Origin of the sequence: Thioalkalivibrio sp. ALE28 (assembly GCF_000377425.1) — a bacterium.
Classification (GTDB): domain Bacteria; phylum Pseudomonadota; class Gammaproteobacteria; order Ectothiorhodospirales; family Ectothiorhodospiraceae; genus Thioalkalivibrio.
The window spans coordinates 111,440-163,369 of record NZ_KB898099.1; the positions used below are offsets into that span (position 1 = coordinate 111,440).

Sequence of the window (51,930 nt, forward strand, 5' to 3'; positions counted from 1 at the left end):
AGCAGTCCGGGTACTGGTCGGCGATCTCCAGGCACTTCTCGCTCTGGTGGGCGTCGGCGCCGGTGATCAGCATCCAGGAGACGCCGGCCTCGCGGGCGCGCTCGAGGACCTCGGAGCGTTCCTTGTTGAAGGATTCGTGGGTGAGGTTGAAGCAGATATCGATCCATTCCATGCGCGGTATGCTAACGGATTGGACACGCAGCGCCAGATCCCCGGCGCCGTCATTGCGAGGCGCCGAAGGCGGTGAAGTAATCTCCTGCGGCTGGCAGCGCGGTGGATTCGAGGGCTCCGGTGGTTTCGGGCCGGCAGATTGCTTCGTCGCTGCGCTCCTCGCAATGACGGGGGAATAATCGGCGTCATCGCGAGGAGCGTAGCGACGTGGCGATCTGTGGGGGTGGCCCGGGCCGGGACGGAGAAGCGTGGGGGGTGCGGATGGAGGTTGCCACGGCCCCTGCGGGGCCTCGCAATGACGGGGTCCTTGTCCGGGTTTGGGGTATGGACCGCGTGGGCGTGATACGTGTTGAACGGTTATTGATGATTTGGAGTTTGGAATGCGTGATGCGAGTCCCCAGGCGGTTTATCTGAGCGATTACCAGCCGCCGGCGTTTGTGGTGGAGAGCCTGGAGCTGGACTTTGAGCTGGACGCGGCGACCACCGAGGTGACCACGCGCATGGCGGTGCGCCGCAACCCGCAGGCGGCGGAGCCGAACGGGGCGCTGCGGCTGTACGGCGATGGTGTGGAGCTGGCGTCGCTGACGGTGGATGGCGCGGAGCCGGGCGAGGGCCTGCTGGAGCAGGACGCCGAGGGCCTGCTGCTGCACGGCCTGCCGGAGGCGGCGCGGCTGGAGATCGTCAGCCGCTGCCACCCGGAGCAGAACACCGCGCTGGAGGGCCTGTACGCCTCCAGCGGCATGCTGTGTACCCAGTGCGAGCCGGAGGGCTTTCGCCGCATCACGTTCTTCCCCGATCGTCCGGATGTGCTGACCACCTACCGCGTGCGCCTGGAAGCGGACCGGGCGCAGTACCCGGTGCTGCTGGCCAACGGCAACCGCGTGGAGGCCGGCGAGCTGGACGGCGGGCGCCACTACGCGGTGTGGGAGGACCCGTTCCCCAAGCCGTCGTACCTGTTTGCGCTGGTCGCCGGGGATCTGGCCTGCCAGCGCGACACCTTCACCACCATGTCCGGGCGCGAGGTCGCGCTGGAGCTGTTTGTGGAGGCGCACAACGCCGATCGCTGCGATCACGCGCTGGCCTCGCTGAAGCGCGCGATGCGCTATGACGAGGAGGCCTTCGGCCGCGAATACGACCTGGACGTGTACATGATCGTCGCGGTGGACGACTTCAACATGGGGGCGATGGAGAACAAGGGGCTGAACCTGTTCAACGCCAAGTACGTGCTCGCCAGCCCCGACACCGCCACCGACAGTGACTTTGTCGCCATCGAGTCGGTGATCGCCCACGAGTATTTCCATAACTGGTCGGGCAACCGCGTGACCTGCCGCGACTGGTTCCAGCTGTCACTCAAGGAAGGGCTCACGGTCTTCCGCGACCAGGAATTCACCACCGACTGCACCCTGTTCGGCGTCAAGCGCATCGACGATGTCGCCATGCTGCGCGCCTTCCAGTTCCCGGAGGACGCGGGCCCGTTGGCGCACCCGGTGCGTCCGGATCACTACGCCGAGATCAACAACTTCTACACCCTGACCGTCTACGAGAAGGGCGCGGAGCTGATCCGCATGCTGCGCACCCTGATCGGGCGCGAGGTCTTCCGCCGCGGGCTGGATGTTTACTTCGAGCGCTTCGACGGCCAGGCCGTGACGACGGACGACTTTGTCGCGGTGATGGCCGAGGCCAGCGGGCGCGATCTCTCCCGCTTCAAGCGCTGGTATACCCAGGCCGGCACGCCGCATGTGACCGCAGGCACCGCGTTCGACGGCCCCGGCGGACCGGCCCGTATCACACTCGCGCAGGAGACCCCGCCGACCCCGGGCCAGGCGCACAAGGAGCCGGTGGTGATCCCGGTGCGCATGGCCTTTCTCGATGCCGACGGCCAGCGCATCCGCGCGCGCCGGGACGGCGACGAAGCCGCGCGCGACGAATGGGTGCTGGAGCTGGACGCCGCCGAGCACACCTTCTGCTTCGAGGACCTGTCCGCCGAGGTGGCCGCGATCTCCTGGCTACGCGGCTTCTCCGCCCCGGTGATCCTGAACGCCAACCAGGGCGTGGACGAACTGGCGCACCTGCTGGCGCATGACGATGATGCCTTCGCCCGCTGGGAGGCCGCGCAGACCCTGTTCCGTCGCGCCATCCGTGCGCGCATCGAGCACGACGCCGCCGACTCCGCGCTGGAGGCCGCCATCGAGCACGCCCTGCACGCCCTGATCGAGGATCCGGCGATCGAGCCGGTGCTGCTGGCGACCATCCTGCAGCTGCCGCCCACGCGCGAGCTGGCCGAGTTGTTCGAGCGCGTCGATCCGGTGCGCCTGCGCATGGAGCGCGACGACCTGGAGAAGCGCCTCTATGCCCCGCTGACCGGCGCGATGCAGCAGATCCAGCCGAAGCTGGACGACGTGGACAATGGTGCCTTCACCGCCGAGGCGATGGGCCTGCGCCAGCTGCGCAACCGTCTGCTGGCGCTGCGTGTGGCGGCCCGCGACCAGGCCGCGGTGCCCGAGGCCCTGGCGCAGTACCAGAAGGCGCGCAGCATGACCATGCGCATGGGTGCGCTGAACGCGGTGAACGAGCTGGATCACGAGGCCCGCGAGGTGCTGCTGACGGACTTCGAGCAGCGCTACCGCGACGACCCGCTGGTGCTGGACAAGTACTTCGGTCTGCAGGCCGGCAGCCAGGTCCCCGGAGGCTTCGAGCGCCTGGAGGCGCTGCTGGAGCACCCCGGGTTCCGCTGGACCAACCCGAACCGGGTGCGCGCGGTGCTCGGGCCGTTCATGGCCCGCAACGAACGCCACTTCCACCAGGAAGACGGCGAGGGCTATCGCCGCATGGGCGGCTTTGTCGAGAAGCTGGACGCGATGAACCCGCAGACCGCCGCGCGCCTGGCCCAGCCGCTGACGCGCTGGCGCAAGGTGGACACCGCGCGCGGCAAGCAGATGCGCGCGGAACTCGAGCGCCTCGCCGCACTCGAAGTCTCGCGCGACCTGCGCGACGTGATCGAGCGCGCGCTGGCGTAGGCGGCCAGCCCTCTCGCCGATCGCGCGCCGGGCGTGACCGTAGGAGCGTGCTTGCACGCGAAGCCCCCGCCAAAGTCGGACGCGGGCAGGAGCATTCGCGTGCAAGCACGCTCCTACAGGGGCTGTTGGTTATGGTAGCGTGTTGGCCGGTTATCGGGGCGCGACGCCCCTCGACATGAGGTTTGACCGACGTGAAACGGGTCTTCCATCGACTGCTGTGCTGGATGCTGGTGCTGGCGATTGCCGGCCTGCCGGCGCTTGCGGCGGTCGCGAGCGAGGGAGGCAGTCACGCCGGGCATGCGATGCACGGGGCCCAGTCGAAGGGTGACCAGCCAGCGGATCACGCGGCTCATGATGATCCGCGTGCCCATGCGCATGATCACGCGCACGGCGACCACCATGATCACCATGCGCAGGACGATCCCGCCGATACTCGGCATGGCGGCGACCACGCCCATGAAGCATCCGATTCCTCTGACGCCAGCGGGGTGATCGTGCACGCGGATTGCCTGGATGGCGCCTGTCTGGCGAGTTGCTCGGCCTGCAGCCACTGCCAGGGCATGCCGTCCATCACCGGCATGCACCTGCTGACCCCGGTCACGCAGGCCATGCGCCTGTATTCCTTCCAGAGCGGCCCGCCTGCGGCCGCGTTATACCGACCCCCGATCCTCTCCTGATCTGACTGTACCGGCCCGAGCGCCGGGGCTGTCCGTATATCCGGGTTCCACTCGGCACTGGCGGACGGCAAGGCCGTGTCGCGCGTTCGCGCGGGATGCGGAATCGAAGTCCGATCAAGGAGATTTTCACGATGCGAGCAACCCGATTGCTGCTCCCCGTCGTATCGGTGCTGTTCCTCGCCGGTTGCGCGGTCACTGCGCCCGAGCTGGACCGCTCCGAACTGGCGGAGGACATCTCGGTGCAGGGGATCGACCTGCCCGAGTCGGAGATGCCCCGCCCCTCCGGCGAGCTGACGCTCGAGGAGGCCATTCATCAGGCCCTGTGGCGCAACCCGCGCATGCAGCAGGCCTACGCCAAGCTGGATCTGACGGCCGCCGACGTGGTCGAGGCCGCCCAGTTTTCCAATCCCACCCTGTCGCTGTCGGTGATGCGCCCCGAGGGCGGTGGCGGCAACGAGACGGGGGTCGGCCTGGCCTGGGGGATTTCCGGCCTGCTGATGCGCAGTGCGCGTCAGGACATTGCCGAGGCCCACTGGGAGTCCACACGTCTGCAGCTGGCCGAAGGCATGGTGGCCCTGGCCTCGGACACCGAGCGTGCCTGGTATGACGCGGTGGCCGCGCGCCAGCGGGCGCAGGTGCAGGCGCTGGAGACCCGCGCCGCGGATCTCGGCTCGCTGCTGGGCGAGCGCTTCTATGACGCCGGCAACATCCCCGACCTGAAGCGGGTACAGCTGCGCATCCGTGCGGCCGAGGCCCGGCTGAAGCTCGAGGATGCGCGGCAGCGCGAGCGCGAAACCCGTCTGCGCCTGGCCCACCTGATGGGGCTGCCCGGCCAGGTGGATGGCTGGGAGGTCCCCGGCAAGCTGCCACTGCCGCTGGCCGGTGTGGAGGATCGCGATGCCCTGGTCGAGCAGGCGCTGGAGCAGCGTCTGGACCTGCGGGCCCTGGACCATGCCCTGGAGGGGCTCACCGAGGGCGTGGCCCTGGTGCGGCGCTATCGCTGGCTGGGTGACATCGAGCCCGGTATCGAGTTCGAACGCGAGACGGACGGCACCCGCCTGTGGGGCGGTGGCATCTCCTTCACCCTGCCGATCTTCAACCAGAACCAGGCCGGCATCGCCCGGGCCGAGGCGCGGCTGGAGGACGGTGAGGCCCGGCGGGCCAAGCTGGAGCAGGCGGTGACCGCCGATGTGCACCAGCACTTCGTGCGGCTGGCCCATCACCGCGACAAGTTCAGCACCAAGCGCTATGAATTGCTGCCGGCCCGGGAGATCGAACTGGAGCGCGTGCAGGAGCGCGTGAACTTCATGTTCGACGATGTCTTCGACCTGCTGGTGACCAAGCAGGAAGAGCTGGCCGACTGGCAGCGGGCCGTGGCCGCGCTGGGTGACTACTGGCGGGCCCGGGTGGATCTGGCCTTTACGGTGGCCGGCGAGCTGCCGGGCGGGGCGCCGGGTCACGAGGGCTATCTCGAAACCGACGCGCTCGAGCATGACCCGTCCGAGATGGATCACGGAGACCATGGCGGTCACGGCGGTCACGGCGGTCACGGGGACCACGGGGACCACGGGGACCACGGGGATCACGGGGATCACGGGGATCACGGGGATCACGGGGATCACGGGGATCACGGGGATCACGGAGATCACGGAGATCACGGAGATCACGGAGATCACGGAGATCACGGAGATCACGGAGATCACGGAGATCATGACCATGACGATCACGGTGACCACGGCGACGACGGTCACGGAGGGCATCACTGATGAAACGGCGTAACTTCCTGCTGGCCGCCGGTGCGGCAATGCTGCCGGCAACCACCCTGACCCGGGTGATGGCCGAAACGGGTCACGAGCACCACAACGAGGGCGATGCCACGCCCGGCGAACGCACCGAACAGGGCTACATGCCGGTGCACACGCCGAACGGCTGGACCCTGCCGTACGAAATGAACAACGGCGTGAAGGAGTTCCATCTGGTCGCCGAGGAGATCGAGCACGAGTTCGCGCCCGGTTCGGTGGCGAAGTGCTGGGGCTACAACGGCACCACGCCGGGGCCGACCATCGAGGCGGTGGAGGGCGACAAGGTTCGCATCTACGTGACCAACCGCCTGCCGGAATACACCTCGGTGCACTGGCACGGCATCCATCTGCCCTCGGGCATGGACGGGGTGAAGGGCGTGACCCAGCCGCCGATCCATCCGGGGGAGACCTTCGTCTACGAGTTCGAGCTGAACCAGCACGGTACGCACATGTACCACCCGCACGCCGACGAGATGGTGCAGATGGCGATGGGGATGATGGGGATGTTCATCATCCACCCGAAGGACGGCGAGATCGAGCCGGTGGACCGCGACTACGCGATCCTGCTGCACAACTGGGGGCTGCACCCGGGCACGCGCGCGCCGGACCCGTCGATCATGGTGGACTTCGACCTGTGGTCGATGAATTCCAAGGTGTTCCCTGCCATCGACTCGCTGGTGGCGAAAACGGGCGAGCGCGTGCGCATCCGCATGGGCAACCTGTCGATGTGGAACCACCCGATGCACGTGCACGGGGTGTCGTTCGAGGTGACCGGCTCCGATGGCGGGCGCTGGCCGCGCAACCAGTGGCGCAAGGAGACCACGGAGATCGTCGCGGTCGGCCAGACCCGCGATATCGAGTTCGTCGCGCCACCGGGTGACTGGGCATTCCATTGCCACATGTCCCACCACACCATGAACCCGATGGGGCACGGCATCGCCAACACCCTGGGTGTGGACCAGTCCGGCCTCGAGGAGGAGATCCGTACGCTGCTGCCCGGCTATATGGCCATGGGCGAACACGGCATGGCGGATCACCAGGACCACACCGACGGCGGCCACATGCGCGGGCCGGAGAACACCCTGCCGATGGGGATGGGCCAGGGGCCGTTCGGCAACATCGGCATGGGCGGCATGTTCACCCTGATCAAGGTGCGCGACGACCTGGAGCCCGGGGACTTCCGCGATCCCGGCTGGTACTGGCACCCGGACGGGGAGGTGGCCCGCCGCGTGAGCCGCGATCCGGATTTCGGCAATCCGGTGCGCCGCGGCAAGGTCGCGGGTGCGGATTCCGACGGGCTCCCGACCCCCAGCCGCGATGCGCATGGCGGGCACGGAGGCCATGGCGGCCACGGGGGGCATGGAGGACATAACGGCCACGGAGGCCACAACCACTGAGTTTCCACCGGTGCGGGCACCGGGACCGCCGCAAGGCGGCCCCCGGTGGCCTGTGGCCGGCGGATTCCGACACGACACGACTGCACTTGAACAACTTGAGGACGACATGATGACGATTGGTAACCGCAATATCCTGCGTTCCGCCCTTGCGGCCCTGCTGCTGGCCTTCGCCAGCCCCCTGCTGGCCCACGAGGGCGAAATGGGACAGGTCCCGGAGGATGGCTCCACGGTGCAGGGCACCCCGGAGGAGATCGGGATTCACTTCGATGGCGCGATGCGCATCACCCAGTTCGACGTGATCGGCCCGCAGGGCCGCGTGTCCCTGGAGAACGAGCCGGGCAGTGATCCGACCGAGGAGTACCATGTGCGTCCGGCCGGTGATCTGGAACCGGGGCGCTACGAGGTGCGCTGGCGTGGTCTGGCCCGTGACGGCCACATGATGTCCGGGAGCTTCCGCTTCACGGTGGAGGACTGAGCCGTGGCCTGGCTGTCTGCGCTTGCCGGTGTGGATGCCTGGACGGTCGCCATGATGCTGGTGGTGGCCGGGTTCTATGCCGGTGCCCTGCTGGCGGCCGGGGCGGTGCTGTTTCGCCTGGCGTTTCCGGATCTGCCTGATCCGGATCGCCGGGCGGCCAGCCGCATGGGTGCGATCGCGGCCTGGGTCGCGATCGTACTGGCCCTGGTCCAGTGGCCGCTGCAGGCCGGATACCTCGGGGGTAGCAATGGTGCGGCTGCCTTCGACCCCATGCTGCTCGGCTTGGTGTTCGAGGGGGCGCAGGGAACCCGGCTGGTGCTGGCTGTGAGCGGTTTGTTGCTGGTGCAGGCGATCCTGCTGGATGCCCGTCGGTTGCCGGGGCTGGGCTACGGTCTCAGCCTTGCCGGCGTATTGCTGGTGATGCTCGCCTTCGTGCAGGTCGGGCACACGGTGGACGAGCCGCGCGTCCTGCTGGGAGGGCTGCTGGTGCTGCATCTGCTGACTGCGGCCTTCTGGGTCGGTTCGTTGTGGCCGCTGTATCGCCTGGCGGGGCACCCGCCGGCGGGTTGTGATGCCGCGCGCATCCTGGCGCGTTTTGGCCAGGTGGCGGTGTTCGGGGTCGGGCTGCTGGTGCTGGCCGGTGTGGTGCTGGCGGCCTTGCTGCTGGGCGGTGTCACGCCATTGCTCACCACGGGCTATGGGCAGTTCCTGATCGGCAAGGTCCTGATCGTCGGATTGCTCCTGCTGCTGGCCGCCGCGAACAAGTGGCGGCTGGTGCCGGCGTTCGAGCGCGGCGAACCCGGGGCCCCCGGGCGGCTGCGCCGCAGTATCGCGCTGGAGGGCGGTCTGGTCGGGTCGATCCTGCTGCTGACCGCGGTACTGACCACGGTCAGTTCGCCGGCCGGTGGATAGGCGACGCGGGCGCTAGCGGTTCGGCGTCAGATGGGTCGCTGGGCGACCGTGGCGGCGAGTTCGACGTCCTCGCCCTCGCGCTGGACACGGATGTCCAGGGTCGCGCCGGGCGAGGTGCGGGCGATCACGTTGAGCGCTTCTCGCGGGGTGTTCACGCTGCTGCCGTCCAGGTGGGTGATGATGTCCCCCGGTCGGATTCCAGCTTCTTCCGCAGGCCCCTCGCGCAGGATGCCGGCGACCAGCACGCCGCGCGGCGTGTCCAGGCCGAAGGATTCGGCCAGTTCGCGGTTCATCGCCTGGACCTCGATCCCCAGCCAGCCGCGGGCGACATAGCCCTGTTCGATGATCTCGGTCATCACGCTGCGCGCCAGATCCACCGGGATCGCGAAGCCGATGCCGTGGGAGCCGCCGGAGCGCGAGAAGATCGCGGTGTTGATGCCGACGACCTCGCCGCGCGCATTGATCAGCGCGCCGCCGGAATTGCCCGGATTGATCGCCGCGTCGGTCTGGATGAAGTCCTCGAAGGTGTTGATCCCGAGCTGGTTGCGCCCGGTGGCGGAGACGATCCCCTGGGTCACCGTCTGGCCGACGCCGAAGGGGTTGCCGATGGCGAGCACGACGTCGCCCACCCGCAGGTCGCTGGAGTGCCCCACCGTGGCCACACCGAGCCCCGGCGCGCGCACGCGCAGAACGGCAAGGTCGGTATCCGGATCGATGCCGATGATCTCGGCGGGGTGGGCCTCGCCGCCGGGGAGCATGATGGCAATGGCATCAGCCTCCTCGATCACGTGGTGATTGGTGAGGATGTGCCCCTGTTCGGTCATGATGACCCCGGAACCGAGGCTGGACTGCTCCTGTTCACCCGGCGGAAGGGGCTGGCCGAAGAATTCATGCAGGCCGAGGCCGGAGGGCCGGTCGATGGTGCGCGAGGTCATGATGTTGACGACCGCGGGTGCGGCGCGGCGTACGCCGTCGGCGTAGCTGGCCGGCGCACCCGTGGCGCCCGGGGCCGGCACGGGTTCGGCGACCTGCAGATCGGCGCCGGATTCGTCGCGGCCGAGGATCTCGGGGAAGAACACCGCGATCACCACGGCCAGGGCAATGCCGGTCAGCGCGGCTTGCAGCAGAAAGCGAGAGAAATTCACCATATGTCGAATATACCGAATCAGCGTTCAACAGGGGATCCCGCCGTGGTCAATCGCGATGAACTGATGCAGGCACTGAATGCGGAGCTCGAGCCGGAGCGTTTCCGCGATTACTGCCCGAATGGTCTGCAGGTGGAGGGGCGCCGCGAGATCCGTCGGATCGTCAGCGGGGTGACCGCCTCCCTGGCGCTGGTGGAGGCGGCGGTGGAGGCCGGGGCCGACCTGATCCTGGTGCACCACGGGTACTTCTGGAAGGGCGAACCGCAGGAGGTGACCGGCATGAAGCGCGAGCGCATGCGCCTGCTGCTGGCGCATGACATTAACCTGGTCGCCTTCCACCTGCCGCTGGATGCCCACCCGGTGCTTGGCAACAACACCCAGTTGGCCGGGCGCCTGGGATTCGCGATCGACGGTGTGCTGCGCGAGGACGGCGTCGGCCAGGTGGGGAGCCCGGCGCGGGTGATGTCGGCGCCCGACATGCAGGCGCATATCAGCAACGTGCTGGGGCGCGAGGCGCTGTGCGTGGAGGCCGGTGACCATCCCATCCGCCGCATCGCCTGGTGTACCGGCGGGGCCCAGTCCCTGCTTACCGAGGCCGCGGCACAGGGAGTGGATGCCTACATCAGTGGCGAGATCTCCGAGCAGACCACCCACGAGGCGCGCGAGCTGGGGGTGCACTACTTCGCTGCCGGACATCATGCGACCGAGCGCTACGGGGCCCCGGCCCTGGGCCAGTGGTGCGCGGAGCGCTTCGGTCTCGAACACCAGTTTATCGAGATCGACAATCCCGCCTGAGCGGGGGTGATCCCGCCCGCACGCGACTGCGTGCGAGATTGCAGTGCAGCCTGTTCGCTTTGGGGGCGTGCCGGACACCCCGTCCGCGCCCGTCTGTAATCAGTTGGTTATGTAGGTTTTCGACGCGCGTGACCAAGCGCAATGCTCGGTCTTAAGGCAGTAATCTACTTGACCTTATTAGCGTGTTCGGGAATTCTATCGGATTTTACAGCCCGCCCAGATGGGTATTCGCGCGTGCGGCCAAGGCCCCTCGCGTTCAGGCTGCGCCTTGGTTGCGTGGCTGCGGGAATACGATTTCAACACGTTGTTTGGAGAGACAAACATGGCAAACCAAGGCGTAAACCGAGGCCGGCGCCGGTTCCTCGTCGCCGCGACATCTGTCGTAGGCGGAGCCGGGGTCGCCGCTGTCGCGGCCCCGTTCCTGGCGTCCTTGCAGCCCAGCGCGCGCGCTCAGGCGGCCGGGGCCCCTGTCGAGTTCGACGTGTCCGCTGTCGAGCCGGGCCAGCGTGTCAGCGTCGAATGGCGCGGCCAGCCCATCTGGGTCGTGCGACGCACCGAAGAGATGATCGCCGGTTTGTCCGAGGTGACCGACCGTCTGCGTGATCCGGAGTCCGAGGTCGAGAGCCAGCAGCCGGAATACGCGCAGAACGAGCACCGTTCGCGCAATCCCGAGTTCCTGGTCGTGATCGGCATCTGCACCCATCTGGGCTGCTCGCCCACCTACCGCCCGGAGATCGGCGACCCCGAGATGGGTTCCGACTGGCAGGGTGGCTGGCTGTGCGGCTGCCACGGCTCCCGCTTCGACCTGGCCGGCCGCGTGTATCGCAACATGCCGGCGGCGACCAACCTGGTGATCCCGCGCCACATGTACCGCACGGACACCTTGCTTGTCATTGGTGAAGACGAAGACGGGGAGGCGATCTAAATGGCCAGCAATCCTGATACCAAGATCCAGGGCGGTCTGCTGGGCTGGGTCGATGCCCGCTTCCCGCTCTCCCAGATGTGGAACGAGCATCTGGCGCAGTACTACGCGCCGAAGAACTTCAACTTCTGGTATTTCTTCGGCTCCCTGGCGCTGCTGGTGCTGGTCATCCAGATCGTCTCCGGCATCTTCCTGACCATGTTCTACAAGCCCGATGCGGAACTCGCGTTCGCGTCGGTCGAGTACATCATGCGCGACGTGGAGTGGGGCTGGCTGATCCGCTACATGCATTCCACCGGCGCCTCGATGTTCTTCGTGGTCGTCTATCTGCACATGTTCCGGGCGCTGCTGTACGGCTCCTACAAGAAGCCGCGCGAGCTGATCTGGATCTTCGGTGTGCTGATCTACCTGGTGCTGATGGCCGAGGCCTTCGCCGGCTACCTGCTGCCGTGGGGCCAGATGTCCTACTGGGGCGCGCAGGTGATCGTGAACCTGTTCCAGACCATCCCGTACATCGGGCCGGACCTGGTGACCTGGATTCGCGGTGACTTCCTGCTCTCCGATGCCACGCTGAACCGCTTCTTCGCGCTGCACGTGATTGCCCTGCCGCTGGTGCTGATCATGCTGGTGGCCGCGCACATCATTGCGCTGCACGAAGTGGGCTCCAACAACCCGGACGGCATCAACATCAAGGAAAACAAGGACGAGAACGGCATCCCGAAGGATGGCATCCCGTTCCACCCGTACTACTCCGTGAAGGATCTGGTCGGTGTCGGCGTGTTCCTGATGGTCTTTGCCGTGATCATGTTCTTCTTCCCGACCGGTGGCGGCCTGTTCCTGAAGCCGGACAACATGATCCCGGCCGACCCGCTGGTCACCCCGGATCTCATCCCGCCGGTGTGGTACTTCACCTCGATGTATTCGGTGCTGCGATCCGTGCCGGATCCGTTCCTCGGCGTGGTCGCGATGGGCCTTGCGGTGGTGATGCTGTTCTTCATCCCGTGGCTGGATCGCAATCCGGTACTGTCGATGCGCTACCGCTCGTTCGCGGCCAAGTTCAACCTGGCGGTGTTCGTGGTGGCCTTCGTGATCCTCGGCTGGCTGGGTCTGCAGCAGGCCACCACGGAAGTGAGCGAGATGAGCCTGCGCTTCTCTACGGTCTACTTCGCGTTCTTCTTCCTGCTGTGGTTCCTCAGCAAGGAACGCTCCGCGGTCTTCAGCCTGATCGCCTTCGCCGTGGTGGTGGGCATCTACACGATCTACGACATCCTGCGTTTCGATCCGAGTGACGCGAGTCTGATCATGTGGTCCTGGCTGATTCCGACCGTGTATCTGTTCGTGACCATGGTGGCCCCCGCCTTTGCGCGTGGCCTGGGCCGTGACCGTGCCGTTCCGGAAAGGGTGACTTCGTAATGAAAACGCTGATTGCAACTACGTTCCTGGCCGCTGCGGCCCTGTTCACCGTCCCGGCCGCCTCGGCGGCCGGGTACGACGGTGACCTGGAGAAGGCCAATATTGACGTGACCAATGAGGCCTCGCTGCAGCGCGGTGCCAACCTGTTCATGAACTACTGCATGGGTTGCCACTCCACGGAGTACATGCGCTACAACCGCGTCGCGCGGGATATCGGGCTCACCGAGCAGCACATGGAAGAGAACTTCATCTTCATGACCGACGAAGCCGGTGATCCGGTCGGTGTGGGTTCGCTGATGAAGAACGCCATGAGCGACGATTACGGCGAAGAGGCCTTCGGCGTGGTCCCGCCCGACCTGACCATGACCACCCGCATCCATGGCGAGGACTGGGTCTACACCTTCCTGAAGAGCTTCTATGTGGATGAGTCGCGTCCGCTGGGCGCGAACAATACCGTGTTCAGCAACGTCGGCATGCCGCACGTGCTGTGGGAGCTCCAGGGGTGGCAGGAGAAGGTTGTCGACGAGGACGGCAACGAGCGTCTCGAGTTGGTGCGCTCCGGTAGCATGACGCCCAGCGAATACGACCGCGCCGTGCGCGACATCGTCACCTACCTCTCCTACATGGGCGAGCCGATGCAGCTGGACCGCCAGCGGATCGGCCTGTACGTCCTGATTTTCCTCGGGATCTTCACGATTCTGGCCTACTTCTTGAAAAAGGAGTACTGGAAAGACGTACACTAGGCGGCCTGAACCGTCGCCGGCGCACCGATCAGGGATGATCGCGCGCCGGTGTTATTGACCGTCTGCCCGGCGTGGCCTCGTGCCTGGCCGGGCTAGGGAGAAAGCCATGGCGCTGGTCGCCAACCGTCGTTCCGTTATGACCCTGTTTTCTGCTCACGACTGTGTGCGCTGCCACCGGGTGCGCATCATCCTCGCGGAGAAGGACATCGCCGTGGATGTCGTGAATCTCGGGCCGGACGAGCTGCCCGAGGATCTCTCCGATCTGAATCCGTACAACGAGGTCCCGACCCTGGTGGATCGCGATCTGGCCCTGTACGGGACGCATGTCATCACCGAATACCTGGACGAGCGTTTTCCGCATCCGCCGTTGATGCCGGTGGATCCGGTTTCGCGGGCGGCCGCGCGGCTGGCGCTTTATCGCGTGGAACGCGACTGGTACGAGGGGCTGGACGCGGTCTACAAGGCCTCCGGCTCGGGGTTGACCAAGGCGCGCAAGATCCTGCGCGAGAGCCTGGTGAGCTCGGCGGAGATCTTCGAACTCAAGCCGTACTTCCTGAGTGACGAGTTCTCCATCGTTGACTGTGCCATCGCGCCCGTGATGTGGCGGCTTCCGGCGGTCGGTATCGACCTGGCCTCGCTGCCGCAGGCGATCCAGGAATACGCCGACCGTGTGTGCAAGCGCGAGTCTTTCCAGGTGAGTCTGACCGAGGCCGAGCGCGAGCTGCGCCTGTGACTTCGTCGCGCCCCTATCTGCTCCGTGCGCTGTGGGAGTGGGTCACGGATAACGGCTTCACGCCGCATATCCTGGTCGACGCCACGGTCGAGGGTGTGGTCGTGCCCGAGGCCTTTGTGGATCAGGGCAAGATCACCCTGAACGTTGGTCCCTCCGCGGTACAGGCGCTGAATATCGGGGACGACGCCGTGGCCTTCTCGGCCCGCTTCGCCGGCAACCCGATGGATGTGTTTGTGCCGATGCCAGCGGTCCTGGCGGTCTACGCCCGCGAGAACGGGCAGGGCATGATGTTCGGCAGTGAGCCGGGGCCCGGCCCCGAGGACGATGGTCCAGGCGCGCCGCCGGATGGGTCCGGTGATGGCGGGGGCGGAGAGGATGCCCCGGCGCCCAGGCGCAAGGGGCCGTCGCTCAAGGTCGTCAAGTAGTGCGCAGGGCCCCGTATGGGGCCCGTTTCTTTTCCGGGGATGTGTGCCGGACGAAGGGGGCGTAGCCTCAGGCCGGGCCGGGTGCCTTGCCGGGGTTGAGGATGTTGTCGGGATCGAACTCGCGCTTGATGCCCGCCATCAGCCCCAGTGCCACCGGGTCCAGCTCGCGCGCCACATAGGGCCGCTTGACCAGCCCGATGCCGTGTTCGCCGGACAGGGTGCCGCCGAGCGCCAGGACCAGCGTAAAGACCCCGTCGAGGCAGCGTTCGGCCGCCGCCAGCTCCTGCGGATCGTCCGGGTTGACCAGCAGGTTCACGTGGATGTTGCCGTTGCCGGCATGGCCGAAATTCACGATCTTGATCGCGTGCTCCGTCGCCAGGCGGTCCAGGCCCGCGATCAGCTCGGGGATGCGCGAGACCGGCACGACCACGTCCTCGTTGATCTTCTTCGGCGCCACGGTCCGCAGCGCCGGGGACAGGGCCTTGCGTACGGCCCACAGGGCCTGTGCCGCCTCGGGGGTGTCGGCGCTGTGGGTCTCCAGGCAACCGGGGCCCTCGGCCGCGGCGCGCACGCCGGCGGTGGTGGCGTCGATACCGGCCTCGGTGCCATCCGTTTCGATCATCAGGATGGCGCCGGCGTCCGCGGGCAGGGGGCAGTCCGGATCATAGTCTCGAATCATGGCAATGGCGGAGTGGTCCATGAATTCCAGTGCCGAGGGGACTTCCGCTCGGGCCATCAGGCGCGAGACGGCGCGGGCAGCGCCGCCGACATCGCGATATACCGCCTGGATCAGGCGGGTCGCCTCCGGCCTGGGGGTGAGGCGCAGCGTGGCCTCCGTGATCACGGCCAGCGTGCCCTCGGAGCCGATCAGCAGCCGGGTGAGGTCGTAGCCCACGACGCCCTTGGTGGTGTGGACCCCGGTGCGGAAGGCCTCCCCGGTTCCGGCGACGCCAGCGAGGCCCAGGGTGTTGTCTCTCGGGGTGCCGTACTTCACCGCATGCGGCCCCGCGGAGTTGTACGCCAGGTTGCCGCCCAGGGTGCAGTAGGCGCTGCTGGTCGGATCCGGTGGCCAGAAGAAGCCATGGCGTCCCGCGGCCTCCTGGATTTCGCCGTTGGTGACGCCGGGTTCCGCGATCAGCCAGCGATTGTCCGGGTCCACCTCGAGGATGCGGTTCATGTGCTCGAAGGACACCACCAGCCCCCCGTGATCCGGCACTGCGGCACCCGTGGTGCCCGTCCCGCGTCCGCGGCAGGTGAGGGCGACGCCCAGGCGCCGGCACAGCCGTACCAGCTCGCGCACGGTATCCGCGTCGCGCGGGAAGGCCACCGCGTCGGGCACCGCGTGGAGCTTCGAGTTGTCCGCGCCATACGTCCAGCAGTCCGCCGGATCGAGTAGCCGATCGCCGGGTGCCAGCAGTTGTTCCAGTTCGCGGGTCAGTGGAGTCATGGGGCGGGCTTTGGATTCAAGGGAGCCGGTTTAATCGGTGGGTGCCTGGATGGCGTCCTGCAGCCACTCGATCCGGTCGCGGCCATCCAGGGTCATGACATCGAAACGCACCGGCCCGTTCCAGGCATGCTCCTGCAAATAGGCCTCGGCGACCCGGAGCAGGCGCGCCTGCTTGCGTCGGTCGATGCTCTCCGCGCCGCCGCCGAATCCCGGGTGGCTGCGCTTGCGTACCTCCACCAGCACCAGCGTGTCGCCCTCCTGGGCGACGAGGTCGAGCTCGCCATACGGACGGCGGACGTTGCGCGCCCGGATCTCCAGGCCGCGCGTCTCGAGGTAGGCGGCGGCCCGGTCCTCGGCGGCCTGCCCCGAGACGCCCGGGCGAAACACTCAGGAGCCTCCGGCGGGGAGGTCGATGCGCCGGGGTTCGCCGCGCTCGAAGCGCGCCCAGGCCGGTTCCCGCACCCATTCGTGATTGAACGGGTTCAGTCCCCAGGTCCCGGTGGCGCCGACCAGCTGGTGATGCGGGGCGGCGCGCACCGCTTCCTGGCGCAGGCTCAGGCGCAGCGCATCCATCCCCAGGGCGACAAAGCGAGGCAGTGCCTCGTCGCCGGCGTCTGCCTCTTCGTCCAGCGGGCGTACCCGGTCGAACAGGCGCGGCGCGTCGGGAAACACGATCCCGTTCAGGTCGGCATCGCGATTGGCATCCGGACGGCCCGAATAGACATGGGCCGTCGCCATCATCGGCAGGTGGCTCGCGCGGTGAAAGTGCACGTGCGGCACGATACGCCGCACCTGCGGGGCCGACCCGGCGATGAACAGATGGTCCACATCGGCACGTACCTGCGGATCCGCCTCCAGTTCCAGCCCGGTCCGGCGCGCCACCTCGCGAATGCGGGATTCGCTTTGTGGGATACCCAGGGCATTGCCAATGGTGGCGTTCAGTTCGCCCGCAGTGGGCTGGACCCGGATCACGTCGCGTGGGCGTCGGTCGTCCTCGGCGAGCGTCGCCTGGTAGGCGCTCGCCACGCGATCGCCGAAGGCCCCCTCCGGCAGGATCACCAGCGGGTGCAGCCAGCCGGCGCGCGCGGCGCGATCGGCCACCGCCCGGGCGTCCTCTTCCGGGTTCAGGGCCAGCGTGGTCATCGCTTCGTGGACAATGGTGCCGGCCCGGTTCAGCAGCACGGATGGAACGGCCTGGTCGCTGTTTGCGACCTGCTGAACCGATTCGCGCCGCAGTGGGCCGATGATGCGTGCGACGCCCGATTCTACGCCGCGACGGTAGAGCGCGGCCGCGGCATCCGGCTCCCCGCGAGTGTCGCGCACGATCAGGCGCCCGTTGCTGGCCCCCTCTGCGTAGTAGGCGCGGGTGACCCCGTCCAGGACCGCATTGCCGAGTTCGCCGAGATCGCCCGACAGGGGCAGGAGCACCAGAGTGTCGCCCGGTGCGTCCGGCGTCAGGGGATGGGACGCCAGCAGCTCCGGCAGCAGGCTGTTGGCCGGGTGCGAGGGATGGCGTTCCCGCCACTGGCCAGCGGCCTGGCGTGCTGCGTCCTGCGTGTCGGCGCCGCGCAGCAACCGGAACAGGCTGACCCAGGCATCGCCATCCGGCGGGTGGTTGCCGATCACTCGTTCGCGCTGGGCCGGGCGCAGGGCCGCGAGCAGACCCCACAGGCGCTGCTGGTTCTCGCTGTGCAGATCCGGCTCCATGATCAGGAGCCCGTCCAGGCGCAGGCGGGCGTCCAGGGCCTGATACCATTGGCCTTCGTGTTCCAGCAGCCGGGCGTGGAGCGACAGGCCTTCACGATAGACCTCCGGTGAACGCGTCGGATCGTCCGGATCGTCCGCCCCGAGACGCTCGCGGGCCAGGTCCCAGTCACGCTGGGCCGCCGCCAGGCGCGCGCCCAGCAGGCGGCCGGCCTGGGAGTCCCGTTCGGCGTCGGGCAGCTCGGCCCAGAGGGTGTCGGCCCGCTCCAGCTGATCCGGCGTCGCCGGGTCCAGTGCCAGGACGGCTTCGATCGCACCCCGGACCGTCTCGGGTTCCGGGCGCGAACGCGCTTCGCTCAGCAGCAGGCTGGCGCGGACCTCCGGCGGGAGTTCAGCCAGGTCCGCGCGGGGTTCGGGTTCCGGGGCCGGCTCCGGGTCCGGGCGCGGCGTGGCGCACCCGACCACAATGGCCGAGGCCAGTAGCAACAGAGCAAGGCGGGACAGGGGCCGGGCGTGTCCGGCGCGATGAAGGGGTCGGGGCACGATGGTGGTCACGAGGTTTCCCTGGCGAATGAGGAGTCAGTATTGAAAGCGCATCAGGCCGTGTCAACGAACTGGGGCACGTTGTGGGTAGTGGCCACGCCGATTGGTAATCTCGGCGACATGAGCCCGCGTGCGGGCGAGATCCTGGCCCGGGTGCAGCGGATTGCCGCGGAGGATACGCGACACAGCGCCGGACTGCTGGCCCACCTGGGTGTGCATACGCCGCTGGTCAGCCTGCACGAGCACAACGAGGCCGAGCGAATCCCGGCGCTGCTCGAGGCATTGCAGGCGGGGGAGTCGGTGGCCCTGGTCTCGGATGCGGGCACGCCGCTGGTGTCCGATCCCGGCTTCCGTCTGGTGCGCGCGGCGCGGGAGGTGGGCGCGCCGGTGCGGGCCGTTCCGGGCCCCAGCGCCCCGCTGGCGGCGCTGGCCGTGGCGGGGTTGCCATCCGACCGATTCTGTTTCGAGGGCTTTCTGCCGCACGCGGCCGGGGCGCGTCGGCGGCAGCTGGAGGTGCTGCTGGCCCAGCCGGTTACGACGATCGTGTTCGAGTCGTCTCATCGTATCCGGGCTGCGGCCGGGGACCTTGCCGGACTGGCGCCCGAGCGCGAGGTATTCCTGGCGCGCGAGCTGACCAAGCAGTTCGAGGAGCACTACCGGGGCGTCGCTGCGGACCTCCCGGCCTGGCTGGATGCGGATGCCAACCGCACCCGCGGCGAGTTTGTCCTGATCCTGGGGGCGGCGCCGGCCCCGGAAACCGGCGGCGAGGCCGACGAGCCGCTGGCGGCCGAACACGAGCGCCTGCTCACCGCGCTGCTGCAGGAGCTCCCCCTCAAGCGTGCCGCGCGCCTGCTCTCCGATGCGACCGACCTGCCACGCAACCGCGTCTACGCCCGCGCCCTGGCCCTAAAGGACGCCCAAAGCTAAGGCCTGTTTTTCACCACGAAGCACACGAAGGCACGAAGAAGGGCAAGGTCAAGGGCGCTTCACAGGAAGTCGCGAAGGTTTGAAGGAATGAATGCGGGTTGAACCCACTGGGCTCGGACGGTGTAGCAATGAGTGTCCGGCCAATCCTGCCAGCAGTAACGCCCTTCTATCCTTCCAGCCTTCCTGTCATTGCTTTTGACCTTGCCCTTCTTCGTGCCTTCGTGTGCTTCGTGGTGAACAAAAGGGGGGCGTCGGCGGCCAGGCCCCTGAAAAGCCTTGCGTTCCGTGGCGGGGCGGCGTACAAGGAGCGCGGGAGTCGGCCGGGCAGTCGCTGCATCCTCGGATGTGGAGGAAAGTCCGGGCTCCGCAGGGCAGGACGCCAGGTAACACCTGGGCGGCGCGAGCCGACGGAAAGTGCCGCAGAAAATACACCGCCGATGGCCTTCGGGCACAGGTAAGGGTGAAATGGTGCGGTAAGAGCGCACCGCGCGACTGGTAACAGTTCGTGGCAGGGTAAACCCCGTCCGGAGCAAGGCCAAATAGGGGTGCATGGTGTGGCCCGCATCGCACCCGGGTAGGCTGCACGAGGCGTCCGGTGACGGACGTCCCAGATGAATGACTGTCCACGACAGAACCCGGCTTATGGCCGGCTCCCACTTTTTCCCACCTGTGAGTCTCCCGCCGCCGTGCCGGTTCGGGCCGGTCCCGCTGTGTCCGCGGCAAACTTGTAAAGTGATGCATGAAGTTTGGGCCTCAACGCGAGGCTTTTAATACCCTTCTTCCAGCTCTTTCGGCGCCCTCGCGTCGGTCGCGCTAAGTCTCTGTGATTCAACGCTTATTTTTTGTTTTTCGGGGTCGATTTTCTTGACTCTGGAGGATGCCCGTACCTATAGTGTCGAAAAGTGGGTCAAAGTGGGGAAAGGTGGGTAACCACCGCTACCAGCCATGTTTCGAGGCGTCAGCCAGCTCAATCTGGATGCGAAGGGCCGCTTGGCCATGCCGGCGCGGTATCGCGACGACCTCGCTGCGAGCTGCAACAGCCAGCTGGTGATTACCGTTGATCCCTCCCGTTGCCTCCTCCTCTACCCGTTTCCGGAATGGGAGCGCATCGAGCAGAACCTGATGTCCCGCCCCAACATGAATCCCAAGGTGCGCAATCTGCAGCGCCTGCTGGTGGGTCATGCCACCGAATGCGAGCTGGATGGCAGCGGCCGGTTGCTGCTGCCCACGCCCCTGCGTCAGTACGCCGGCCTGGAAAAGCGGGTCGTGCTGCTGGGGCAGGGCAAGAAGTTCGAGATCTGGGACGAGGCCACCTGGGAGGAGACCTGCGCCCAGGTGCTGGGGGGTGACGTGGATGACGAAGCGCTCGAGTCCATCGCGTTGTGACGGGCATGGAATCCGTCTCCCATATTCCGGTGCTGCGCGACGCGGTGCTGGAGGGCCTGGCCGTGCGAGCTGACGGCTTCTATGTCGATGGCACCTTCGGCCGCGGTGGCCATAGCCGGGCCATCCTGGAGCGGCTGGGGCCGGAGGGCCGGCTGCTGGCCATGGACCGCGATCCGGAAGCCGCGGCGTCCGCCGAGGCGCTGGCCGACGACCCCCGCTTCGCCTTCGAGGCCGGGCCGTTCTCGACCATGGCGGACACGTTGCGCCGGCGCTTCCCCGAGCGCGGCCCGGACGGGGTGTTCCTGGATCTGGGCGTGTCCTCGCCGCAGCTCGATACGCCCGAGCGCGGCTTCAGCTTTCAGCATGATGGTCCGCTGGATATGCGCATGGACCCCGCCAGCGGCGAGAGCGCCGCGGACTGGCTGGCACGCGCCGACGAGGGCGAGATCGCCGATGTGATCTACCACTATGGCGAGGAGCGCCACTCGCGGCGTATCGCCCGCGCCATCGCGGCCGCGCGCGCCGAGGCGCCGATTACCCGTACCGCCGCGCTGGCCGAGATCGTGCGCCGGGCCGTGCCGAAGCGCGAGCCGGGCAAGCACCCGGCGACCCGCACCTTCCAGGCCCTGCGCATCTTTGTGAACCGGGAGCTCGCCGAACTGGAGCAGTGGCTGGCCACGATCCCGGACGTCCTGCCGCCCGGCGCGCGGCTGGTGGTCATCAGCTTTCATTCGCTGGAAGACCGCATGGTGAAACAGGCCCTGCGCAAGCCGGTGTCCGACGTGCGGCTGCCGAAGGGCCTGCCGGTGATGCCGGAGGAGCCGGAGCGCAAGCTGCGGCCGGTCGGCAAGCCGGTCCACGCCGATCGCGAGGAACAGCGCATCAATCCGCGCTCGCGCTCGGCCGTGCTGCGTGTCGGGGAGCGACTCTGATGGTCGCGCGCGGACTTCTGGCAGTGGCGCTGGCGACCGGCGTGTTTGCCTCGGCGATCGGGGTCGTCGCGGCGAAGCACGAGGCCCGCCAGGCCTTCGTCGACCAGCAGCAGGCGCTCGCCCAGCGCGATGTCCTGAATCTGGAATGGACGCAGTTGCAGATCGAGCAGTCGACCTGGGCGACCCAGGGCCGGGTCGAGGAACAGGCGCGCCGGCAGCTGGACATGATCCAGCCGGATTCCGACCGCATCGTGGTGATCGGGGGTGATGTGTGGGCGCGCTGAAGCGGCAGATCAGCGGCGGTCGCCTGAAGGTCGTGATCGGCGTGTTCGCGCTGGCGGGCATCGCGCTGCTGTTGCGCGCCGTCGACCTGCAGGTGCTGGAGCGCGACTTCCTGACCTCGCAGGGCGAACAGCGCCAGGTGCGCACCCTGACCGAGTCCGCCCATCGCGGCATGATCACCGACCGCCATGGCGAACCGCTGGCGATCTCGGCCCCGGTGCAGACCGCCTGGGCCAATCCGCAGGACCTGATGGAACAGCGCGATCGCTGGTCGGATCTGGCGGCGGCGCTGGAGGTGGAGCCTGCGTGGCTGGCGGAGCGGATCGAGAGCCGGTCCTCGCGCGAGTTCGTCTATCTGCGCCGCCACATGCTGCCGGAACAGGCCGAACGCGTGGCCGCGCTGCGCATGCAGGGGGTGGGGCTGACCCGCGAGTTCCGTCGCTACTATCCGCACGGCGAGGCGACGTCGCACGTACTCGGCTACACCAACATCGACGATCAGGGCCAGGAGGGGGTCGAGCTGGCCTTCGATCAGTGGCTCTCGGGCCAGCCGGGAGCCAAGCGCGTGCTGCGCGATCGCCACGGCCGCACCATCCGCGACGTCGCCAGCATTCGCCCCGCGCGGGACGGCAATACGCTGGCGCTGACCCTGGATCAGCGCCTGCAGTACCTGGCCTACCGCGAGCTGAAGGCCGCGGTCGCCGAACACAACGCGCGGGGCGGCTCCGCGGTGATGCTGGACGCCCGCAGCGGCGAGGTGCTCGCGCTGGTCAACCAGCCCGGATTCAATCCGAATAACCGTGGTGCCATCCGCTCCGACCGCGCTCGCAACCGCGCCATCACCGATACCATGGAGCCGGGCTCGGTGATGAAGCCCTTCACCGTCGCGGCGGCCCTGGATGCCGGGGTGGTGGATGCCAACTCCACCCTGGAGACCGGCCCCGGTACCATGCGTGTCGGGCGCCTGACCGTTCGTGACCTGCGCGATTACGGGACCATCGACCTGACCACCCTGATTGCCCGTTCCAGCAACGTCGGGGCCACGCAGCTGGCGCTGGAAACCCCGGCGGATCGCTTCTGGCAGACCCTCCACCAGGCCGGGTTCGGGCAGGCGCCGGGCACCCATTTCCCCGGCGAGGCCCGCGGGCGCCTGCGGGACTTCACCACCTGGCGCGAGGTCGAGCAGGCCACGCTCGGCTATGGCTACGGCCTGTCGCTGTCGCCGCTGCAGATGGCGGCCGCCTACACCGCCTTCGCCAACGACGGGGAGCGCGTGCCGGTCCGGCTGGTGCGCACCGCCGACGATCTGCGCGAACCGGCGCGGGTGATGTCCCCGCGCACCGCCCGCCAGGTACTGGCGATGATGGAGCACGTGATCGGCACCGAGGGCACGGCCCGCCAGGCGGCGATCGATGGCTACCGGGTGGCCGGCAAGACCGGCACCAGCCGCAAGAGCGGGCCGGGTGGCTATACCGAGGACCGCTATTTCTCCAGCTTTGTCGGCCTGGCCCCGGCCTCTGATCCGCGCTTCGTGATGGCCGTGGTGATCGACGAACCCGATGCCGGGGTCTACTACGGCGGGGCCGTCGCGGCCCCCGTGTTCCGGCAGGTCGTTGGCTCGGCCCTGCGCATGTTCAATGTGCGCCCGGACGCGATGCCGGAAATCCCGATGCGCCTGGCGGCGGAACACGAGGGGGCCACATGATGGCCGCCCGCGATACCCGAGGCGAGGCTGCACCCGTGCTGGGCGATCTGCTGCCCGCCGGGTCCCTGCGTCCCGAACAGGCGGCCCTCCCGGTCGCCGACCTGGTCCAGGACAGCCGCCGGGTCGGCCCCGGCGCGGCCTTTGTGGCCCTGGCCGGCACCCACGGGCACGGCCTGGCGCATGCCGCCGATGCGGCCGCCCGTGGCGCCCGGGTCATCCTCTGGGACGAGGGGGAGCCCCCGGAATCCGCCGTGGAGGTCCCGCTGATCCATGTGCCGGGTCTGCGCGACCGGCTACCGCAGATGGCGCGCGCCCTGTTCGGGGCGTGGCCGGAGGCGGCCCCCCTGGTGGCGGTGACCGGCACCGATGGCAAGACCACGGTGACCCACCTGATCGCGCTGGCCCTGGAGGCCCTGGGCCGGCCCACCGGCCTGATCGGCACCCTCGGCGTCGGGCGTCCCGGGCAGCTGGAGGCGACCGGGCACACCACGCCCGGAGTGCTCGATTTGCATCGTCATCTGGCGGATCTGGCGGGGTCCGGTTGCCAGGCCGTGGCGCTGGAGGCCTCCTCGCACGGCCTGGCGCAGGGGCGCCTTGCCGGGGCTCCGATCACGGTCGGCGTGCTGACCTGCCTGAGTTCCGACCACCTCGATTTCCACGGCAGTCAGGAGGCCTATGCCGAGGCCAAGGCCCGCCTGTTTGCCTGGCCCGGCCTGCAGACGGCGGTGCTGAACATCGACGACGCCTTCGGGCGCCGCATCGCCGGGGGGCTGCCGCCGGGTGTTCGCGCCCTGACCTACAGCGCGACCGGGGCGCCGGCCGACCTGCGCGCCCGCGACGTGGTGGCCACGCCCGACGGGCTGCGCTTCACGCTCGAGGCCGAGGGCCAGACCCGCACGGTCCAGTCCACGCTGTTCGGCCTGTTCCAGGTGGGCAACCTGCTGGCGACCCTTGCCACGCTGCAGGCGCTGGGCCTGGAGCGTGAACAGACCATCGCCGCCCTCGCGCGGCTGCCCGGCGTGCCCGGGCGCATGGAGCGCTTCCCGCTGCCCAACGGGGCCCTGGCGGTGGTCGACTATGCCCACACCGCCGAGGCGCTGGACGCCGCCTTGCGCGCCCTCCGGCCTCACACCGAGGGACGCCTGAGCGTGGTCTTCGGGTGCGGTGGCGAGCGCGACCGCGGCAAGCGTCCGGCGATGGGACGGGTGGCCTGCGAGCGTGCGGACGTGGTCTTCGTGACCGACGACAACCCGCGCGGCGAGGACCCGGCCGAGATCCGAGCCGAGATTCTTGCCGGCTGTGCCACGGCCGCCGAATGCCACGAGATCGGTGACCGCGCCACCGCGATCGCCAGTGCCCTGGCCGAGGCTGGTGCGGGCGATGTAGTGCTGGTGGCCGGCAAGGGCCACGAGACCACTCAGGAGATTCGCGGGCAACGGTATCCGTTCAGCGACCGCGAGCAGGTGCGGGCCGTGGGGCGTCGGCATCCGCAGGACACGCGCGACCCGCAGCGCGCGACCAGGGAGGAGGGAGAATGATTCGCATGACCAGCCAGGAACTGGCCGAGGCCGTGAAGGGACGCCTGCAGGGGGCGGGCGACGTGGCCTTCGAGGGTGTGTTCACCGACACCCGCGAGCCTCGCCCCGGGGCGCTGTTTATCGCGCTGAAGGGGCCCAACTTCGATGCCCACACGCAGGTGTCCGCCGATCTGCCGGCGCCGGTGCTGCTGGTCGAGCGGGCCCTGGATGTCCCGCAGCCGCAGGTCATTGTCTCCGATACGCGCGAGGCGCTGGGTCGGCTCGGCCGCCACTGGCGCCGCCAGAGCCGGGCGCGGGTGATCGCCCTGACCGGTTCGAACGGCAAGACCACCACCAAGGAGATGCTGCGCTGCATCCTCGAGGGCGCAGGGTCCGTGCATGCCACCGCGGGCAATCTGAACAACGAGATCGGCGCGCCGCTGACGCTGCTGGCCATGCCGCAGGACGTGGACTACGCGGTGATCGAACTGGGCGCCAACCACGCCGGCGAGATCGGCCGCATGGTGCGCTGGGTCGAGCCACAGGTGGCCATGATCACCAATGCCGGGCGCGCCCATCTGGAGGGCTTCGGGAGCCTCGAGGGCGTGGCGCATGCCAAGGCCGAGATCTACTCCGGTCTGCCGGCCCAGGGCGGTACCGCCGTGATCAACCTGGACGACCCGTTTGCCGACTACTGGCTGTCCCTGAACGAGCACCACCACTGCCAGCGCTTCTCGCTGGAGGGCGGCGGCGAGGTCGAGGGGATGTGGCAGGCCCCGGACCGGCTGCGGCTGGCGATCCTCGGCGCGGGGCGCGACCTGCGCCTGGCCGGCCCCGGGCGCCATCTCGCGGCAAACGCCGTCGCTGCGGCCGCCGCGGCCAATGCGGTGGGCCTCGGGATCGACCGCATCGTCGAGGGCCTGGCGCGCTGGAAGCCCGTCCGCGGGCGCCTGCAGGAACTGTGGCATGTCACTGGCGCACGCCTGTGGGACGACAGCTACAACGCCAACCCGGACTCGCTGAGGGCCGGGCTGGAGGTGCTGGCGGCCATGCCCGGCCGGCGCATCCTGGTGCTGGGCGCGATGGGCGAGCTGGGCTCGGAGACCCGCGAACTGCATCGCGAAACGGGCCGGCTGGCCCGGGCCATGGGCATCGACCACTGCCTCGCCCTGGGCGACGCCGCGCGCGACAGTGCCGAGGCGTTCGGTGATGGTGGCGAATGGTTTGCCGATCACGGCGCATTGCAGGCGCGCCTGGAGGCGCTCCTGGCCGAGGGTACGACGGTGCTGGTGAAGGGCTCGCGCAGCCAGCACATGGAACGGATCATCGAGGGGCTGGATCTGGCCTCGGCAGCGCCGGAGGTGGCGGATGCTCTACGCGCTGACTGAGTACCTGAGCCAGTTCTATTCCGGCTTCACGGTCTTTCAGTACCTGACCGTTCGCGCCATCCTCGGGGTGGTCACGGCGCTGGCGATCGCGCTGCTGATCGGCCCGGCAATGATTCGCCGCCTCACCGTCGGCAAGGTCGGCCAGCAGATCCGTGACGACGGCCCCGAGTCGCACCTGACCAAGGCCGGCACCCCGACCATGGGCGGCGCGCTGATTCTGGTCGCGGTGGCCATCGCCACCCTGCTCTGGAGCGACCTGACCAACCGCTTCGTCTGGCTCGTGCTGCTGACGACCCTCGCGTTCGGTGCGGTCGGCGGGTGGGATGACTACCTGAAGCTGCGCTATGGCAACAGCAAGGGACTGTCGGCGCGCGCCAAGATCCTGTGGCAGACCCTGTTCGCCCTGATCGCGGCCGGCGTGATCATGTACACCGCGCAGGGCCCGGTGGAGACCACGTTCTACCTCCCGGTGTTCAAGGACATCCAGTTCAGCCTGGGCTGGTTGTTCATCCCGCTGGTCTGGCTGGTCGTGGTCGGTTCCTCGAACGCGGTGAACCTCACCGACGGGCTGGACGGCCTGGCGATCATGCCTGCGGTGCTGGTGGCCGGGGCCCTGGGCGTGTTTGCCTACGCGGCGGGTCATGCGGTGTTCGCCGACTATCTCGGCATCCCGGCGGTGCCCGGGGTGGGCGAGGTCGTGATCTTCACCGCCGCGCTGGTCGGCGCCGGGCTCGGGTTCCTGTGGTTCAACACCTACCCGGCCCAGGTATTCATGGGCGATGTCGGGGCCCTTGCGCTGGGTGCGGCCCTGGGCATGCTGGCGATCCTGACCCGCCAGGAGATCGTCCTGCTGATCATGGGCGGCATCTTCGTGCTGGAGACGCTGTCGGTGATGCTGCAGGTCGCCTCGTTCAAGCTCACCGGGCGGCGCATCTTCCGCATGGCGCCGCTGCATCACCACTTCGAACTCAAGGGCTGGCCGGAGCCGCGCGTGATCGTGCGTTTCTGGATCCTGACCGTGGTGTTCGTGCTGATCGGTCTCGCGACCCTGAAGGTGCGCTGATCCCATGATGCGAGCCAGCGGCGACAACCTGATCGTGGGCCTGGGGGCGACCGGACTGTCGGTGGCCCGCTTCCTGCGCGCGCAGGGCCAGTCGTTTGCGCTCACCGATACTCGGGCGGCCCCCGTGGCGCTGGCTACGGGCGCGGACTGGGTGAACGCCGCCTGGGTGGGGCCGCTGGACGATCTGGATGCCACGGGGTTCTCCCGAATCGTGGTCTCGCCCGGCGTCGCCCTGGAACACCCCGTCCTGCAGCAGGCGCAGGCGGCCGGCGCCCGCCTGATCGGGGACATCGACCTGTTCGCCGAGCAGGCGCCCGCCCCGGTGATCGCGATCACCGGCTCCAACGGCAAGAGCACCGTGACCGCCCTGGTGGGCGAGCTGCTCCAGGCCGCTGGCTACCGTGTCGCGGTCGGCGGCAACTTCGGGACCCCGGCGCTGGACCTGCTGGAATCGGCGCCCGATCTGTACGTGCTGGAGCTGTCCAGCTTCCAGCTGGAGCGCAGCCACACATTGGCGCCGGCCGCCGCCGCCATCCTGAATATCTCCCCCGACCACCTGGACCGCTACGCCGATCTGGACGCCTATGTACGCGCCAAGGCCCGGATCCTGGATCGCGCCCAGCGCGGCGTGCTGAATCGCGAGGACACCTGGCTGCGCGAGATCGCGCTGCCGCAGGACCTGCAGGTGATCTCCTTCGGTCTCGACGCCCCGCCGCGCGCGGTCGACTTCGGCGTGCGACCGGCCCCCGAGGATGGCCCCGAGCTGGTGCATGGCGACGAGGGCCTCCTCGCCACGGGTCGCCTGCGCCTGCGGGGGCAGCACAACTGGGCCAACGCCCTGGCCGCGCTGGCCCTGGCCTGGCCCTGGGTCGAGGCCGGCGAGCCGCGCGCCCGCGCACTGGCGGCCCTGGCCGAATTCGCCGGGCTGCCGCACCGCTCGCAGTGGATTGCCGAGGTCGACGGGGTCGCATACATCAACGACTCCAAGGGTACCAACGTGGGCGCCACCCTGGCCGCGCTGCGCGGCACGCCGGGGCCGCTGGTGCTGATTGCCGGGGGGCAGGGCAAGGGCCAGGACTTCGCCCCGCTGGCGGATTACATCCCGGGCAAGGTCCGCGGGGTGGTCCTGCTGGGCGAGGACGCGCCGGCCATCGCCCGCGCCCTGGCATCAGTGGTGCCGGTGCAGCGGGTCGACGACATGGCCGCCGCGGTCGCCCAGGCCGCCGCCTGGGCGCAGCCCGGGGATACCGTGCTGCTGTCGCCGGGCTGTGCCAGCCTGGACATGTACGAGAATTACCAGGCGCGCGGCGACGACTTCGCCCGCGCGGTGCGGGGGCTGGCGGCATGAGTGTCTCGAGTAGCCGCCTCGGATTGCCGGATCGCGGCCTGGTGGCCGGCCTGCGCGATCACGTGGACCTGCCTCTGCTGGCGGTCGCGGCGACCCTGCTGGGGATCGGGCTGGTGATGGTCGCCTCGGCCTCCATGGAGTTGGGCGAGCGCTATTTCGGCAATACCTGGCACTTCTTCCAGCGCCAGGTGATCTTCGCCGCTATCGGTCTGGCGGTGGCGACCTTCCTGTGGTCGGTTCCGCTGGCGCGCTGGGAGCGCGCGGGGCCTTGGTTGCTGATCCTGGTGATGGTGCTGCTGATCGCCGTGCTGATCCCCGGGGTGGGCCGCACGGTGAACGGGGCGACCCGCTGGATCCCGCTGGGCATGTTCAACCTCCAGGTGGCGGAGCTGGTGAAATTGCTGGTGGTGATGTACCTCGCCGGCTACATCGTGCGCCACTACTCGACGCTGCGCCTGCATTTCCTCGGCTTCATCCGTCCGCTGATCGTGCTCGGGGTGGGCACCATCCTGATGCTGCTGCAGCCCGACTTCGGGGGGGCGGCGATCATGCTGGCGATCGGCATGGGCATGCTGTTCCTGGCCGGTGCCAAGCTGTGGCAGTTCGCCGCGCTGGGGGTCACGATCGGCGCCGGTATGGCGGTGGTGGCGGTCGCGGCACCCTACCGCGTGGCGCGCCTGACGGCCTTCCTCGACCCCTGGCAGGACCCGTTCGCCACCGGCTTTCAGCTGACCCAGTCGCTGATCGCGATCGGCTCCGGCGGCTGGTTCGGGGCCGGGCTGGGCAACAGCGTGCAGAAGCTGTTCTACCTGCCGGAGGCGCACAACGATTTCCTGTTTGCGGTCTTTGCCGAGGAGTTCGGCTTCGTCGGCGTTATCGCCCTGATCGCGCTGTTCGGGGTGCTGGTCTGGCGCTGCATCCGTATCGGCCTGTATGCCGAGCGCGCCGGCCATGCCTTCGCCTCCCATCTGGCGTTCGGTGTGGCGATCTGGATGGGCCTGCAGGCCTTCCTGAACCTCGCCGTGAACATGGGGCTGCTCCCGACCAAGGGGCTGACCCTGCCGTTTCTCAGTTACGGCGGCAGTTCGCTGATTGTCTCGCTGGCGGCCATCGGCCTGGTGATGCGCGTCTACCGCGAGGCCCAGGTGCCCGCTCCCCGGGCGGCGCAGCCGTCCCGTCGCCGGCGGGGAGGTGCGGCATGAACGCCCCGCGCATCCTGATCATGGCTGGCGGCACAGGAGGCCACGTGTTCCCCGGGCTGGCGGTGGCCGAGGAGCTGCGTGCCCGCGGCGCCGAGGTGCGCTGGCTGGGTACCACCCGCGGCGTGGAGGCGCGGCTGGTACCGGAGTCCGGCATCGAACTGACAACCCTCCCCATCGCCGGGATTCGCGGCAAGGGCGTGATCGGGCTGGCGCTGGCGCCGTGGCGGCTGGGTCTGTCGCTGTGGGCGGCGCTGGGCCTGATGACGCGCCTGCGCCCGGACGCCGTGATCGGTTTCGGCGGCTTCGCGGCCGGGCCCGGCGGCCTGATGGCGGCCGCGCTGGGGCGCCCCCTGGCGATCCACGAACAGAACGCGGTGGCCGGCCTGACCAACCGCTGGCTGGCGAAGGTCGCCGACCGGGTGTACTCCGGCTTCGAGCACAGTTTTCCCGAGCGGGTGGCGGTCACGGTCGTGGGCAACCCGGTGCGCGCGCGGATCACCGGCCTGCCCGTCCCGGAGGTCCGCTTCGACGAGCGCGAAGGCCCGCTGAACATCCTGGTCCTGGGGGGCAGCCTGGGCGCGCGCTCTCTTAATCGGACCCTGCCCGCGGGTCTGGCGATGGTGGCGGCGCAACAGCCCCTGAACATCCGCCACCAGGCCGGCGAACGCACGCTGGAGGACGCCCGGGCCGCCTACGCCGAAGCCGGGCTGGCGGCCGAGGTCTCCGCCTTTATCGAGGACATGGCCGCCGCCTACGCCTGGGCGGACCTGGTGATCTGTCGCGCCGGGGCCCTGACCGTGGCCGAGGTGGCCGCCGCCGGGGTGCCGGCGATCTTCGTCCCCTATCCGCATGCGGTGGATGACCACCAGACCGCGAACGCCGAGGCCCTGGTGCGCGCGGGCGCGGCCTGGTGTATCGCGGATGCCGAACTGACGGCCCAGGCCATCTTTGACCGGGTCGGGCCGCTGGATCGCGAGGCCCTGCGGGCCCGCGCGGTCCTGGCGCGCGAGCAGGCCTGCCCGGACACGGTGCAGCGCCTGGCCGACGCCTGCATGGAGATGGCGGGTGCCCGCCCGGAGGGATCGTCATGAACGCCACGCGCCTGCCGCGTCACGCAATGCGCCGCATTCGCCGTATCCACTGCGTCGGGATCGGGGGTTCCGGCATGAGCGGGATCGCCGAGGTCCTGCACCAGCTGGGTTACCGGGTCTCCGGTTCCGACCTGGGGCAGTCAGCGATGGTCGAGCGCCTGAAGGCGATGGACATCCCGGTGGTGGCGGCCCATACCGAGGCGAATGTGGCGGACGCGGACGTGCTGGTGGTTTCCAGCGCGATCAACCCGTCCAACCCAGAGGTCCAGGAGGCCCGTCGTCGGGGTATCCCGATTGTGCGCCGCGCCGAAATGCTCGCCGAACTGATGCGTTTTCGCTACGGCATCGCGGTGGCCGGCACCCACGGCAAGACGACCACCACCAGCCTGGTCGCCAGTGTCCTGGCGGAGGCGGGCATGGATCCGACCTTTGTGATCGGCGGGCGCCTGAACAGCACGGCCAGTCACTCCAACCTCGGGGCCGGTGACTACCTCGTGGCCGAGGCCGACGAGAGCGATGCCTCGTTCCTCCATCTGCAGCCAATGATCAGCATCGTGACCAACATCGATGCCGATCACCTGGGGACCTATGGCAACGACTTCGGCAAGCTGCGCGCCACCTTCCTCGAGTTCCTGCATCACCTGCCGTTCTACGGCATCGCCGTGCTGTGCGCGGACGACCCGCAGGTGCGCGACCTGTATCCGGAACTGGAGCGCCCGCGCCTGACCTACGGCATCGAGCAGCCGGCCGACGTGCGCGCCCTGAATGTGCGCCAGGAAGGCGTGCGCATGTACTTCGATCTGGCCCTGCCGGGGCAGGCCGCATTCCCCGTGACCCTCAACCTGCCCGGCCGCCACAACGTGCTGAACGCCCTGGCCGCGGCGGCGGTCGCGCACGAGCTGGAGGTGGCGCCGACCGCGATCCAGGCCGCGCTGGAGCGTTTCCAGGGCATCGGCCGGCGCTTCCAGGTCCAGTCCTGGCAGGCCCCCAGCGGCCCGGTGACCCTGGTCGACGACTACGGCCATCACCCGCGGGAGATCGCCGCGACCCAGGCCGCCGCGCGCGATGCCTGGCCGGATCGGCGGCGCATCACGATCTTCCAGCCGCATCGCTATACCCGCACGCGCGACCTGTTCGAGGACTTTGTCGAGGCGCTGTCGGAGACCGATGTGCTGATCCTGCTGGAGGTGTATGCCGCCGGCGAGGAGCCGATCCCCAGTGCCGACGGCCGCAGCCTGGCGCGGGCCATCCGCCTGCGCGGTCAGGTCGAACCGGTGTTTGTCGAGCGGGCCGACGACGTCGTCGACGTCCTCGGGCGCATGCTGCGCGCGGATGACGTGGTCATTGCCCAGGGCGCCGGCGACATCGGCCGGCTGGCCGGTCTGCTGCCCGAACAGCTGAGCGCGTCCGGCAAGGGGGGCACATGATGGCGGCGCGCGAGATCGAGCCGATGGCGACGCCGTTCGCCGGGGAGCCGCGCGGGCGGCTGCAGGCCCGGGTGCCGCTGGCCGGGCTCACGTCGTGGCGGGTCGGCGGGCCGGCCGACTGGCTGTTCCAGCCGGTCGACCTCGACGATCTGGTGGCCGCGTTGCGCGACCACGCGACCCACGCCCCGCAGATGCCGGTGACCTTCCTCGGGCTTGGCAGCAACGTGCTGATCCGCGACGGGGGTGTCGAGGGGCTGGTGGTGCACCTGTCGGGTGTCCTCAACGAGCGCCGGCGTCTGGACGGTGATCGTCTCCTGCTGGGCGCCGGGCTGGCCTGTGCCCAGGCCGCGCGCTTCGGGGCCCGCGAGGGGCTGGTCGGGGCCGAGTTCCTGGCCGGCATCCCGGGCACGGTGGGGGGCGCGCTGTACATGAATGCGGGCGCCTGGGGCGGCGAGATCTGGCCGCTGGTGGAATCGGTGGCCACGGTGGATGTGCGCGGTGAACTGCATACCCGCACGCCAGCGGATTACTCCATCGGCTACCGCAGTGTCCGGGGCCCGGAAGACGAATGGTTCACCGGCTGCGTGCTGCGGCTGGCCCCGGGCGACCCCGAAGCCGGAATCCGACGCATCCGCGAACTCCTGCGCGAGCGCTCGGCGAAGCAGCCGCTGGGTCTGCCGTCCTGCGGTTCGGTCTTCCGTAATCCGGAGGGGGATCACGCGGCGCGTCTGGTGGAGGCGGCCGGGTTGAAGGGCCTGCGCCGCGGCGCGGCGGAGATCTCGCCCAAGCACGCCAATTTCATCACCCACGACGGGACGGCCCGCGCCGCCGATATCGAATGGCTGTTGCGCCATGCCCAGGACGAAGTGGAGCGGCGCTTCGGGGTGCACCTGGAGCCGGAGGTCCGGGTGCTGGGACGCGCCGCGGGTGCGAACGAGACAAGCGAGGGAACGGCATGAGCAAGCGAAGCGCACAAGACTACGGCCGGGTCGCGGTCCTGATGGGTGGCTGGTCCGGCGAGCGCGACATCTCGCTCCAGAGTGGCCAGGCCGTGCTGGCGGCCCTGCAGCGCCAGGGCGTGGATGCCCACCCGCTGGACCTGACCCGCGAGAGTGCCCGCTGCCTGGCGCTGGAGGGCTTCAACCGGGTGTTTATCGTGCTCCACGGCGAATGTGGCGAGGACGGCACGTTGCAGGGCTGCCTCGACATGGCGGGTGTGCCATACACCGGGACCGGCGTGCTTGGCTCCGCGCTGGGCATGGACAAGCTGGCCTGCAAGCGGCTGTGGGCGGGCAGCAATCTGCCCAGCGCGCCCTACCGCCTGCTGACACCCGGTTTCGATCCGGAGGCGGTCGCCGAGGCCTTGGGCCTGCCGCTGATCGTGAAGCCGGCCCGCGGGGGCTCCAGCCTCGGCATCACGCGGGTCGATCGCGTCGCGGATCTGCCGGCGGCGTTCGAGGCGGCCCGGCTGCAGCCGGGCCAGGTGTTCGCCGAGCAGTGGATCCGCGGGCGCGAGTACACCGTCGCGATCCTCGGCAACGAGCCGCTGCCCGTGGTGGAGATCCGTACCCCGGGTGGGTTCTACGACTACCACGCCAAGTACGAGGCCGATGATACCGGCTACGTCTGCCCGCCCCCGCTGGATTCGAGCGCGCTTCTGGAGCTGCAGTCCCTGGCGATCGCGGCCTTCGCGACGCTGGAGGGCTGCGGCTGGGGCCGGGTTGACATCCTGCAGGACGAGCACGGCGAGAACTTCCTGATCGAGGTGAACACCATCCCGGGCATGACCGATCACTCCCTGGTGCCCAAGGCGGCCGCGCAGGCCGGGATCGACTTTGACGAGCTGTGCCTGCGCATCCTCGATTCCAGTTTCGAGTGTGGAGGGCTGCGTTGAACGCACGCCGCACAACCCGACCCGCGCGCCGGCCGCAGTCGCAGGGGCCATCGCCCTTGCGCCGCCTGGCTGGCCCGGGGCTGCGCCTGATGGCCGGCATGGGCCTCGCCGGGATGCTGGTGCTGGGCGCGCTGGCCTGGCTGCAGTTCGACCCGGATGCCTGGCTGCCGATCGAGCGCATCGAGGTGACCGGCAACCCGCAGCACGCGGATGTCGCGGCCGTGCAGGAGTTGGCCCGCGCCCATGCATCGGGCTTCGTCGGGGTCGAGCTGGAGCGCCTGCGCGCGGCGCTGGAGGCCCAGCCCTGGGTGGACACGGTGCGCCTGCGCCGCCAGTGGCCGGACACGCTGGTGGTCGAGATCCGCGAGCCGGTGCCGGTGGCGCAATGGGGCGACGATCACCTGGTCGACCGCCACGGCCGGCTGTTCGGGCCGGTGGCGCTGGATGACTGGGAGGGGCTGCCGGCCCTCGCAGGGACGGATGGGCGGCAGGTGGTGCTGATGCATCGCTACCTGGAGGTCTCCGCGCGCCTGGCCGATGCCGGGCTGGAGGTCACCGGGCTGCAGGAAGGGGCCCGCCATGACTGGAGCATCCACCTGGCGGACGGCGTGCGCGTGCTGATGGGGCGGGATGCCGATCTGAGCCGCCTGGGTCAGCTGGTCCGCGCGGTGCCGGCGATTCGCGACTATCGCGATGCCCCGGTGGAACGGATCGACCTGCGCTATCCGCACGGGCTCGCGGTGGCCTGGGCGGATGCGGCGGATGACGGTGCGGGGGACGCCCGATGACACGAACGACAGGACGCAGAAAGATGATGGCAAAGAAGTCGGAACCCGGTCTGATCGTCGGCCTGGACGTCGGGACCTCGAAGATCGAGGCGGTGGTCGGGGAGCTGACCGAGGAAGGCGAGATCGAGATCATCGGGATCGGCTCCTCCCCTTCGCGCGGGCTGAAGAAGGGTGTGGTGGTGAACATCGAGTCCACCGTCCAGTCGATCCAGCGCGCGGTGGAGGAGGCCGAGCTGATGGCCGGCTGCGAGATCCATTCGGTCTACACCGGGATCGCCGGCTCCCACATCAAGAGCTACAACTCCACCGGCGTGGTGGCGATCAAGGACGGCGAGGTGGTCGCGGGTGACGTCGACCGGGTGATCGACGCCGCGCGCGCGATCGCGATCCCGGCCGACCAGCGCATCCTCCATGTGCTGCCGCAGGAATACATCATCGACGAGCAGGAGGGCATCCGCGAGCCGATCGGGATGTCCGGGGTGCGGCTGGAGGCCAAGGTGCATCTGGTCACCGGCGCGGTGTCCGCGGCGCAGAACATCGTCAAGTGCGTGGAGCGCTGCGGGCTGCGGGTGGACGACATCATCCTGGAACAGCTCGCCTCCAGCTATTCGGTGCTCAGCGAGGACGAGAAGGACCTGGGTGTCTGCCTGGTGGACATCGGCGGTGGCACCACCGACATCGCGGTGTTCGCCCATGGCGCGATCATGCACACCGCGGTGATCCCGATTGCCGGGGATCAGGTGACCAACGACATCGCGGTCGCCCTGCGCACGCCGACCCAGTACGCCGACGAACTCAAGATCAAGTACGCCTGCGCGCTGCGCTCGCTGGCCGACCCGGGCGAGAGCATCGAGGTGCCCGGGGTGGGCGATCGGGCCGCGCGTCGGCTGTCGCGTCAGACGCTCGCCTCCGTGGTCGAGCCGCGCTACGAGGAACTGCTGCAGCTGGTGCAGGCGGAGCTGCGCCGCAGCGGAACCGAGGAAATGATCGCCGCCGGGGTCGTACTGACCGGCGGATCGTCTCGAATGGAAGGTGTGGTGGACCTCGCCGAAGAGGTCTTCCACATGCCCGTACGCCTGGGGGTGCCGCAACGCGTCACCGGGCTCCTGGATGTGGTGAAGAATCCGATCCACGCGACGGGAGTGGGGCTGCTGCTCTACGCCCGCGAGTCGCGTGCGGAGCAGGAGGCCCGGCCCGTGAGCAGCGGGTTCCAGGGCGTATGGGCGCGCATGAAGCGCTGGTTTTCCGGGCAGTTCTGATGACCAGGACACCGGAATCTTTGGGGGTCGGACCGCTCTCCGGCCATGACGCAGGCCAACAGAAGTACCTGTACACACGCAACGAGAGGACGCAATCATGACGTTCGAACTGATGGATACCTATAGCCAGAACGCGACGATCAAGGTCGTCGGCGTCGGGGGCGGCGGCGGCAACGCCGTGCAGCACATGGTCAACTCGCAACTGGAGGGCGTGGACTTCATCTGCGCCAATACCGATGCCCAGGCCCTGAAGAGCCTGGATTCCAAGACGCTGCTGCAACTGGGTGGCGACATCACCAAGGGCCTGGGGGCCGGGGCGGATCCCTCCGTGGGCCGCGAGGCTGCGCTGGAGGATCGCGAGCGCATCCAGGACCTGCTGCAGGGCGCGGACATGGTCTTCATTACCGCCGGCATGGGCGGTGGTACGGGTACCGGGGCCGCGCCGGTGGTGGCGCAGATCGCCAAGGAGATGAACATCCTGACCGTGGCGGTGGTCACCAAGCCGTTCCCGTTCGAGGGCAAGCGCCGCATGCAGGTGGCCATGTCCGGGATCAAGGCCCTGACCGAGCAGGTCGACTCGCTGATCACCATCCCCAACGAGAAGCTGCTGACGGTGCTGGGCAAGAACACCACGCTGCTGGACGCCTTCAAGGCCGCCAATGACGTGCTGTTCGGCGCGGTGCAGGGCATTGCCGAGCTGATCACCCGCCCGGGCCTGATCAACGTCGACTTCGCCGACGTGCGCAACGTGATGCGCGAGATGGGTATGGCGATGATGGGGACCGGCTCTGGTTCCGGCGAGGACCGTGCCCGTGAGGCGGCCGAAGCCGCGATCGCCAGCCCGTTGCTGGAGGACATCGATATCTCCGGCGCGCGCGGCATCCTGGTGAACGTGACCGGCGGCATGGATGTCGGCATCGGCGAGTTCGAGGAAGTCGGGGAGGCGGTGAAGGCCCTGGCCTCGGAAGACGCCAACGTCGTCGTCGGGACGGTGATCGACCCCGAGATGACCGACGAGCTGCGGGTCACCCTGGTGGCGACCGGCCTGGGGGCCCCGGCTTCGCAGTCCGAACGTCCGCAGGTGCGGGTGGTTGATGCCCAGCCGAAGAAGGCGGTCGGTTCCGACGTCGAAGTCGACCTCGATCAGCCGACCGTCAAGCGCCGCGGTGGCGACAATCTGGCGGTGGACTACAACCAGCAGCAAGGCATTGATGTGCTGGATATTCCGGCCTTTCTGCGCAAACAGGCGGACTGAGAGCGCCGGCACATGCAGGACGAGCGGAATCCTGCAATAATGCGGCAATCGTTGTGTGCATGAGGAGCCCGGGAGGGCCCGGGCTCCCCTTATGCGCTCTCCTGAAAGAGAGAGGCTCAATTCGTTGATCAGGCAAAGAACGCTCAAGAACAGCATTCGGGCGACCGGGGTAGGACTGCATACCGGAGAGAAGGTGGTGCTGACCCTGCGGCCGGCCCCGGTGAACACCGGGATTGTGTTCCATCGCTGCGATCTTGATCCGTCCGTGGAGATCCGCGCCTGTGCCGACAATGTCGGCGACACGCGGCTTTCGACCACGCTGGTCAATGGCGATGTCCGGGTCTCGACCGTGGAGCATCTGCTCTCGGCCATAGCCGGACTGGGCATCGACAACCTGCACGTCGACGTGAGCGCCGCCGAGGTGCCCATCATGGATGGCAGTGCCGGTCCCTTCGTGTTTCTGCTGCAGTCCGCCGGGCTGAAAGAGCAGGACGCGCCCAAGGAATTCATTCGGGTCAAGCGCAGCGTGGAAGTCCGCGAGGGCGACAAATGGGTGCGCTTCGATCCCTACGAGGGGTTCAAGGTCGGTTTCTGCATCGACTTCGAACACCCGATGTTCACCGACGGGAGCCAGCGCGCCGAGCTGGATTTCTCGTCCACCTCCTTCGTGAAGGAGGTCTCGCGTGCCCGAACCTTCGGGTTCATGCGCGACATCGAGGCCCTGCGGGCCAACCAGCTGGCGCTGGGCGGCAGCCTCGACAATGCCGTGGTGCTCGATGACTACAAGATCCTGAACGAGAACGGTCTGCGCTACGACAACGAGCTGGTCAAGCACAAGATCCTCGACGTGGTCGGGGACCTGTACCTGCTCGGCCACAGCCTGATCGGCGCCTTCACCGGGCACAAGTCCGGGCATGCACTGAATAATCAGCTGATCCGCCAACTCGCGGCCGACGAGACGGCCTGGGAAAAGGTCACCTTCGAGGACCCGAACGAGCGCCTGCCGATCTCCTTCGGCCAGCTGGCACCGACGCCGGCGGGCTGAATACCGCGGCGCCGGTTCAGTCCGGCTTCGGCGGGGACGGGCGCGCCGCGCGGGCGAGCCGATCCAGCGCACCGGCCAGTTCGGGATCCTGAACGCGAGAGGCGGTGTCGGCGAGGATCTGCCGGGCGGCTTCCGGGATCTCGCGCCGTTCCAGCCGCGCGGCCGGTTCGGCAGGGCGGGGCACCCGGGACAGCCGGATGCGCATCTGCTCGATGCCCTCGAAGCCCGCGGCACGCAGGGTCTTGAGCAGTTCGCGTTGCTGGAAGCGCAGCTCGGTTGCCAGGCCGCGGTCCGCGCAGATCGCGACCAGGGTGTCCTCGCGCAGGGTGAACGCCAGTCGCCGGGCCTTCAGCGCATTGCCGGCGAGGCCCTCGAGGGCGCGCTCCACGCCGCGGTCGCGGCCGGAGTGCGCGGACCAGTCGCGGGCGATGAAACGGGTGATCCGCTGCGGTGTCATCCCGATAACCCGGTGGCGCAAGGCGGAGAGAACAAGAGGATTCGCATGCAGTTGATCGTACTACGTCCGGACGGCCTTTGTGCACGCCTGCCCCTGTGGGCGATGGCCGCGTCGGGGGGCGTGCTGGTGCTGCTGATGGCGGCCGCGGTGGTGGCGGCCTACCTGGTCGGCCAGAGCCAGCGCGAGGTGGTCCGGATTCCGGTAACCAATACCCTGGATCCTGTGGCCGTCGAGACGGTGGAGCGCGAAGCCGCCCGCGAGGGCCTGAATCATCTGGTCGAACGGGTCGTGGCGCTGGAACGCCAGTTGTCGCGTGTGGATCTGCGCATCCGCTCGGTGGGCGACTCCCTCGGGCTGGACGTGGCCGATCTGGCGCCGGAGACCGGGGGGCAGGGCGGGCCCCTGCTGGAAGGACCGGATTCGCCGCTGGAGGTGCACGACCGCCTGCTGGCGCTGGAGCACCTGCTGAGCCGGCACAGCGCCGCGGTGGACCTCGTGGGCTCCGAGCTGCGCCTGGATGCCTCGCGCGAGGCCCTGTCGCCGCGGCTTCGTCCGGTCGAGGATGATGCCTGGATCAGCTCGGCGTTTGGCTACCGCGAGGATCCGTTCACCGGCAATCGGCGGTTCCACTCAGGGATGGACTTTGCCGGTCGGCCCGGCTCCGAGATCCGCGCGGCGGGTGGCGGTCTGGTGGTGTTCGCGGGGCGGCGCAGCAGCTTCGGCAACCTGGTCGAGATCGCCCACGGCGGCGGCCTGAACACGCGCTACGCCCACAATGCGGAGATCCTGGTCGAGGCTGGCGAGCGCGTGGAGGCCGGCCAGGTGATCGCGACCATGGGCCGCACCGGCCGCGCGACCGACACCCACCTGCACTACGAGGTGGTGGATGCCGGCAAGGCCCTCAACCCCTACAACTTCCTTCCCGATCGGGACTGACACCTAGGGGGACGCTGATTGAATCGCACGTCCGCGCTCGAGTCGCTTTTGCGTGCGAACAAGGCGCGGTGACTGCCGTGCAGTCACTCTGCACAAGGGAACCGCAACGCCGTGCGCGCGCCCGTTTTTGATCAGCAACGGGCGCCCGATCCCCTGCATTCAATCGCTTGCGGGGTTGGTGCCCCCTATTCCCCGACCCTGCGTTGCGCCGCTTGCGGGTAGAACCACTACCCGCTGCACGACGCGCCTTGTCTCGGAAAACAGGGGGCACCAACGCGGACGTGCGATTCAATCAGCGTCTCCCTAGTGGCTGCGCGGCGCGGGATTCGGCGTCGGTGGCCTCCCGGAAAGCCGTTTTCCCGGCACAGCGTTTCCCCGGCGGATCGTTTATCCTAGGCGGGTTTCAGCCAACCCTTACGGATCCCCATGGTCAAGCAGCTCGTTCAGAAGATCTTCGGTAGTCGCAACGATCGCATCCTCAAGCGCTATACCCGCGCGGTGGAACGCATCAATGCCCTGGCCGACTCCACCGAGGCGCTGTCGCGGGACGAGCTGCGCCACAAGACCCGGGAATTCCAGCGCCGCCTGGGCGAGGGCGAGGACCTGGAGAAGCTCCTGCCGGAAGCCTTTGCCGTGTGCCGCGCGATGAGCGCGCAGGTGATGGGCCTGCGCCATTTCGACGTGCAGTTGATCGGCGGCATGGTCCTGAACGACGGCCGCATTGCCGAGATGCGTACCGGCGAGGGGAAGACCCTGGTCGCGACCCTGCCCGCCTATCTCAACGCACTGACCGGCGACGGGGTGCACGTGGTCACGGTGAACGACTACCTGGCCCGGCGCGATGCTGCCTGGATGGGGCGTCTCTATCACGCGCTGGGGCTCTCGGTGGGCGTGGTCAACAGCTCCGGCGGCCTGGGCGTGGACTCCGCCTCCTATCTCTTCGATCCGGATTATCACGCCGAGGAGGGCGGGTTCGAGCACCTGCGCCCGGTCACCCGTCGGGAGGCCTACGCGGCGGACATCACCTACGGGACCAACAACGAGTTCGGCTTCGATTACCTGCGCGACAACATGGCCTTCTCGGCCGACCAGCGGGTGCAGCGGGCGCTCAACTTCGCGGTGGTGGACGAGGTCGACTCGATCCTGATCGACGAGGCGCGTACCCCGCTGATCATCTCCGGCCCCAGCGGCGACAGCTCGGAACTCTACGAGCGGCTGAACACCATCCCGCCGCAGCTCACTCGTCAGGAAGACGAGGAGAGCGAGGGCGACTACTTTGTCGACGAGAAGGCCAAACAGGTCTTCCTCAGCGAAGAGGGTCACGAGAAGGCCGAGGAACTGCTGCGCCAGGCGGGTCTGCTGGAAGAACACCAGACCCTGTACGACTCCGCGAGCATCGCGGTCCTGCATCACCTGAACGCGGCCCTGCGCGCGCACGCCCTGTTCCATCGCGACGTCGACTATCTGGTGCGCGACGACAAGGTCCAGATCATCGACGAGTTCACCGGACGCATCATGGCCGGGCGGCGCTGGTCCGAGGGGCTGCACCAGGCCATCGAGGCGAAGGAAGGCGTGCCGATCCAGCGCGAGAATCAGACGCTCGCCTCGATCACCTTCCAGAACTACTTCCGGCTGTACGACAAACTCGCCGGCATGACTGGTACCGCGGACACCGAGGCCTACGAGTTCAAGACCATCTATGACCTGGAAGTGGTCGTGATCCCCGGCAACAAACCGCTGGTGCGCGACGACATGCAGGACCTGGTGTTCCTGACCCAGGAAGAGAAATACACCGCCATCATCAAGGAGATCCAGTGGTGCGTGGATCGCGGCCAGCCGGTGCTGGTCGGCACTGCATCCGTCGAGGCCTCCGAACGCCTGGCCCAGGCCCTCAAAAAGACCGGCATCGCCTTCGAGGTCCTGAACGCCAAGCAGCACGAGCGCGAGGCCTCGATCATTGCCCAGGCCGGCCGTCCCAAAGCCGTGACCCTGGCGACCAACATGGCCGGGCGCGGCACCGACATCGTCCTGGGCGGCTCGCTGGATGCCGAACTGGCCGAGGTGGATCCGGAGGACACGGCCCGGCAGGAGGCCATCCGGGCCGACTGGCAGCAGCGCCATGATGCCGTGCTCGAGTCCGGCGGTCTGCACATCATCGGCTCCGAGCGCCACGAGTCGCGGCGCATCGACAACCAGCTGCGCGGGCGCTCCGGGCGTCAGGGTGACCCGGGCTCCAGCCGTTTCTTCCTGTCGCTGGAAGACAACCTGATGCGGGTGTTCGCCTCCGAGCGCGTGCGCGGGCTGATGCAGCGCCTGGGCATGAAGGAGGGCGAGGCGATCGAGAACGCCTGGGTCTCCCGCGCCATCGAGAACGCCCAGCGCAAGGTCGAGGCCCACAACTTCGATATCCGCAAGCAGCTGCTGGAATACGACGACGTGGCCAACGACCAGCGCCGGGTGATCTATGACCAGCGCGCCGAACTACTGACCACCGAAGACATCAGCGACACCATCGACACCCTGGTCGAGGACGTCGTCAACGCCCAGATCAGCCAGTACATCCCGCCGGGCTCGATCGAGGACGAGTGGGACGTTGAGGGCCTGCAGCAGGCCCTCAACGGCGAGTTCGGGCTGGACCTGCCGGTGCAGCAGTGGCTGGACGACGAGGACGACCTCCACGAAGAGCCGCTGCGCGAACGCATCGTGGGGCATGCCCGCGAGATGCTGGCCGGCAAGCGCGAGCAGCTGGGCGACGAGACCATGAACCGGCTGCAGCGTGACGTGATGCTGCAGGTCCTGGACAGCCAGTGGAAGGAACACCTGGCCGCGATGGACTACCTGCGCCAGGGCATCGGGCTGCGCGGCTACGCTCAGCGCAACCCGAAGCAGGAGTACAAGAAGGAAGCCTTCGCCATGTTCCAGTCCCTGCTGGAACGCATCAAGCACGATGTCGTGAAGTTCCTGCTGCGCATGCAGCTGCGGTCGCCGGAGGAGGTCGAGGCGCTACAGCCGAAGAAGGCAGCGCCGGCCGAGGACGACCTGCAGTTCCAGCACCAGAACCCCGACAGCGCCCTGAAGCCCGATGCCGAAGGCGAGGCGGAGGGCCGCGAGCCGGTTGCCAGTGGCGAGGCCCCCTATCGTCGCGAGGAGCCCAAGCTGGGACGCAACGAGCCTTGCTGGTGCGGTTCGGGCAAGAAGTTCAAGCACTGCCACGGCAAGCTTTAGGGGGCGTACGCAATGGCCGTTGGATTGATCGCCCCGGAGGTCCTTCATCCCGTGCCGGGCATCCGCCTGGCCGCGACCGCAGCCGGCATCCGTTACGCCGGCCGTGACGATCTGGTCCTGATCGACGCCGGCCCGGAAGCGACCATCGCCGCGCTCTACACCACCAATGCCTTCCGCGCGGCGCCCGTGGTGGTGGCCGCCGAGCACCAGGCGCGGGGGCACGCTCGCTGGCTGCTGATCAATGCCGGCAACGCCAATGCCGGTACGGGCGAGCCCGGGCTGGCCGCCGCGCGCGCCTCCTGCGAGGCGGTGGCCGGCCTTACCGGGACCGTCGCGGATGCGGTCCTGCCGTTTTCCACCGGCGTGATCGGGGAGCCGCTGCCGGTCGAGCGGATCGTCGCGGCCCTGCCGGTCCTGTACGCCGGGTTGGCGCCCAATACCTGGATGCAGGCCGGGCGTGCGATCATGACCACCGATACCGTGCTCAAGGGCTGCAGCCGCCGCGTCTCCCTGTCGCAGGGCGAAGTGACCCTGACGGGCATCGCCAAGGGTTCCGGCATGATCCACCCGGACATGGCGACCATGCTGGCCTTCATCGGGACCGATCTCGCCATCGACGCCGCCGAACTCGAGGGCCTGCTGCGCGTGGCCAACCGCGACAGCTTCAATGCGATCACGGTGGACGGCGATACCTCGACCAACGATGCGGTCGTGGTGATGGCCAGTGGCGCCAGCGGCGCCGGGCTCGCCACGCCGGCGGATCGGGAGGCGTTTCTCGCCGCGCTGGCGGCGGTGTGTCTGGAGCTGGCCCAGGCGATCGTGCGCGATGGCGAGGGCGCGACCAAGTTCGTCACCGTGGAGGTGACCGGGGCGCGGGAGCGCGAAGAAGCGGCGCAGGTGGCCGAGACGGTCGCGCTGTCCCCGCTGGTGAAGACCGCGTTGTTCGCCTCGGACCCCAACTGGGGCCGGATCCTGGCGGCGGTGGGGCGCGCCGGTGTGCCGGACCTGGCGATCGAGCGGGTCGCGATCCACGTGAATGATGTGGAGATCGTTCGCGACGGTGGCCGGGCCCCGGCCTATGCAGAGGCCGATGGCCAGCGGGCCTTCGGCGCGGACGAGATTCATGTGCGCATCGACCTCGGCCGGGGCCCCGCGGGCGCGCGCAAGTACACCTGCGACTTCTCCCACGAGTACGTGCGCATCAATGCCGAATACCGGTCCTGAACCGGTTGTCTCCCGGCCGGTCGAGGTCGCGATCGGGCTGATCCTGGATGCCCGGGGCCGCGTGCTCGTCACGCGCCGTGCGCGCGGGCAGCACCTGGCCGGGTTTCGGGAATTCCCCGGGGGCAAGGTGGCCGCGGGGGAATCGCCGGCCACGGCCCTGGCCCGCGAGCTGGATGAGGAACTGGGCGTCCGGGTCGGCGCTGCGGTTCAGTGCCTGACCATTGATCACCGCTATTCGGAGCGCGCCGTGCGCCTGCACGTGTTTCGCGTGAGCACGTGGTCCGGCGAACCCGCGCCGCGCGAGGGCCAGACCATGGCGTGGCTGCGCCCGGACACCCTCGACCCGGCGGATTTCCCGGCGGCCAACCGCGCGATGCTCAGCGCGCTGCGGCTCCCCGAGCGCTATCTGATCACCCCGTCCCCGGACGGCGCGGGCCAGGCCGACGCGATCGCGGAGCGCGTGGTCCGGGCCCTGCGCGCGGGCCGGGCCGGCATGGTCCAGGTTCGGGCGCCGGCGCTGGACGCGTCGGCCTATCGCGACTTCCTCGCGGCTATCGCCGGGCCCGCCGGCGCGCTGGGTATCCCGGTGCTGGCCAACGCCCCGGCGGACTGGCTGACCGGGTTCCCGGAGGTGGGGCTGCATCTGCCGGAGCGGCGCTGGCGCGAACTGGAGACGCGTCCGGACCGGGGTGGCTGGATCGGCGCGTCGGTGCATGACCGGGCCGGGCTCGCGCGGGTCGCCGCGCTGGGGCTGGATTTCGTGGTCCTCGGGCCGGTGGAGGTGACCGCCACCCACCCCGGGGCCGAGGTGCTGGGCTGGGAGCGCTTCACTGCCTGGACGGCCGGTGCGGGCGTACCGGTTTATGCGCTGGGAGGCATGACCCCGGGGCACCTGGCCCAGGCGCGCCGGGCGGGAGCGCAGGGGATTGCCGGCATTCGCGGGCTGCTGGACGGTTGATCCCGTCGCCGGGCAACGAGCCCGGTCACGGTGTCAGATCGCGCAGCAGCAGAGCTGGAAGGGGACGTCGCGACTGGCCGGAACCGGGCGCTCGCGGAAGTCGCCCGGGGCGAAGAAGCGCACGGTAAAGCGCTGGCGTCCGCCGCTGATCTCCGGATAGACCCCGAGGGTGGGGTCGACGGTCACCCGGATCAGCTGCCAGGCATGGCTGGTGTCCAGGCTGCGCTCGAAGTAGCCCTCCTCCGCTGTGACCGGCTCCGCGTGGCCCGAGCGGCGCATGTAGCGCAGCACCTGGGCGGTCGCCTCGGCGACGGTATTGAGCGGCTCGAACCACTCCAGCAGGAGTTCGCTGCGCGCCTGGCTTGGCTGTGCGAGCCAGTAGTGGTAGATCGGCAGGTCGAAGTCGAAGGCGCCGCCCGGCAGGGCCATGCGCTGGCGTACGCTGGAGAAGAACTCGCTGCCGCGCACGCGGTGATCGAGGGCGCCGGCCTGTTCCTCCAGCGCATCATGGAGCCGCTTCTGCGTGTCCATGGTTTCGCGGAAGCGCTCGGCATCCACGCCCGGCTGGTTGGCCAGGCGGTTCAGGTTGACCGTCTGGCGTTCGATCTCGCCCATCAGCTCGCGTTTGATGTCGACGCGGGTCACCAGCGCGTAGATATCGACCAGGGAGACCAGGGCCTCGTGGTGGTCGAACGGCCGCCCCGACTCCAGTGCGTCGGCGAAGCGCGCGTTCAGGGCCTCCAGTCGCAGCAGGAGGCGCACGCGTTCATGCAGCGGTTGTTCGAAGGTCAGGGTCTGGCTCACGGCGTGCCCGTTCGGCAGGAGGGCTGAAGGTGCATGGCCCGGGAATCCCGGCAGTATCAGGTATTCGGGGGGCGGATTTCCACCCGGGAGGCGGTCGTGGCGGACAGCTCGCGCAGGGCGGCGTCGCGTTCTGCTACCTGGTTCGCCAAGTCGGCCTCCGTTGTGGCTTCGCGATTGCGGATTTCGCTGTCCCCGCGCAGGCGGCGCTCCTCGGGATTCATCTGGGCCGCCAGGATGGCCTCCACCTCGGCGCTGCTGCGGCCGTCACGCTGGGTGACGCGGGCGATCTGCTCGTGGGGCTCGCAGTGGACCACGATCACATGGTCGAAGCGGTTCTCCCAGCCGGCCTCGAACAGCAGTGGAACCACGATCAGGGCGTAGGGCGTGTCGGATGGCAGCGCGGCGAGGTCTTCCTCGATGCGGGCCTCCACCGCGGGGTGGACCAGGGCCTCCAGCGCCTGGCGCTCCCCCGGGTCGGCAAAGATCCGGCTGCGCAGGGCGCCGCGGTCCAGAAGCCCGCGGGCATCCAGGACGCCGGGCCCGAAGCGGTTCACGATGGCAGCGTAGAGGTCGTGTCCCGGTGTCTGCAGCTCGCGGTTGATGGCGTCGGCATCCAGCACCGGCACGCCGAGGCTGGCGAACAACCCCGCGACCCGGCTCTTGCCGCAGCCGATCCCCCCGGTGAGTCCGACCCGCAGCATGCCCGTCGCCTAGAATCCCTGGGGGAAGTAGAGGGCCAGCAGCTCGTCTCCCCAGATCAGCGCGAGCCAGCCGGCGGCGGCGAGATAGGGGCCGAACGGGATCGGGATATTGCGATCCCGGCCGCGCAGCAGGATCAACGCAATCCCGACTACGGCGCCGACCAGCGAGGCCAGCAGCAGGATGACCGGCAGGGCCTGCCAGCCCAGCCAGGCGCCCAGCGCGGCCAGCAGCTTGAAGTCCCCGAAGCCCATGCCCTCCTTGCCGGTCAGCAGGCGGAAGCCATGGAAGATCAGCCACAGCACCAGGTAGCCGGCGACGGCGCCAATGACCGCCGACTGCAGGTCGGTGAAGGTCCCCGGGATATTGACCAGCAGGCCCAGCCACAGCAGGGGCAGGGTCAGCTGGTCCGGGAGCAGGGTCGTGCGCGCGTCGATGCCGGCCGCCGCAATCAGCACGCCGGTGAACACCAGGGCCAGGAGGCCTGTGGCGTTCGGCCCCAGGTGCCAGATCGTCACGATGAACAGCAGCGCGGTGAGCGCCTCGACCGCGGGATACTGCCAGCTGATGCGGGTGCCGCAGCCAGGGCAGCGCCCGCGCAAAAGCAGATAGCTGAGGAGGGGCACGTTCTCCAGCGCTCGGATCGGGCGTTGGCATTGCGGGCAGCGCGAGCGCGGGCGCACCAGGTCGAAACGCTCCTCTGCGCCCGGCGGTTCGTGCTCGAGGATGGCGCGGGCCTCGCGTTCCCAGTCGCGTTCCAGCATCACCGGCAGGCGCGCGATGACCACGTTCAGGAAACTGCCGATCAGCAGCCCGAAGACCCCGGCGATCGGCAGGGCCCAGGCGCCCAGTTGCGCGCCGGTCTCGGCCAGCATTCCCTAGATCACCTGACCCATCTGGAAGATGGGCAGGTACATGGCGATGACCAGACCGCCGACCAGCACGCCCAGAACCACCATGATCAGCGGTTCCAGCAGGCTGGACAGGCTGTCGACGGCGTTGTCGACCTCGTCCTCGTAGAAGTCCGCGACCTTGGCCAGCATGGAGTCCAGTGAGCCGGATTCCTCGCCGATCGCGACCATCTGCACCACCATGTTGGGGAACACGCCGGTATTGCGCATCGACCATTGCAACTGCCCGCCTGCCTCGGTCTCGTCGCGCATGCGCAGGGTCGCCTCGCGGTAGACCGCGTTGCCGGTGGCCCCGGAGACCGAGGTCAGGGCATCCACCAGCGGGACCCCTGCGGAGAACATGGTCGACAGCGTGCGGGCGAAGCGCGCGATCGCGGCCTTGCGCAGGATCGGCCCGAAGGCCGGGGCCTTGAGGATGATGATGTCGAGGAAGCGGGCGAAACGTGGCGAGCGCCGCTTGGCCTGCACGAAGACGAAGCCGATCGCCACCATGACCCCGAGGATCGCCCACCACCAGCTCTGGGTGAACTCCGAGAGGTCCACCACCATCCGCGTGAACACCGGCAGGTCGGCACCGAAGCCCTGGAACAGGGCCTCGAACTGCGGGACCACGTAGATCAGCAGGATCGCGGTGACCACGATGGCCACCACGACGACCGCTGCGGGGTAGAACAGGGCCTTCTTGATCTTGGCCTTCAGGGCCTCGGTCTTTTCCTTGTAGGTGGCGATCTTGTCCAGCAGGGTCTCGAGCGTCCCCGCCTGCTCGCCCGCCTCGACGAGGTTGGTGACCAGGTCGTCGAAGTGACGCGGGTGCTTGGACAGGGCCTTGGCAAAGGTCTCGCCGCCTTCCACGTCCGCTTTCAGTTTCAGAACGAGGTCGCGCATCGCGGGTTTCTCGTTCCCGCGGCCGACGATCTCGAACGCCTGCACAAGAGGTACACCGGACTGCAGCATCGTGGTCATCTGCCGCAGGAAGTAAGCGATATCCGCCGGCACGATCTTCTTGTTGCCGCCGGAGAACAGCGACTTCGGCTTCTTGCGGATCTTGACGACGTTAATGCCGTTCTTGCGCAGTTCGGCGCGCGCGGTGGCCTCATTGTCGGCCGGGGTCTCGCCCTTGACCCGGTCGCCGTTCTTGTTCAGTCCTTCCCAGGTGTAGATCGTCCCGGAGTCGGCCATCCCCCTGTCCCCCTGTAGCTGGTGACCCGTGCCCCTTGCGGCACTAGTCCTTGGTCACGCGATTGACTTCCTCGAGGCTGGTCAGCCCCGCCATTACCTTCATCAGACCGGCGCGGCGCAGGTCCTCGATGCCTTCCTTTTCTGCCTGTTCCGCCAGCTGCATGGAGTTGTAGCCCTCCAGGATGCCGCGCTGCATCTCCTCGCTGATGGGCATGACCTGGTAGATCCCGAGGCGGCCCTTGTAGCCGTTGGTGCACTGGTCACATCCCACCGCGCGATAGGCAGTCACCCCGGCCTGGATATCGGCGTCGGTGAAGCCCTCCTTGCGCAGGACCTCTTCCGGCAGCTGTTCCGGTTCCTTGCAGTTCGGACACAGGCGCCGCGCGAGGCGCTGGGCGATGATCAGCAGGATCGACGACGCGATGTTGTACGGTGGCACGCCCATGTTGGCGAGGCGAGTCAGCGTCTGTGGCGCGTCGTTGGTATGCAGGGTGGAGAGCACCAAGTGGCCGGTCTGCGCGGCCTTGATCGCGATCTCCGCGGTCTCGAGGTCACGGATCTCCCCGACCATGATCACGTCCGGATCCTGGCGCAGGAAGGCGCGCAGGGCGCTGGCGAAGGTCAGGCCGACCTTCGGGTTCACGTTGACCTGGTTGACCCCGGGCATGTTGATTTCCGACGGGTCTTCGGCGGTGGAGATGTTGCGGTCCGCGGTGTTCAGGATGCCGAGGCCGGTATAGAGGGATACGGTCTTGCCCGACCCGGTGGGGCCGGTCACCAGGATCATCCCGTAGGGCCGGCTGAGCGCCTGCAGATAGGCTTCCTTCTGATGTTCCTCGTAGCCCAGTTGGTCGATCCCCATCGACGCGCTGCTGGGGTCGAGGATACGCATCACGATCTTCTCGCCGTACAGCGTCGGCAGGGTGCTGACACGAAAGTCGATCGCCCGCGTCCGTGACAGCTTCAGCTTGATCCGTCCATCCTGGGGTACGCGGCGTTCGGCGATGTCCATGCGCGACATCACCTTGACCCGCGCGGTGATTCGCGGTGCCAGGGAGTTCGGCGGGTGGGCCACTTCGTGCAGCACGCCGTCGATGCGAAAGCGCACGCGGAAGTCCTTCTCGAAGGGCTCGAGATGGATGTCGGAGGCCTTGCGGTTGATGGCGTCCATCAACAGCTTGTTGACGAAGCGCACTACCGGGGCATCGTCCGCCCCTTCGGCGGTGTCCGAGCTGTCCTTGTCGTCGTCGCCCGATTCGATTGCCAGGCTGTCGAGGCCGTCGTCCCCCAGGTCGTCCATCAGCGACGAGGCGGCGCTCAGGGCGCTGTCGATCAAGCGGTCGAGCTTGTGCGACTCGACCAGCACGGCCTCCACCGGCATGCCCGTGGCGAACTTGAACTCGTCGGTGGCGCCAAGATTGGTCGGGTCGGAGACGGCGATGTAGAGCCGGTTGCCGCGCACCATCAGCGGGAGGGCGTGATGCTTCTGGATCAGCTTCTCGTTCAGATGATCCTTGGGCAGCAGTTCCGGCTCGAAGGTCGCGAGGTCGAATACCGGCAGCCCGAATTCCTCGGCGGCGGCCTCCGCGAGCCGGGCCTCCGCCACCTGGCCCTTGCTGGCCAGCAGGGTCATCAGGGGGGTCTGCTGGGACTGGGCCTCCTCGACCAGCTGGGAGGCGATGTCCTCCGCGATCAGGCCGGCCTCGACCAGGCGTTTGGCCAGCCCGGGGAGCCGCGGTGCCGTAGTGGTGTTCGCCATGGGCCTCTGCGTATACAAACCAGTGATGGGCCACACAATACGTGCGTCCGCGGCGGAAGGGAAACGCCCTGGCGGACCACTGGCGCCCCCCGCTGTGCCCCCGATCATAGGAATCAACCCCGCAGAAGACAAGGCTGTTGCGCCGCGGCCGGAAGCGAATGCTCGAGGCGCTTGACGCTGCGCTTCGCGCTGGTTCAGAATACGCGGCTTGATCGAGGAGGGATACCCAAGCGGTCAACGGGGGCAGACTGTAAATCTGCTGGCTCAGCCTTCGGAGGTTCGAATCCTCCTCCCTCCACCATCGAGTTTTTGAAGCCAGCGGCCATAGTGGGCGGTGGTCAGGCAAGCCAGGGTTCTGCGGGTGTAGTTCAATGGTAGAACCTCAGCCTTCCAAGCTGATGATGTGGGTTCGATTCCCATCACCCGCTCCACGTTTGGCCTGTTGTGGTGCGTCCTTGCGGGCGGCCCGGCCGAGGCCCTGGCAGCCAGAGCAATAGAGTTATCCGGCTCATGTAGCTCAGTCGGTAGAGCACTTCCTTGGTAAGGAAGAGGTCACCGGTTCGAATCCGGTCATGAGCTCCATATTAATGTCAGCGTACAACCTGCGTCGCTGTTGAGTTTTAGCGTCACGATCCGGGGAAGCGAGAAATGTCCAAGGAAAAGTTCGAGCGTAAGAAGCCGCATGTGAATGTGGGGACGATTGGTCATGTGGACCATGGGAAAACGACGCTGACGGCGGCGATGACGGCGGTGCTGGGTAAGAAGTACGGGAGCGAAGCCCGTGCGTTTGACCAGATCGACAATGCGCCGGAAGAGAAGGCGCGCGGGATCACGATTGCGACCGCGCACGTCGAATACGAAAGCGACATTCGCCACTATGCGCACGTCGACTGCCCCGGGCACGCGGACTATGTGAAGAACATGATCACGGGTGCGGCGCAGATGGAC

At 68.4% G+C, this 51,930-nt stretch carries 46 protein-coding genes, 3 tRNA genes and 1 other RNA gene (1 of these 50 running past the window's edge); 39 read left to right on the plus strand and 11 right to left on the minus strand.

Translation table 11 applies throughout. The annotated features are described in order from the left end of the window. A protein-coding gene (locus D105_RS0108580) for a TatD family hydrolase (RefSeq protein WP_018878150.1) crosses the window boundary here: on the minus strand, positions 1 to 172 show its 5' end (the start). It extends 650 nt beyond the left edge of the window; the window shows 172 of its 822 coding nt (coding positions 1-172); the start codon lies at positions 170 to 172; the stop codon falls past the left edge of the window. Between the two features lie 379 nt (positions 173 to 551). Between D105_RS0108580 and pepN the strand changes: the two genes are divergently transcribed. The 6 genes from pepN to D105_RS0108610 all read left to right on the plus strand — a co-directional run bounded on the left by pepN (position 552) and on the right by D105_RS0108610 (position 8,451). Then, positions 552 to 3,188 (plus strand): aminopeptidase N, encoded by a 2,637-nt coding sequence (gene pepN, locus D105_RS0108585; RefSeq protein WP_018878151.1) that lies wholly within the window; start codon positions 552 to 554, stop codon positions 3,186 to 3,188. Positions 3,189 to 3,412: 224 nt separating this feature from the next. Beyond that, positions 3,413 to 3,865, plus strand: coding sequence for a hypothetical protein (locus D105_RS0108590; protein ID WP_051075166.1), 453 nt, complete (start codon positions 3,413 to 3,415; stop codon positions 3,863 to 3,865). 146 nt (positions 3,866 to 4,011) lie between these two features. Then, positions 4,012 to 5,631, plus strand: a complete 1,620-nt coding sequence (locus tag D105_RS0108595) for a TolC family protein (protein ID WP_018878154.1) — start codon at positions 4,012 to 4,014, stop codon at positions 5,629 to 5,631. Further along, positions 5,631 to 7,064 carry a multicopper oxidase family protein gene (locus tag D105_RS0108600; RefSeq protein WP_018878155.1) on the plus strand — a complete coding sequence of 478 codons (1,434 nt, stop codon included), beginning with the start codon at positions 5,631 to 5,633 and terminating at the stop codon, positions 7,062 to 7,064. Before D105_RS0108595 ends, D105_RS0108600 begins: the two co-directional genes overlap by 1 nt. Positions 7,065 to 7,170: 106 nt before the next feature. Then, positions 7,171 to 7,539, plus strand: a complete 369-nt coding sequence (locus D105_RS0108605) for a copper resistance CopC family protein (RefSeq protein ID WP_018876491.1) — start codon at positions 7,171 to 7,173, stop codon at positions 7,537 to 7,539. A 3-nt stretch (positions 7,540 to 7,542) separates the two neighbouring features. Then, positions 7,543 to 8,451: a copper resistance D family protein gene (locus tag D105_RS0108610; RefSeq protein ID WP_018878156.1), complete on the plus strand. Its 909-nt coding sequence runs from the start codon at positions 7,543 to 7,545 to the stop codon at positions 8,449 to 8,451. Between the two features lie 26 nt (positions 8,452 to 8,477). Here the strand turns inward: D105_RS0108610 and D105_RS0108615 are convergent, their stop codons facing one another. Beyond that, on the minus strand, positions 8,478 to 9,599 hold the full coding sequence (locus D105_RS0108615) for a S1C family serine protease (RefSeq protein WP_018865634.1): 1,122 nt from the start codon (positions 9,597 to 9,599) through the stop codon (positions 8,478 to 8,480). Between the two features lie 42 nt (positions 9,600 to 9,641). Here D105_RS0108615 and D105_RS0108620 point away from each other — a divergent pair, with 42 nt between their 5' ends. From D105_RS0108620 to D105_RS0108645, 6 genes are all read left to right on the plus strand, one after another. Continuing rightward, positions 9,642 to 10,391 carry a Nif3-like dinuclear metal center hexameric protein gene (locus tag D105_RS0108620; RefSeq protein ID WP_018865635.1) on the plus strand — a complete coding sequence of 250 codons (750 nt, stop codon included), beginning with the start codon at positions 9,642 to 9,644 and terminating at the stop codon, positions 10,389 to 10,391. 322 nt (positions 10,392 to 10,713) lie between these two features. Next, positions 10,714 to 11,316 carry a ubiquinol-cytochrome c reductase iron-sulfur subunit gene (gene petA, locus D105_RS0108625; RefSeq protein ID WP_026279149.1) on the plus strand — a complete coding sequence of 201 codons (603 nt, stop codon included), beginning with the start codon at positions 10,714 to 10,716 and terminating at the stop codon, positions 11,314 to 11,316. Then, positions 11,317 to 12,726 carry a cytochrome b N-terminal domain-containing protein gene (locus tag D105_RS0108630; RefSeq protein WP_018865637.1) on the plus strand — a complete coding sequence of 470 codons (1,410 nt, stop codon included), beginning with the start codon at positions 11,317 to 11,319 and terminating at the stop codon, positions 12,724 to 12,726. It abuts the gene before it with no gap. Then, entirely contained in the window at positions 12,726 to 13,469 is a 744-nt protein-coding gene (locus D105_RS0108635; protein WP_018878158.1) for a cytochrome c1, read from the plus strand. The genes D105_RS0108630 and D105_RS0108635 overlap by 1 nt, the downstream gene beginning before the upstream one ends. A gap of 106 nt (positions 13,470 to 13,575) precedes the next feature. Beyond that, a complete protein-coding gene (locus D105_RS0108640) occupies positions 13,576 to 14,202 on the plus strand; it encodes a glutathione S-transferase N-terminal domain-containing protein (RefSeq protein WP_017942770.1) in 627 nt (208 codons plus the stop codon). Then, positions 14,199 to 14,627: a ClpXP protease specificity-enhancing factor gene (locus tag D105_RS0108645; protein WP_018878159.1), complete on the plus strand. Its 429-nt coding sequence runs from the start codon at positions 14,199 to 14,201 to the stop codon at positions 14,625 to 14,627. Before D105_RS0108640 ends, D105_RS0108645 begins: the two co-directional genes overlap by 4 nt. 67 nt (positions 14,628 to 14,694) lie before the next feature. Here the strand turns inward: D105_RS0108645 and D105_RS0108650 are convergent, their stop codons facing one another. From D105_RS0108650 to D105_RS0108660, 3 genes are read right to left on the minus strand one after another with little or no spacing between them, the layout of a single operon-like run. Then, complete coding sequence (locus D105_RS0108650; protein WP_018865640.1) at positions 14,695 to 16,074, minus strand: FAD-binding oxidoreductase; 1,380 nt, start codon at positions 16,072 to 16,074, stop codon at positions 14,695 to 14,697. Positions 16,075 to 16,104: 30 nt separating this feature from the next. After that, complete coding sequence (locus D105_RS0108655) at positions 16,105 to 16,461, minus strand: YraN family protein (RefSeq protein ID WP_018878160.1); 357 nt, start codon at positions 16,459 to 16,461, stop codon at positions 16,105 to 16,107. Continuing rightward, positions 16,462 to 18,333, minus strand: a complete 1,872-nt coding sequence (locus D105_RS0108660) for a penicillin-binding protein activator (protein WP_038032855.1) — start codon at positions 18,331 to 18,333, stop codon at positions 16,462 to 16,464. It lies immediately after the preceding gene. Positions 18,334 to 18,411: 78 nt separating this feature from the next. Between D105_RS0108660 and rsmI the strand changes: the two genes are divergently transcribed. The 19 genes from rsmI (at position 18,412) to lpxC (ending at position 38,830) form a co-directional block, all read left to right on the plus strand. Continuing rightward, entirely contained in the window at positions 18,412 to 19,248 is an 837-nt protein-coding gene (gene rsmI / locus D105_RS0108665) for a 16S rRNA (cytidine(1402)-2'-O)-methyltransferase (protein WP_018876483.1), read from the plus strand. Between the two features lie 312 nt (positions 19,249 to 19,560). After that, an RNA gene (gene rnpB, locus D105_RS14350) (RNase P RNA component class A) lies at positions 19,561 to 19,906 on the plus strand. 287 nt (positions 19,907 to 20,193) lie between these two features. Further along, positions 20,194 to 20,634, plus strand: coding sequence for a division/cell wall cluster transcriptional repressor MraZ (mraZ, locus tag D105_RS0108670; protein ID WP_017942776.1), 441 nt, complete (start codon positions 20,194 to 20,196; stop codon positions 20,632 to 20,634). Positions 20,635 to 20,639: 5 nt separating this feature from the next. After that, positions 20,640 to 21,566 carry a 16S rRNA (cytosine(1402)-N(4))-methyltransferase RsmH gene (rsmH, locus tag D105_RS0108675; RefSeq protein WP_018878162.1) on the plus strand — a complete coding sequence of 309 codons (927 nt, stop codon included), beginning with the start codon at positions 20,640 to 20,642 and terminating at the stop codon, positions 21,564 to 21,566. Continuing rightward, a complete protein-coding gene (gene ftsL, locus D105_RS0108680) occupies positions 21,566 to 21,850 on the plus strand; it encodes a cell division protein FtsL (RefSeq protein WP_018865645.1) in 285 nt (94 codons plus the stop codon). Before rsmH ends, ftsL begins: the two co-directional genes overlap by 1 nt. Continuing rightward, positions 21,838 to 23,553, plus strand: coding sequence for a penicillin-binding protein 2 (locus D105_RS0108685; RefSeq protein WP_018878163.1), 1,716 nt, complete (start codon positions 21,838 to 21,840; stop codon positions 23,551 to 23,553). The genes ftsL and D105_RS0108685 overlap by 13 nt, the downstream gene beginning before the upstream one ends. Further along, positions 23,550 to 25,091, plus strand: coding sequence for a UDP-N-acetylmuramoyl-L-alanyl-D-glutamate--2,6-diaminopimelate ligase (locus tag D105_RS0108690; RefSeq protein ID WP_018878164.1), 1,542 nt, complete (start codon positions 23,550 to 23,552; stop codon positions 25,089 to 25,091). The genes D105_RS0108685 and D105_RS0108690 overlap by 4 nt, the downstream gene beginning before the upstream one ends. Then, the gene (murF, locus tag D105_RS0108695; RefSeq protein WP_018878165.1) at positions 25,088 to 26,458 is read left to right on the plus strand and encodes a UDP-N-acetylmuramoyl-tripeptide--D-alanyl-D-alanine ligase; all 1,371 of its coding nucleotides are present in this window, start codon (positions 25,088 to 25,090) and stop codon (positions 26,456 to 26,458) included. Before D105_RS0108690 ends, murF begins: the two co-directional genes overlap by 4 nt. Then, the gene (gene mraY, locus D105_RS0108700) at positions 26,439 to 27,521 is read left to right on the plus strand and encodes a phospho-N-acetylmuramoyl-pentapeptide-transferase (protein WP_018876478.1); all 1,083 of its coding nucleotides are present in this window, start codon (positions 26,439 to 26,441) and stop codon (positions 27,519 to 27,521) included. The genes murF and mraY overlap by 20 nt, the downstream gene beginning before the upstream one ends. A gap of 4 nt (positions 27,522 to 27,525) precedes the next feature. Further along, positions 27,526 to 28,869 (plus strand): UDP-N-acetylmuramoyl-L-alanine--D-glutamate ligase, encoded by a 1,344-nt coding sequence (murD, locus tag D105_RS0108705; RefSeq protein WP_018878166.1) that lies wholly within the window; start codon positions 27,526 to 27,528, stop codon positions 28,867 to 28,869. Then, on the plus strand, positions 28,866 to 30,071 hold the full coding sequence (gene ftsW, locus D105_RS0108710; RefSeq protein WP_026280456.1) for a putative lipid II flippase FtsW: 1,206 nt from the start codon (positions 28,866 to 28,868) through the stop codon (positions 30,069 to 30,071). The genes murD and ftsW overlap by 4 nt, the downstream gene beginning before the upstream one ends. Next, positions 30,068 to 31,162: an undecaprenyldiphospho-muramoylpentapeptide beta-N-acetylglucosaminyltransferase gene (gene murG / locus D105_RS0108715; RefSeq protein ID WP_018878168.1), complete on the plus strand. Its 1,095-nt coding sequence runs from the start codon at positions 30,068 to 30,070 to the stop codon at positions 31,160 to 31,162. Before ftsW ends, murG begins: the two co-directional genes overlap by 4 nt. After that, positions 31,159 to 32,589 (plus strand): UDP-N-acetylmuramate--L-alanine ligase, encoded by a 1,431-nt coding sequence (murC, locus tag D105_RS0108720; RefSeq protein ID WP_018878169.1) that lies wholly within the window; start codon positions 31,159 to 31,161, stop codon positions 32,587 to 32,589. The genes murG and murC overlap by 4 nt, the downstream gene beginning before the upstream one ends. Next, positions 32,586 to 33,548: a UDP-N-acetylmuramate dehydrogenase gene (murB, locus tag D105_RS0108725; RefSeq protein ID WP_018878170.1), complete on the plus strand. Its 963-nt coding sequence runs from the start codon at positions 32,586 to 32,588 to the stop codon at positions 33,546 to 33,548. The genes murC and murB overlap by 4 nt, the downstream gene beginning before the upstream one ends. Further along, positions 33,545 to 34,483: a D-alanine--D-alanine ligase gene (locus D105_RS0108730; RefSeq protein ID WP_018878171.1), complete on the plus strand. Its 939-nt coding sequence runs from the start codon at positions 33,545 to 33,547 to the stop codon at positions 34,481 to 34,483. The genes murB and D105_RS0108730 overlap by 4 nt, the downstream gene beginning before the upstream one ends. A 65-nt stretch (positions 34,484 to 34,548) precedes the next feature. Continuing rightward, on the plus strand, positions 34,549 to 35,271 hold the full coding sequence (locus D105_RS0108735; protein WP_026279152.1) for a cell division protein FtsQ/DivIB: 723 nt from the start codon (positions 34,549 to 34,551) through the stop codon (positions 35,269 to 35,271). A 23-nt stretch (positions 35,272 to 35,294) separates the two neighbouring features. Then, the gene (gene ftsA / locus D105_RS0108740) at positions 35,295 to 36,530 is read left to right on the plus strand and encodes a cell division protein FtsA (protein WP_018865657.1); all 1,236 of its coding nucleotides are present in this window, start codon (positions 35,295 to 35,297) and stop codon (positions 36,528 to 36,530) included. 97 nt (positions 36,531 to 36,627) lie between these two features. Beyond that, entirely contained in the window at positions 36,628 to 37,785 is a 1,158-nt protein-coding gene (gene ftsZ / locus D105_RS0108745; RefSeq protein WP_017942791.1) for a cell division protein FtsZ, read from the plus strand. 124 nt (positions 37,786 to 37,909) lie between these two features. Beyond that, positions 37,910 to 38,830 (plus strand): UDP-3-O-acyl-N-acetylglucosamine deacetylase, encoded by a 921-nt coding sequence (gene lpxC / locus D105_RS0108750; RefSeq protein WP_231366535.1) that lies wholly within the window; start codon positions 37,910 to 37,912, stop codon positions 38,828 to 38,830. A gap of 16 nt (positions 38,831 to 38,846) precedes the next feature. Here lpxC and D105_RS0108755 read toward each other — a convergent pair whose 3' ends face one another. Further along, a complete protein-coding gene (locus D105_RS0108755) occupies positions 38,847 to 39,287 on the minus strand; it encodes a DciA family protein (protein ID WP_018878172.1) in 441 nt (146 codons plus the stop codon). 45 nt (positions 39,288 to 39,332) lie between these two features. Here D105_RS0108755 and D105_RS0108760 point away from each other — a divergent pair, with 45 nt between their 5' ends. The 4 genes from D105_RS0108760 to D105_RS0108775 all read left to right on the plus strand — a co-directional run bounded on the left by D105_RS0108760 (position 39,333) and on the right by D105_RS0108775 (position 45,630). Beyond that, entirely contained in the window at positions 39,333 to 40,223 is an 891-nt protein-coding gene (locus D105_RS0108760) for a M23 family metallopeptidase (protein WP_026280457.1), read from the plus strand. A gap of 426 nt (positions 40,224 to 40,649) precedes the next feature. Beyond that, positions 40,650 to 43,448: a preprotein translocase subunit SecA gene (secA, locus tag D105_RS0108765; protein WP_018878174.1), complete on the plus strand. Its 2,799-nt coding sequence runs from the start codon at positions 40,650 to 40,652 to the stop codon at positions 43,446 to 43,448. A gap of 12 nt (positions 43,449 to 43,460) precedes the next feature. Then, positions 43,461 to 44,672 carry a bifunctional glutamate N-acetyltransferase/amino-acid acetyltransferase ArgJ gene (argJ, locus tag D105_RS0108770; protein ID WP_018879977.1) on the plus strand — a complete coding sequence of 404 codons (1,212 nt, stop codon included), beginning with the start codon at positions 43,461 to 43,463 and terminating at the stop codon, positions 44,670 to 44,672. Then, on the plus strand, positions 44,653 to 45,630 hold the full coding sequence (locus D105_RS0108775; RefSeq protein ID WP_018878176.1) for a Nudix family hydrolase: 978 nt from the start codon (positions 44,653 to 44,655) through the stop codon (positions 45,628 to 45,630). Before argJ ends, D105_RS0108775 begins: the two co-directional genes overlap by 20 nt. Positions 45,631 to 45,663: 33 nt before the next feature. Here the strand turns inward: D105_RS0108775 and zapD are convergent, their stop codons facing one another. The 5 genes from zapD to pilB are packed head-to-tail and all read right to left on the minus strand — an operon-like array spanning position 45,664 to position 50,982. Next, positions 45,664 to 46,434: a cell division protein ZapD gene (zapD, locus tag D105_RS0108780; RefSeq protein ID WP_018865664.1), complete on the minus strand. Its 771-nt coding sequence runs from the start codon at positions 46,432 to 46,434 to the stop codon at positions 45,664 to 45,666. A 56-nt stretch (positions 46,435 to 46,490) separates the two neighbouring features. After that, on the minus strand, positions 46,491 to 47,135 hold the full coding sequence (coaE, locus tag D105_RS0108785; RefSeq protein ID WP_018878177.1) for a dephospho-CoA kinase: 645 nt from the start codon (positions 47,133 to 47,135) through the stop codon (positions 46,491 to 46,493). A gap of 9 nt (positions 47,136 to 47,144) precedes the next feature. Continuing rightward, positions 47,145 to 48,008, minus strand: a complete 864-nt coding sequence (locus D105_RS0108790) for an A24 family peptidase (protein WP_018865666.1) — start codon at positions 48,006 to 48,008, stop codon at positions 47,145 to 47,147. A gap of 3 nt (positions 48,009 to 48,011) precedes the next feature. Further along, on the minus strand, positions 48,012 to 49,223 hold the full coding sequence (locus D105_RS0108795; RefSeq protein ID WP_018865667.1) for a type II secretion system F family protein: 1,212 nt from the start codon (positions 49,221 to 49,223) through the stop codon (positions 48,012 to 48,014). Positions 49,224 to 49,266: 43 nt separating this feature from the next. Further along, positions 49,267 to 50,982, minus strand: a complete 1,716-nt coding sequence (gene pilB, locus D105_RS0108800) for a type IV-A pilus assembly ATPase PilB (RefSeq protein WP_018865668.1) — start codon at positions 50,980 to 50,982, stop codon at positions 49,267 to 49,269. A 216-nt stretch (positions 50,983 to 51,198) separates the two neighbouring features. Between pilB and D105_RS0108805 the strand changes: the two genes are divergently transcribed. The 4 genes from D105_RS0108805 to D105_RS14215 all read left to right on the plus strand — a co-directional run. Further along, positions 51,199 to 51,283: transfer RNA gene (locus D105_RS0108805), tRNA-Tyr, on the plus strand. A gap of 56 nt (positions 51,284 to 51,339) precedes the next feature. After that, positions 51,340 to 51,413: transfer RNA gene (locus D105_RS0108810), tRNA-Gly, on the plus strand. Positions 51,414 to 51,488: 75 nt separating this feature from the next. After that, positions 51,489 to 51,564 (plus strand) — tRNA-Thr (locus D105_RS0108815). Positions 51,565 to 51,630: 66 nt separating this feature from the next. Continuing rightward, positions 51,631 to 51,930, plus strand: a 300-nt coding sequence (locus D105_RS14215) for a GTP-binding protein (protein WP_018878178.1), incomplete at its 3' end; no start/stop codon positions are given.

What these genes read in the sequence shown, in the direction of transcription:
- D105_RS0108605 (WP_018876491.1), top strand. Translation starts at nt 7,171, where the DNA reads ATGATGACGATTGGTAACCGCAATATCCTGCGTTCCGCCCTTGCGGCC.
- D105_RS0108635 (WP_018878158.1), top strand. Translation starts at nt 12,726, where the DNA reads ATGAAAACGCTGATTGCAACTACGTTCCTGGCCGCTGCGGCCCTGTTC.
- ftsA (WP_018865657.1), top strand. Translation starts at nt 35,295, where the DNA reads ATGATGGCAAAGAAGTCGGAACCCGGTCTGATCGTCGGCCTGGACGTC.
- mraY (WP_018876478.1), top strand. Translation starts at nt 26,439, where the DNA reads ATGCTCTACGCGCTGACTGAGTACCTGAGCCAGTTCTATTCCGGCTTC.
- D105_RS0108650 (WP_018865640.1), bottom strand. Translation starts at nt 16,074, where the DNA reads ATGACTCCACTGACCCGCGAACTGGAACAACTGCTGGCACCCGGCGAT.
- murG (WP_018878168.1), top strand. Translation starts at nt 30,068, where the DNA reads ATGAACGCCCCGCGCATCCTGATCATGGCTGGCGGCACAGGAGGCCAC.
- murC (WP_018878169.1), top strand. Translation starts at nt 31,159, where the DNA reads ATGAACGCCACGCGCCTGCCGCGTCACGCAATGCGCCGCATTCGCCGT.
- ftsL (WP_018865645.1), top strand. Translation starts at nt 21,566, where the DNA reads ATGGTCGCGCGCGGACTTCTGGCAGTGGCGCTGGCGACCGGCGTGTTT.
- D105_RS0108795 (WP_018865667.1), bottom strand. Translation starts at nt 49,223, where the DNA reads ATGGCCGACTCCGGGACGATCTACACCTGGGAAGGACTGAACAAGAAC.
- D105_RS0108690 (WP_018878164.1), top strand. Translation starts at nt 23,550, where the DNA reads ATGATGGCCGCCCGCGATACCCGAGGCGAGGCTGCACCCGTGCTGGGC.
- pepN (WP_018878151.1), top strand. Translation starts at nt 552, where the DNA reads ATGCGTGATGCGAGTCCCCAGGCGGTTTATCTGAGCGATTACCAGCCG.
- D105_RS0108630 (WP_018865637.1), top strand. Translation starts at nt 11,317, where the DNA reads ATGGCCAGCAATCCTGATACCAAGATCCAGGGCGGTCTGCTGGGCTGG.
- ftsW (WP_026280456.1), top strand. Translation starts at nt 28,866, where the DNA reads ATGAGTGTCTCGAGTAGCCGCCTCGGATTGCCGGATCGCGGCCTGGTG.
- D105_RS0108615 (WP_018865634.1), bottom strand. Translation starts at nt 9,599, where the DNA reads ATGGTGAATTTCTCTCGCTTTCTGCTGCAAGCCGCGCTGACCGGCATT.
- D105_RS0108600 (WP_018878155.1), top strand. Translation starts at nt 5,631, where the DNA reads ATGAAACGGCGTAACTTCCTGCTGGCCGCCGGTGCGGCAATGCTGCCG.
- mraZ (WP_017942776.1), top strand. Translation starts at nt 20,194, where the DNA reads ATGTTTCGAGGCGTCAGCCAGCTCAATCTGGATGCGAAGGGCCGCTTG.
- petA (WP_026279149.1), top strand. Translation starts at nt 10,714, where the DNA reads ATGGCAAACCAAGGCGTAAACCGAGGCCGGCGCCGGTTCCTCGTCGCC.
- D105_RS0108640 (WP_017942770.1), top strand. Translation starts at nt 13,576, where the DNA reads ATGGCGCTGGTCGCCAACCGTCGTTCCGTTATGACCCTGTTTTCTGCT.
- D105_RS0108755 (WP_018878172.1), bottom strand. Translation starts at nt 39,287, where the DNA reads ATGACACCGCAGCGGATCACCCGTTTCATCGCCCGCGACTGGTCCGCG.
- D105_RS0108590 (WP_051075166.1), top strand. Translation starts at nt 3,413, where the DNA reads ATGCTGGTGCTGGCGATTGCCGGCCTGCCGGCGCTTGCGGCGGTCGCG.
- murB (WP_018878170.1), top strand. Translation starts at nt 32,586, where the DNA reads ATGATGGCGGCGCGCGAGATCGAGCCGATGGCGACGCCGTTCGCCGGG.
- D105_RS0108730 (WP_018878171.1), top strand. Translation starts at nt 33,545, where the DNA reads ATGAGCAAGCGAAGCGCACAAGACTACGGCCGGGTCGCGGTCCTGATG.
- argJ (WP_018879977.1), top strand. Translation starts at nt 43,461, where the DNA reads ATGGCCGTTGGATTGATCGCCCCGGAGGTCCTTCATCCCGTGCCGGGC.
- D105_RS0108790 (WP_018865666.1), bottom strand. Translation starts at nt 48,008, where the DNA reads ATGCTGGCCGAGACCGGCGCGCAACTGGGCGCCTGGGCCCTGCCGATC.
- pilB (WP_018865668.1), bottom strand. Translation starts at nt 50,982, where the DNA reads ATGGCGAACACCACTACGGCACCGCGGCTCCCCGGGCTGGCCAAACGC.
- D105_RS0108775 (WP_018878176.1), top strand. Translation starts at nt 44,653, where the DNA reads ATGCCGAATACCGGTCCTGAACCGGTTGTCTCCCGGCCGGTCGAGGTC.
- murF (WP_018878165.1), top strand. Translation starts at nt 25,088, where the DNA reads ATGATTCGCATGACCAGCCAGGAACTGGCCGAGGCCGTGAAGGGACGC.
- ftsZ (WP_017942791.1), top strand. Translation starts at nt 36,628, where the DNA reads ATGACGTTCGAACTGATGGATACCTATAGCCAGAACGCGACGATCAAG.
- D105_RS0108760 (WP_026280457.1), top strand. Translation starts at nt 39,333, where the DNA reads ATGCAGTTGATCGTACTACGTCCGGACGGCCTTTGTGCACGCCTGCCC.
- murD (WP_018878166.1), top strand. Translation starts at nt 27,526, where the DNA reads ATGATGCGAGCCAGCGGCGACAACCTGATCGTGGGCCTGGGGGCGACC.
- coaE (WP_018878177.1), bottom strand. Translation starts at nt 47,135, where the DNA reads ATGCTGCGGGTCGGACTCACCGGGGGGATCGGCTGCGGCAAGAGCCGG.
- rsmH (WP_018878162.1), top strand. Translation starts at nt 20,640, where the DNA reads ATGGAATCCGTCTCCCATATTCCGGTGCTGCGCGACGCGGTGCTGGAG.
- secA (WP_018878174.1), top strand. Translation starts at nt 40,650, where the DNA reads ATGGTCAAGCAGCTCGTTCAGAAGATCTTCGGTAGTCGCAACGATCGC.